This is a genomic window from Mariniflexile soesokkakense, assembly GCF_039650365.1.
Taxonomy (GTDB): domain Bacteria; phylum Bacteroidota; class Bacteroidia; order Flavobacteriales; family Flavobacteriaceae; genus Mariniflexile; species Mariniflexile soesokkakense.
Map to the genome: position 1 here is coordinate 634,385 of NZ_JAZHYP010000001.1, position 57,671 is coordinate 692,055.

The following is a 57,671-nucleotide window of genomic DNA, read 5'->3' on the forward strand; positions in this document are numbered from 1 at the left end:
AAGGTGATACGGCTTCGGGAGAATTTGCGGTGTTATTGGAATGGGATAACATTTATTACGAAAAGAAAACCAACAAGGCTATTACTAAGAAAAAAGTAATTCGTCTTGGCTTGATACAATGGCAAATGCGTTTGTATAAAGATATGGAAGAACTGATGCAACAAGCCGAATTTTTTATTGATTCGGTTTCTAATTATAGATCGGATTTCGCTCTGTTTCCAGAATTCTTCAACGCCCCCTTAATGGCAGATCATAATCACATGCCAGAAAGTCAAGCTATTAGGGAATTAGCGGCTTTTACACCTATAATTGTAAAAAAGTTTTCTGAACTCGCCATTTCTTATAACATAAATGTAATTACTGGAAGCATGCCCGAATTAAGAGACGATTTGCTATACAATGTAGGTTATTTATGCAGACGTGATGGCACTACAGAACGTTATGAAAAACTTCATATAACACCAGATGAAGCAAAAGTTTGGGGTATGCAAGGCGGAAATGTTTTAAAAACCTATGATACCGACTGTGGAAAAATTGGTATTCTTATTTGTTACGATTCTGAGTTTCCAGAGTTAAGTAGAATTTTGGCCGATGAAGGCATGGATATTTTGTTTATCCCTTTTTTAACCGATACACAAAATGGCTATTCTAGAGTACGCCACTGCGCCCAAGCCCGAGCTATTGAAAACGAATGTTACGTGGCCATAGCGGGTAGTGTTGGTAATTTACCAAAAGTACATAATATGGATATTCAATTTGCACAATCTATGGTGTTTACACCTTGCGATTTTGCTTTTCCTGCAAATGGTATCAAAGCCGAAGCAACAACAAATACAGAAATGATTTTAATTGCCGATGTGGATATTGATATGCTTCGCGAACTAAACCAATTTGGTAGTGTAAGAAACCTAAGAGACCGTAGAACAGATTTGTTTGAGTTACGGAAGAAATAGATTTTATTTTGAAGTGAATAATAAAAAAATCTTCTACTTGACTTTGTAAAAATTTCAACTAAATTCGTTTAACATTATATATCAAATAGTTGTACACAATATAAGCAAACTCAATGCATAGAAAAACAATTACACTTTTAGTTTTAATCTTATTAACTAGTATTGGATTCGCCCAATCTGAAAAAATTAATATAAAAACAGATAATTTAACAGAATCGAATTATCTGAAAATGGATGATTTCTACTTGACTCATCATCTGTATATCGATTTATTCTTGAGAGAAAATTTATTTCCAGAAGCAAGTCCAGTTGATGTTTCCTCTATTCTAAAAGCTTTGAAAAAATATGTCTCAATAGAAAATAAATTAGATATTGAAATTGAAAAACCTGGAAAAAGAAATTACTTAATCCGATTTGCAATTTTGAAGAAAGATGACGGCACTGAACTTTTGATTGCATTTACAAACTGGAGCACGAAAGAAAAAATATTTGAAAAAGAAATAAAAATGGAAAACGATTCCTATACGAGATGGTATTTTCTTAATGGAAATAAAATGACCTATAGAAAAGATCTTTCTAGTGAGAATGATTATTCAAATATGACTAAATCTGACGTAGTCAATGCTTATTTGTTCGATGAACTATCTGAGAACGATGCCAAAATAAAAAGTACAATAGACGAAATATTAAATGGAAGTGATTTGAATGTATCAGATAATATTATGGCTAATTTAATTCTCTTAAAATATCAAATTTTCCAAAGAGATAACGAAAATGTGATTAAGCAAACCGATTACCTGAATAAACTATTTGAAAACAATAAATCAGAATCTAGTATTAGAAGACTTAAAATGGCATTTGAAGCAACAAAATTTCAAATTGAACTAATGAACTAAAAACTTAATCAGTATATAAAAATTACTAGTTTTAGGTAAACCAAAGTTAATTGCTTGTTTTCAAGTTTCTGATTTTTATTCAGAAAAACTTTTACACTAACACTAATTTAAAACACACATAATCGTTAAACGAACCCACTTCTAACACAAATAATATTATAAGCACATTCAAAAAAAAAAAAAAAAAAAAAACATGAAACCAACTCCAGAACATAACGAGCGTATTGCAACCATGACATTTGCCTCCGTATATCCGCACTATGTAACAAAAGTTGAAAAGAAAGGGCGAACAGAAGACGAATTACAACAAGTTATAGAATGGTTAACGGGTTTTGATAAAAGCAAAGTAATAACCCTTATAAACGAAAAAGTCACATTTAAAACCTTCTTCCAAAATGCCCATTTAAACCCAAATGCCCATTTAATTAAAGGCGTAATTTGTGGCTACCGAATAGAGGACATTGAAAACACACTAACTAAACAGGTTCGATATTTAGATAAGTTAGTGGACGAATTAGCAAAAGGCAGGAAAATGGATAAAATTTTAAGACAATAAATTTATTTAAAAACTTCGCATAACAAAACCCTATTCCAACCAAGCCTTAAAATCTTTTACGCGCTCGCGAGCAACAATGACCCCTTCACCATTATAGGAGTTTAGCTTTATTTGAAGGCGTGAATTGGTATAACTTACCATATCTTTTATGGCATTGATGTTTACAAAGAATTTACGGCTAATACGGAAAAAGGTTTGTGGTTCCAGTTCGTTTTCTAAAAGCTCTAAAGTGGTATCTAGCAAATAGTTTCTCCCTTCGGTGGTGTGTAAATAAGTCCCTTTGTTTTCACTGTAAAAACATTCAATCTCATCAATATTAATTAGTTTTAAATGCTGGCCTACTTTTACCGAGAAGCGTTTTTTGTACTCGCGGTCTATGGGGTTGATGAGTAGTTTTTTAATATCATTAAAGTCTAAAGTAACAGCTTGTTTTTGCGGTAAACGTTCTTGGTACTTCTTTACAGCTATGGCTAACTCGTTATCATCAATTGGTTTTAGTAAATAATCGATGCTGTTTAGTTTGAAGGCCTGAAGTGCATACTCGTCATAAGCGGTGGTGAAAATAACTGCTGATTTTATTTCGATGGCTTCGAATATTTCGAACGAGAGTCCGTCGCTTAACTGAATATCCAGAAATATTAAATCGGGATGCTGATTATTTTGAAACCAATTTATAGATTCTTCAACGGAATGCAGCATGGTTTCAGCTTCCATATTTAATGTAGTTAGCATACGCTGTAGGCGGCGTGCTGATGGCTTTTCGTCTTCTATAATAATTACGTTCATAGTTTTTGGATTGGTTGTTTCACAGAGATTCGCTGAGTTTTTCTCGTTAGGGCGTTAAGCCGCAAAGGTTTTACTCAAAACTGCGACTGAAAACTAATTTCACTTCCAAGGTTTTTTATCTTTTTCCATTAATTCTTTTATTTTTCGTTCTTCCCAGTCTTTGCCTAATATAAAACTAGGGGTAAAAACGGAGAGTCCGTGCGCCAACAAACCGATGCCCCAAAAGACTAATGTGATGAAATTTTGCCATTGAAAATAGCTTTCGCCTTCGCCTAAATTTTGAATATTTATAATAACAATCATGATGTTGATTATTACATACACTAGGGTGTGTCTGTAAAATCCAGAAATTTGTTTTACACGTTTGGCTGCGCGTTGATAACGGTCTTTTTCTATGTAGTTCTTATCCATTATTTCCAGGTTTTATTGCTTGACGATTCTTCTTTCTCTAAAATTTCTTGAATTTTGCGTTCTTCCCACGATTTTCCGTATCCAAAAACCCCAAAGGCATGAAATGTTAAGCCCATGCCCCAACCCAACATAGGAAACCAGAACCATTGGAAACCCCAGTAGGTTTTGTAGTTTATAAATATTAAAAATGGGATAACTAAGCAATAGGATATTAAATTGGAGTAAAAGGCTTTAATAGCTTCCACCCGCTTCTTGGCTTTGTAATAGGCGTCTTGTTCGTTGTAATTATGGTTTGTTTCCATGTTATAAATTTGTTTTGTAAGCATGGGTATGGCTACTGTAAACCTACTTGCTTCTTTGCTAATGCTTATTTTTTTTATGGTTAGCAAATCGTAACGCTGCATGATGTTATTTAAACCTACGCCACTGCTCTTTTTCACGATTTGTTTGGGTTGCAGGTTATTTTCTACCACCAAACTATCGCCATCTTCATAAATTTTTATATGCAATGGCCTGTTGGTTGTTACAGTATTATGCTTTACGGCATTTTCCAACAGTAACTGTAATGATAGCGGTACTACTTTACTTTCTGGGTTGTTGGCTTTTTCGGGAATGTCGAAAATAATACTGTCTTCAAAACGCATTTTTAAAAGCGACATGTAAGTTTTGGCGAATTCCAATTCTTCATCTACCAATACTAATTCTTTATTTTTCTGTTCTAAAACATAGCGATATACTTTAGATAATGACGTGGTAAACCTTTGAGCATTTTCGGGGCTTTCTTCAATTAAACTACTTAATACGTTTAAACTGTTGAACAGAAAATGCGGATCTAATTGGTTCTTTAACGCATCAAACTTGGCGCTTGCTGTACCTGCAATAACCTTTTGTTCTTTTATTTTGTTTTGCTGGTACTTGTTATAAAAGTATACAAAGTGAAAAATAATAACGATGGTTAAGGTAATCCACAACCCAAACTGGTAGTAGGCAAATTTCTCATTAGCCATAAATTCTTGAAACGACGTGCCATTAAACACTATCGAAGTGAAAGCTCTTAGAAAAAACAACCCCATTAAAGTTAAAACCGTAGACCCTACTATACCAACCACAATACGCTTTACCCTATCGCTTTTTTTCCATTGGAGGCTTTCCATATAATCAAAAAAGTACATATTACTAAACCCCAAAACAAAACTATATAGCTGATACAGTAAAAAGTTTATTAGAAACTCGTTAACACTTTTAAAAACAAAACCACTAGACAGAGCGTTCCCTACCCCAAATACAGCACAACCAATTGCAAAACTTAAAACGATTGATTTTCTTAATTTTTTCATGTGGTTATATTATTTGTTTTTTTACAGGAAACATGTTGCTTCCATATAATCATTTCTTTGGGTCTAAAGAACTCGCAATGGAAGGTTCATGACGTTGTTTTAAACTACAGACTATTTGCTACTCTTTACAAGATTGCACTAACATTTCCGCACGGTCCTTTCCCCAATTTGGGCTAAAAGGTGTTTCTGGTTTAAAGTTAGCAAAAAGTTCTAAAGCGCGTTCCAAATCCTTACAGAATGGCTTGGCATCTTGTCCAAAATATTTGGCACCACCCATGTCCCATTCTGCTTTGCAGTAAACAACACGTGGGTTTTCTGGCGCTATCATTTCTGCTTTTGTGTACAACTCTACCACTTTACCAGATAAAGTCATGCCATACGTAGCACCATCAAAAGCTACCCAAGCGGTGTGCAATAATGCTTGAAGCACTAAAATTTCAGGATTATTTTTTGAAATGGACGTGGCATCGTTAATTAAATCCTGTGCTTTTTTTAGTTGGACCGATAACTTTCCTTCATTTCTTTCTTCAAAACTATTAACAATATTTATTTGAGCTGCATAGTATAGAGGCAACCAATTATCCGCTTCTACTTTTGCAATACGTTCAAATAAATTTGAAGCTTCGGTTGGATTGTTGTTTCCCCATAACTCAAAGGCTTTTTGCATCCCTTGTTCGTAATTCGTTTGAGCAGTTGTTACTAGTGAAACGAAGAATGTTGCGATGATAATTAGATGTTTCATTTGGTGTTTGTTTTAAATTATGAAACAAATATCTTTCACCTTAACCGCTTTAAAAAATGCGACTTACCCAACTGTAATTTTTTTAGGATGGATTGTAATTTAAAATAAATAAGGCCATTTAAAAGACAAAAAAAAATCAAGAGACTTAACACCTCTTGATTTTTCAACACGACCATTACTAACTAAACTCAAATATTATCGCTCTTGAAACTTAAAGTAAATGGGCACAGCGTAAGCTACTCTAACAGGTTTCCCTCGTTGCTTACCCGGTTGCATTTTGGGTAATAGCCCAATAATACGCTCTGCCTCTCTTTCTAAAATTTTATCCGGACCTCTAGAGCGTATTCCAGTAGCAATGCCTTTAGAATCAATAATAAATATAACCGAAACACGCCCTTGAATACCAAGTTGTAATGCCGTTTCTGGATAATTAAAATTCTTTACCACATGTTCTCTCACTTTCCGTTGAAAACAATCTTTGGCCTCACTTTTTGATAGACCTTCGCATCCAGGGTACACAGGCACATCTTCAATAACAGCAAACGCCACTTCCACCTCCTCTTCAATTACAGCTACTTTAACATCGCTTACACCTACACCTCCTACTTCTCCTTTATAGTTTGAAATAGCTTCACTTTGGTCTGTTTCACTGCTTAGCATTACAGTTTCTTCAACCTCTTTTATATCGTCAACTATTTGAATATTTTCATTTATAGCTACCGGAACAGCAGCTGGTGGTGGTGGTGGTGGACTGTAATTTACAATGGGTATTTCTTTCTCAGGTTGTGCCTCCATAGTTAAAATACCTATGTCAACGTCGCTTTTTTCATAAGTTTTATACTCTAAAGCCTGCCAAGAAAAAAACAACATTAAGTTTAGACCTATGGCAAAGTACAAACTACTGTTTCTGCCAATTTCTAGTTCTGGATTTTTTTTACTAGATAACATGACACATTGATTTCGTTACATTAAAGTTACTGAATATCAATGGCATTAACTATGATTTTTGTCATATAACTTTGTTAAATAAAATTGATTTTATAAGAAAAAAAACAACTACTTTAGTTTTGACTAATGATATAAAATACCGAAACAGTAGTTTGTCATTATAGTTGGCGGTAATTTGAATAAAGCGATGATAGGATTTTTAATTCGAAAAGTATTTTGTAAAAACCTGGCTTCGGAGTTAACGGAAATTAAACTGACCGAAAACGGGTTTTCCATAAGCGAACCTTTTGAAGCAAACACCAAATCATTCCATTGGAATGAAATAAAAGACGTTCGATTTTCAGAAAACAACAAAGAAGTAATAATTGAGAAATCGTACAAAAAAATCATTCTGAAAAAGAACAATATTGGTTGGTACGATTTTATTCAAAATGTGCCATCTAATTTCACGGATTTTGACTTTGATTATATTAAAGACCTTATGGATTCTCTGAAACCTTGTGAAGTGTGCGGAATTGTTGCTGTAAGAGAAAATGAGTGCATCGTTTGCGAAACTATCGCTTGGAATAACGAAATGACTGAAAGCAAAATAGAGTACCTAAAACTTAAACAATCAGAATTTTACTCTGACCAAATAAAAAACAGAAAAGAAATAAAAAAAGTTGCGGAACCTGAACATGGATTTAAAGCTGACAAAAATTGGAAATTACACATATAAAAACAGAATCCACATCATTTAGGGCTTCATCAAAATTACCCCCTTCTACAAATTATTCAATTGGTTACTCTTTTTATCCTCACTAATAGTCCAAAAGAAGCCTACAAAAAAGAATTGGTCTGCCGCTGGCTGTAACGCTCTACGATTGAAGTTTCCATTCACATCAGATGTATTAGTATATTGATAACCATTAATATTTTTAAAACCCAATGCGTTATTTACCGAAGCATATAGTATTTTTTGCGGACTAATTAAATATGCCCAATTCACACTTAAACTGTTGTATGCTTTTGTTTTTTGGTTTAAAAAACCGGCTTCGTTGGGATTTGTATAGGTTCTACCCGATGCCCAGGCATAACTAAAGCCTACCTGACTGCGCCAATTGTTAATCCAATATTTCCCAACTACCGATAGATTATGGGTATTTACAAAATTTGGCTGTGCTTTGTTGGGGTAGTTTTTATAATCGCGTTCGGTATCTAACAGCGAATAACTTACCCAATAATCCACATTTTTAACAGTTTTGCCATCACGATAAAAGAAGTCGACACCCCTTGCAAACCCACTACCATTGTTGTTATAGTTAGCGTTGAAATCGGCAAAGTCGGCATCATACTTTACCAAATCATCATAATTTTTATAATATGCTTCGGCTCTAAAAATCTTTCTATCACCGTTATATTGATAGTTAGCAATAAAATGCGACGTGCTTTGTGCTTTTAAATCTTGGTTGAATTTTAAAATATTGCTCGATGGGTTTTGATAAAAATTTCCATAAGCCAACGACACCTGGCTTTTACCAGATGTTTTATAAGCCAAAGACAGTCGGGGCGCGATGGTAAGGTCTTCAAACAACTGGCTATATTCGGCACGTAAACCTGTTTTAAAAGCCAGTTTTTTAGAAATAAAGATGTCGGCTTCCGCAAATACCGCCGCCATACTACTATCATACCCGTATCTAGCATCGTTTATAGAGGCATCGTTGTAGTTTTCTGTAAAATTGGTAGCGAAGTGCTCCGCTCCAAAATAGAGCTTAAAACGATTGCTTATTCGGTTTTTTAATTTCAGTTTAACATGCATAGCGTTTTCCACATCTTCAATAGCACTATCAACACTATTAAAATCGTTATTGCTATATGTAAAACTCAAACCTCCAAAATATGACCAAGCAGCGTTTAATTCCCCTTCATACGAACTATTCAAGTAAAAATTTTTGTTATTCAGTATAAAATGAACACCGTCTTCATCGTTAATATCTTCCTGCGTTAATTCAAAATGAGTTGTATCAAACGCACCGTATAATTTAAATAGCCCTGTATTTGTTTTTTTACGGAATACAGTTTCTCCCGAAACCGTTTCATAAGGTTTTATCCAATTATTTCTACTCGGAAAAATAGCGTTATAAGGCGCCAAATTGATATAGGACACATTAAAACTCAACGAACTTTTATTCCATTTTTGAGTGTTTCCTACACTACCACCCACACTCATAATACCAATATCCGTTTTTTCTTGGTCTGGCTCGTCAATGGTATTTAACAGCAACACACTGGAAAGCGCTTGACCAAATTCTGCCGAATACCCCCAGTTGAAAACGTAATACCATCAAACAAAAAAGGGGAATAGCGCCCACGGGTTGGTGAATTATTCGTGGTGGGTGTGTAAGGTGTAAACACCCGAATACCGTCAATAAAAATCTGGGTTTCATCGGCATCACCACCCCGTACAAACAATCTACCATCTTCGGCAACAGTAGTGGTTCCCGGTAAAGTTTGTAAAGCACCTAAAAATCGCCCAAAGCACTGGCGGTGGTAACCACATCCAAGGGCTTTAAAACATTCACTTTACTGTTATCGCCTGCTGAAAATGCTCCGGCAGATAGTACCACGGCATCCAAAGCACTCACGTCTTCCCGAAGTTCTACGTGCAAATTTTTCATAAAAGCCACATCACCTAGCATGGTAAATGTTTCAAAAGACAAGAAAGAAACAATCAAAGCTTGAGTTCCTGATTGTGTTGTTATAAATGAAAAGGTACCTTTTTCATCGGTCGTACTGCCATCATAAGTGCCTTCCAAATAAATATTCGCACCCGCTACAGGCATGCCTTTTACATCAGTCACTTTTCCGTTAACAGTTGTTTGCGGGCTTAAATCCAAACTCAATAAAATAACAATACTTGTAATTAGTTTTTGCATGATTTTGGTTGTTTCATTTCTACCATACAAATTTGAAACAAAAGAAATAGCATTAAAATTTTAGATAACCGAACTGTTAAATTTGAATGATGAACAGTTATTTTTCAAAAAAAACGCACCTAAAAAAAGCTTGTTTTACATGTTCTTCAACAGTATTTTGCCACTATTTTCAGTTAATAAATTTTTCATATATTAGCTTATAAAAAGAGGCTAATTCAAGTAAAAAAACAACTATAGATTTTATCTATATAGCACACTAAATGATTACAAACCAATTATTTGAAAATTTTAAATAAAGTTATAGTTTAACATATATCAAAAATCACAGAAACAACTTAAATTCTAAAAAAACAGTCCTTAAAAACACATAAAAAAAACTTTTAATTAGCCGCGTTTCAAAATTCTTTTTCCTCGATTGTAACATTCTAAAAATTTTGGCTACTTATATAACAACCAACCCACCGATTTGAATAAAGAACTAGAACATAGTTTTGTTGAATTACTTGAAACGCATCAAAACATCGTACACAAGGTATGCCGCTTGTACACCAATAATTACGATGCACATAACGATTTGTTTCAAGAAATAACCATCCAACTTTGGAAAGCCTATCCAAAGTTTCGTGGCGATGCTAAGTTTAGTACCTGGATGTATCGGGTGGGGTTAAACACCGCCATTACGCTTTACCGTAAATCAAAACGCACTATAGATACTCAGGATTTTCAAGGTGTAGCATTTAAAATAACAGCACAAGCTTATGACGACACAGAAGAACAACAACTTAAAATATTGTACAAGGCCATACATCAACTAAACGATATTGAAAAAGCCCTTGTATTCTTATACTTAGAAGACAAAGATTATAGTGAAATAAGCGAAACTATGGGTATTAGCGAAGTAAATGCCAGAGTGAAAATGAATAGAATTAAAAACAAACTTAGAACCATACTTAATCCGTAACCATATGGATGAATTAGATATACTCAAAAAAGACTGGAACAAAGAAAAGCCAGAACATAAAAAATTATCTACCAAAGATATATACCCCATGTTGCAAAAAAAATCGTCGTCTATCGTGAAGACACTTTTTTACATTAGCATTGCCGAACTTGTTTTTTGGATCTTAATAAGCATCACTCCCTATTTTACATCAAATAGCTACAAAGAGCGTTTAGATGCCATTTATACAAACGATTATGTGTTTGCAGCATTAACCACATTTAGTTATGGCATTATATTACTGTTTATTTATCTATTGTTTAAATCGCACCAAGCCATTTCGGTAACAGATAATGCAAAAAAACTAATGGAAAGCATTTTAAAAACCCGAAAAGTTATAAAATATTACGTTATCTATAATTTAGTGATGGCGTTTATTTCTATGGTTGTAGGCACCTATTTCGCTGTTATACACAACCCCGAATTGTCCGATACCATTGCTCATTTCAGCGACAAACAAAAGCTCATCGCCTTTGGTATTATAACAGGTTGCACCGCCATATTTGTATTTGTAATTTGGCTATTTTACAAACTTCTTTACGGTTTATTACTAAAACGTCTAAACCGAAATTATAAAGAATTAAAAAAACTGGAAGTTTAAATAGTATTTGGGCGTTACCCTCCCGAAGCGTCGGGAGGGTCGGGCTTTCGCAAGTCGCACTCTGCGAGGTGCTCCAACAATTGCTCAATCCCTAACGCAGATAAAGCTCAACTAACAAATGAACAAGACCGTCATGCTGAACTTGTTTCAGCATCTCATTATTCATTTAAAATCAATATAATGATGTGACCCTGAAACAAGCTCATGGTAACGAACCTGTCTCGCCATTGCGAACCCACTGAAGCAATGTTTTTCTACTAAACCGTATTAACAAGGAACAAAGCCATCTTATAATGCGCACTAAAAGTTAATTTTTAACACGCAGGAAACATATTAAATACTAAGAAATAAAATTCGCCTTAAAAAAACGTCTGCACTTCAACCACATCACCAACCTGCAAGTTATTCAAGTGCATGTCACCTACCCGCACACGTACCAATCGTAAAGTTGGAAACCCCACTGCCGAAGTCATTTTTCGTACTTGCCTAAACTTACCTTCATTTAAGATTATCGATATCCACGATGTAGGCCCATGTCTGGCATCACGTATTTTTTTGGAGCGCTCGGGTAAGTTCGGGTCTTTATCTAACTTAAAAACTTTACACGGTTTGGTTTGGTATTTTCTACCTTCAAAACCAATCTCCACTCCAGCTTTTAAGCACTCAATTTCAACTTCTGTAATCGCACCATTCACCAAGGCATAATATTCCTTTTCAACTTTTTGGCTGTTTACAAAATCGCTCATTTTCCCGTCGGTGGTTAGCAATAACAAACCTTCCGATTTTTCATCCAGCCTACCAATAGGCATAATCCCTTCAGGAAAATCATAGAGCATCCCTAAAAACCTTTTAGATTGTTGCTTGCTATCATTACTCCCAAACTGACTTAAAACGCCGTAGGGTTTGTAAATTATAAAGTGGCGGTGTGTTGTTTGCTCTGTCATTTAAATTATACTAAAAACATAGAGATTTGTCATTGCGAGGCACAAAGCAATCTGTTTATCGACGAACCTAAACATATTGAATTTAAAAAGCATGAGGTTACTTCGGTCATGCTTCCCTCGTAATGACGTTATACACTTCCTTTCAAAATACCAAACACCAATTCTTTGGTTGGTTTCTGCCCGTTTATTTTTTCTCTTACGGTTTCAAAAGTCACTTTAAAATCGCAACCCGATTTATAGTCACTACAACCATATGCTGTATTGCCTTTAATTACCGTGCCCTTTTTACATTTCGGACAGGTTAAAGGCTCATCAGGCCTCACAGGTTTTTGAAACCTGTGAGGCCTATTGTTTTTAGGCTCAAACTTAATCTTAAAATTCTCATCAAAGCGCAACAACCCTTCTACTTTACCCGTACTTATTTTAAAGTCCTTTAAATTCACCGTAGAGCCTTTTTGAAGCAACCTCATGTATTGTTTCTCCGATATTTTTTTATCTGCATAGGTAAATGGCAATACAAAATCGCAACCCGCTTTATAATTACCACAACCATACGCCAATTTTCCTTTTATAATGGTTGCCTTTTTACATTTCGGGCATACCTCAGCCAAAATACCCGCTGCTTTCTTTTTCTCAGCTTTGGCTTGTCGTTTTTGAACAGTAGCAGCATGTGAAATATTGGCTCTGGTGGTTTCACTGCGCACCTCGTAAACTAAAGCATCCACCATGCGTTTCATGTTGTTTATAAACGCACTGGCGGTAAACTCACCCTTTTCTATATCTTTTAATTGCTTTTCCCAAGACCCGGTTAGTTCTGCCGATTTCAACAAATCATTCTGAATGGTATCTATCAACTGAATACCCGTTTGGGTTGGCAACACTTGTTTTTTGTTTCTAACTATGTATTTACGCTTAAAAAGGGTTTCGATAATGTTCGCTCGTGTAGAGGGTCGTCCAATACCGTTTTCCTTCATCAAATCACGCAACTCTTCATCGTCCACCTCTTTTCCTGCGGTTTCCATGGCACGTAACAACGTAGCCTCTGTAAACTGATTGGGCGGTTTGGTTTCCTTTTCTAAAAACGAAGGTTCGTGTGGTCCTTTTTCACCTTTTACAAAGGTTGGCAATAAATCTGGCTCTTTTTCTTTAGCGTTTGGGTCTTCAAATACCACACGCCAGCCTTTTTTCAATATTTCCTTTCCCGTAGTTTTAAATGACACCTCAGCGGCTTTTCCAATAACGGTGGTATTGGATACATCGCAATCATCATAAAACACCGCAATAAAACGCTTTACAATAATATCGTACACCTGCTGTTGGTTATATGGCAAATTACTTTGCATACCCGTGGGGATAATGGCATGGTGATCGGTGACTTTTTTATCATTAAAAACCTTGGTCGATTTTTTTATCTTTTTTCCTAAAAGTGGTTGGGTTAAAGGAGCGTAATTCGTCAACTTTTGTAAAATACCCGTTACTTTTGGGTAAATATCGTTAGGTAAAAATGTGGTATCTACTCTGGGGTACGTAATTACTTTTTGCTCGTACAGGGTTTGTGCTATCTTCAAGGTATCGTCTGCCGAAAATCCAAACTTGGTATTGCAATACACCTGCAAGCCCGTTAAATCGAACAGTTTTGGCGCATATTCATTACCTTTCTTCTTTTCGATGGATACAATTTCAAAATCGCTTTCCTTTACCTTATTTGCCAACAGTTCGCCATCTTCCTTATTTAAAAAACGACCTTCTTCGTAGCTAAAAAGCGTTTCGCGGTACATGGTTTGTAATTCCCAATACGGCTGTGGTTTAAAGTTTTCTATTTCTTTAAATCGGTTTACTACCATGGCCAAAGTTGGGGTTTGTACACGCCCAATAGACAATACTTGTTTGTAACCACCATGTTTTACGGTGTACAAACGGGTAGCGTTCATACCCAACAGCCAGTCGCCAATGGCTCTGGAAAACCCTGCATAGTATAAATTATCGTAATTGGCTGATGGTTTTAAGTTTTCAAAACCTTCTTTAATGGCTTCGGTGGTTAATGAGGAAATCCATAAGCGCTTTACTTCGCCCTTGTATTTTGCCTCGTTCATTACCCAACGCTGAATGAGTTCTCCTTCTTGCCCCGCATCCCCACAGTTGATGACCACTTCGGCTTTATCAAATAAACTTTTTACTATTTTAAATTGCTTTTGGATGCCCGAGTTTGCAACCACTTTGGTTTCAAACTTTTCAGGCAGCATGGGCAGGTTGTTTAAATCCCAGCTTTTCCAATAGGGTTTATAATCGTTGGGTTCTTTTAAGGTGCATAAATGCCCAAAGGTATAGGTTACCGCATAGCCATTGCCTTCGTAATAACCATCACGTTTGGTATTTGCACCCAAAACGGATGCTATTTCGCGTGCTACACTTGGTTTTTCGGCAATACAAACCTTCACTTCTTTCTGAATTTTACATTGAGATCCCGTATTTACGGGAATAAATTTTGACGACGCAAAATAGGAATTTAGAAGTTGGTTTTAAAAAGGAATTGTTAGGAGTTATTAACGGAACTAATTATTTATTTTCAGAAATTAAAGTACTCACTTCTTTTTTAAGTTTTGGCAAGTGATTAATGAGAATTGACCAGATATTTTCATCAGATACGTTATCGTATGCATGAATAACTTGATTTCTTAAGCCTATAATAGATTTTGCATCTGATATTTAGATACGAAAGAAGCATCTCTATTTAAAATTCTATTTACAGCTTCTCCAATAATTTCCAAATCTCTTTCTATGGCTCTTTTAAGCATGGTGTTTTTGCTATAAGCAGAAAAATCCTTTTCAACACCTTCAAAATAAGAGTCTATTTCTTTAATTGCAAAATCAATATCGTAAAGCCATTTTAAAATTCGCTCATCCATAAATTAACTCTTTGCTTTTATTTATGGAATTAATTAAAATAGGGTTTTTTAAAGTTTGTTCCTCAACTAAATCGATATCTCGCTTAAATAATTTTTTAAGATTTTCTTTGAAAGTCATGTAATTTTCGAAGTAAAAATTCAAATCGAACTTTTTAAAACTTACAAGAAAATCGATGTCACTTGCATCATTAAAATTATTGTTTGTAGCAGACCCAAATATATACAGTTTTTCAACCTCATGTTGTTTACATAAAGTTTTAAGCCTTTGAATATTTTTTTCTACAAGTAACATTTTATCAAAGATAATAAAAATTTGAAGCAGTTATCAAGTAATACATTACAACTAAATCCTGTAAAAACATTTACTATTATTGGCTGTCTGAAAAGTGTCATTCTGTGTCATATTATGCCTATCGAAATGTTTTAAGTTATTGATAATTAATAGCGGTGTCGACAAGATCAACCTGACAAAGTAACCATACTACACTTTTCAGGCAGCCTCTTATTACTTTGTTTTCATAGGTGGTAAATCGAAGGCTTTGGCGTCGTGCTCAAAATGGTTACGGTGCGACCCATCGCAAAAAGGTTTGTTGGCAGATTGCCCACAACGGCAAATACCCAATACCTCTCTACCTTGTAAACCGTACACATTGCCTTGTGCATCTACTATTTCGAAATCGCCCTCTACTTTTACGGACCCGTTACTGTTAATGGTAAGTTTTGTTTTGCTCATAGTGTTGTTTTTATTTTGACTGTAAAGTTGAGGAAATATAATTTGGTTTTTGAGGGGTTGGGTGATTTATTTGTATCTATTTTTAATGTCTTGTCCTGAAATATGGCTACAGGTTAAAATTGAATTTACGCTGTTAAATTATATACCATATTAAGTGTTTTAAAATCTAAAGATACCTGTAATTTTATTTCCTTGAATATATTTACAGCATTTTTTGTAGCGCTTTTTATGAGGTATATTTTGTAAAGGTCAGGTCTAAATTAAACTCAAGTTTTAGTATGAGATGACCCCCTTTTTTAAATGGCGTTTTCATGGTTATGGCTTTCTTCTAGTATAAACGTCTGCTCACTTTTGTTTAAAAACTACTGGAACCAAAAAATATACGCCCTTAAAAGGGCGTATATTTAACTTGTTTTTTATAAATAAATATTGATTTTCAATTTGTAATAGGGGTATTTTTAAATTACGCACAACGATTACATATAAGATTGTAGCCAGTTATTTAATTCCAAATTTCATTAGATTCTGTTAAAATGACTGGATAGTTATCTGTTACAAGTATGGTGTGTTCGTGTTGAATTACATATCCACCTTTGTTTCCCACTAAAGTCCAACCATCATTCAATTGTACAGCAATAGTTGAGTTTGTTGAAATAAAGGTTTCTATTGCTACCGTTGTGTTTTTCTTAAATCGTTCTCTGTTACTTTTAACTCTGTAATTTAAAATATTCTCAGGCTCTTCGTGTAAACTTCTACCAACTTCGTGTCCAGCCAAGTTTTTAATGACTTTAAATCCTGACTTTTTAGCTTCAGTTTCTATTAAATAACCAATTTCAGAAATTTTTACTCCGCCTTTAATATTGCTGCATTGCGTAAAATGTTTTTTGAAGCATCTACAAGTGGTTGGTGATTGTGAATGTCTTTTCCAAGTATAAAAGAACCTCCATTATCAGACCAAAAACCATGCAATTCAGCCGAAACATCAATGTTTATTAGATCACCTTCCTTAAGTATTTTATTTTTAGATGGAACGCCGTTAGCCGCTTCTTTATTTACACTTATACAAGAGTAACCAGGAAATCCATAAGTTTCGTATGGTGCAGATTTAGCGCCAAAACTCTTTAAAATTTCTCCTCCATATTCATCAAGCTCTTTGGTTGACATGCCAACTTTTGCGTATTCTCTCATTAACTTTAGTGTAGTTCCAACAACTTCACTAATTTTTTGCATCCCTATTAATTCAGATTCTTTTGTTATTGACATGTCTTTTTTTTAATTGGCTACCCAGTCTTGTATATTAAAAGTATCCACCTTTTAAGACTAATTTTAGCTTTACATAAATTAACCTTAGTCTAAGCACTTAACAGCTATTTTTCATATATCTTGTTAGCAAACGTTTTTTACCTTATTCTTTTATGAATTTTAACGTGTTTTTATTTTCTAATTTTAAGTAATATAATCCATTATTCAAGTTTCTAATATCAATTCCCTCTTTATTAATAATATTTCCTTTCAAGACTTCTTGCCCTAATGCATTTATAATACTATAGTTCTCTTTTTCTTGTAAATTGGAAATCGTAATATAGTCATTAGATGGGTTAGGAAATAAACTTACTTTTCTCCTTTCGTTATGGTTGTCAGCTATACTTAAAGTAGTGTCTGAAATAGAGACATTAAAAATAAAATCTGCTTGTGCTTCTTCAAAACCAGATTGAAATGCGCTTCCGCTTGGGTAACCATTTCCAAAATCTGCAAAAGGATTAACATTGTCAAGCGTAAATTCAAAGGTATATTGACTGTTTTTTGTTAAAGCTAGAGTTCCTGTAATATCAATTCTAATCGGGTCATTTATGTTGTTTATTGTTATTGAAGGGTGTGATTGGGTATATAATGGTGTACCATTAACCGTATTTCCAGTATAAATATTTAAAGTACCGGCAGATACTGTTCCCGTTGAACTTGCTATAAGTTGAACGTATTCTAAATTCCCATCACATTCAGCACTAAATCCCTGCCCCCAAAGGAAGCCACTACTGCCAACATCTGTAGCGTTTTGGGAATGAGTAATAGTACACTGGGCAGATAAATATGGAGATAAAGAAAATACAACTAATGTCAAGATCATTTTAATTGATGAGTAAATTTGTTTCATTTTTTAATAATTTGAAGTATTAAGATTAGGGTTTAATGTCTTGTCCTGAAAATATGGCTCAGGCTAAAATTGATTTTTAAGCTGTTAATTTATATACCATATGAGGTATTTTAAAGGGCAAATATAAGAGTAAACTTATTCTGTTATATGGATAAATAACATTTTTTGTAGTTCTTTTTTTCGGGTTTCATTTGTTAACGTTTGGAAGTGAAAATTTCATCTTTTAAGAATTCTGTTAATCTGCTCAGCTATAGTATTTTCAAAACGATAATTTAATTCTGGTATATTTATATCTATCATTTTTCTTTTTTGATAATTTGTGCACACGTCCGAGTTGCTTAGGCTAGCAGGGGCATCAAGTCCCTCTTGTTAATATTTAAACTAATGTAGCCAATAAATAAACGCCCTTTTAAGGGCGTGTGTTTATCTTGTTTATATAAAAATTATGGACTCGTGCAGCGGCTACTAGCGCTAGCAACTGTATTTTTAATTTTTCATATCCAATACATCTGGCCAAATGTTAGGCAATTCTCCGCTAAATCCCATTTCAGGAAGTTCATTTATTTGATTCATTTCTTCCTTTTACAATTTAAAGTCAAAAATGCTGATATTTTCTTGAATTCTATGAAATGTGCTAGATTTTGGGATTGCGATGGTTTCATGTTGGGTTATCCAACGCAAACAGATTTGAGAGATTGATTTATGGTGTTCTTTGGCGATTGCTTGCAATACTTTATTTCCAAAAACTTTTCCTCTTGCTAAGGGTGACCAAGACTCAATTGTAATGCTATTCTTTTTGCAAAACGCAGTTAAATCTGCTTGCCAATATCCTGGGTGAAATTCGATTTGATTGACAGCAGGGATTATGTTTGCGGTTTGAAAAAGTGCCTCCAAATGCTCTTGCCAAAAATTGCTTACGCCAATAGATTTTATTTTTCCATTTGCTTGTAATTCTTCCAAAGCACGCCAACTATCGGCATTTGCTTTTTGCCAATTTGTATAATTTTTGGAGTTGGCTGGCCAGTGTATTAAATATAAATCAATATAATCTAAACCAAGTGTTTTGAGTGATTTGTCAAATGCTTTTTTTGTTTCTTCATATCCTAAATTTTCACGCCATAATTTTGTGGTTACGATAATATCTTTTCTTTCAATTCCACTTTCATTTATGGCTTTTCCAACTTCTTTTTCATTGTCGTATTTGGCAGCGGTGTCAATCAGTCTGTAACCCATTTCCAAAGCATTTTTTATAGATTGAATACCTTCTTGTTCTGTAGTTTTGTAGGTTCCAAAACCTATGATTGGTATTTTATTTCCGTCATTTAAGACTATTTCTTTCATTACGTTTCTTTTTAGATGTCTCGTCCTTAAATATATATACAGTTAAAAACTGATTTTTGTCCCATTAATTTATTTTCCATATTAGTTGTTTTAAAATCTAAAGATAAATGTATTCTCATTCGGTTGGATATAATAATGGTGTTTCTTGAAGCTGTTTTTCTATGGTTATATTTGTCAAGGTCTGGTTCAAATAGAACTCAGCTTTAAGTATGCCATGAACCATTTTTTTTTCATGGTGTTTTGGTGGGCATGGTTTTCTTCTAGCATACAGGCCTGCTCACTTTTGTTTAAAGCTACAGGAGCCATAAAACATACGCCCTTAAAAGGGCGTATGTTTAGCTTGTTTTTATAAAATTGTTACTTGTGCAATGGTTAGCATTGTTATGGGCAGTTATTATTATTAATTTAATTTTAATACAAACTATATAAATAAGGTATCATAGGTGAGGTCACTTTTAAATTACTCCACAAGGATAAAAACTCATTTAGTTCATTTTTGAGGTGCTCACTGTTTTTTACTTCGGTTTCAAAGTAAGTTTTTAATGGACTTGGCTTTGTATATAAATTAGTTTGCTTATCTACAAGTTTTTTATTCAGTTCATTTTGTTTTTGTGGCCACATTAGCTTCAAAAGGTTGCGTTCTAATATTAAGCCATGGTTTGGATAATCCTGATCAAGTTGTGAAATCACTAGTACAGCTTCATGAAACTCACCTAAGGCTAAGGCAAAATGCATGTAAACCTCAAGAAAAAACTTTGACTCTTCATGATGCACTAATTTTCCAGTCATTTGAATTTCACGAAGGTTATTTAAAATAGCCGTCATTTTTTCCTTAGAACCATTATGTGCATATATTGACTTTTTAATCGATTCCCATTGCACCATAGCAGATACATCAACTGAATTCGTATTCAAGTATTTTGGAATATCCATGGTCAATTTGGTTAAATACCTCCTTGGTGATTCATTTTGTGATTCTAAATTTATTTTAAAGAGATTTGTATTTCCTAAACGGAATTGCATTTTATTCTCTTTCCCTGGAAATAAGACACTGACCGTTTCTTTGAAAACATCGATATCAAGTTGACTTCCATAAAATATGTGAGGATAGTTTTTATCATTTTTAGTATAGTATTTAACCATGTCTTCCAACACGGCTTTTGCTAATGTTGAATGCCCTAATTTTAATAAGGCACTTGCCTGTAGATGAGGGTCCAAATATTCAAGATATTGTCTTTCTGAATCGTTAAGAATAATTGGCATTCTTGCATTATAATTTTGGTTTCCCGCTTTTGCTCTATCGCCCAGGCCAGATGTTCTTCTAGGCGTGAACTTAAAAATACTTTCTGCTCTGGTTTTTAAATTTTTTAATTCTGCTTCATCTTTCTGAAGTAACATTTTATCATAATTACCCATTTGGTAATGTATCCTATTGCTTATTTTATATGCAGCTGAAATTAGCGGACTATAGTTGTACTCTTTATCGGCTCTTCTACTACTGTTTTGATACCTGGTTCGGTTGGTTTCTTTAATCATATCGGTGAGCTCCAAGGCATTTTCAAATTCCTTGTTCTCCATCAATAAAAATGCTGTAGCAATAGCTATGTTATGACTTTGATCGACATCTTTTATAATCGTTCCATCATTTGTTTTGAGATCCTCTAAGAGTTCCTGAAAACCGTCATATTCTAAAAACAAAAAGCGTTGCAGATGGTTATAGGCTTCTTGAAGATTTCCCATATGATAATTAAAGTACATTTGCTTTGCTTCTTCTTCCTGATTATTTAAAGCATAGGCACGTTTAATATTATAAAGCGACATATACTTTTCAATTTCTGCTTTTCTTGAAATTGCATCATACGTCAGTATTTTGCTTGTATATCTAATTCCATCAGCATATTTCAGATTAGCTTCTCTAAAATTTCCTCTGGACCAATCATATGGTTTGTTATGAAATTCTTTCCATAAGCTCTCATTTTCATATACAAAATTATTAATGATATGAGTTGGCATGGTGAGCCCTATTTTTCTAATGTCATTTTTAAATATATCAATACTATTCCTGCTGCCCACCGGAATTGTATAATTCCCTTTGGACAATATATTGTCACTATATGTATTATTAATCACTTTCTCTTCATTAGAGCCGAATACATCACCATTTGTTCCATTATCTGGGTTATGAATATCTGTCCTTAAACTGAAGGCTATATCGTCAAGATAATTTCCACATGGCATATCATTAACATCCCAGTACAGATCGTCCCATTGCAATTTCCAATCTAAATCGATGTATGCATTTTCTACATAAAATTTATAATATTCAAAACGTATGTTGAGCAAATTATGAATCAGTATGTACTTATAACTGACTGGCATAACGCTGTGTTGGATACTTTCAATGGCTTGTACATAGTCGCAATTTTTTTGAGGTACAAGCACTTTCAACCCCATATTTTCACCAAAAGAAATAGGACTCGCTTTATAAGCGGATAGATATTGATTAATTTGTTCCATTCCAAGGAGCGCATATTTTCGCCATGATAATAATTCGCGATTATAATTGGCGGTTCCGCCTTTGGCATTATAGGCATCCAATCGTTCCTGGCGTGACTGTGCTTTACTTGCCAGTCTTTGTTTTCGCCATTCTTCAGCTTCCCGTTGCTCTCTTAGTTGTTTTTCACGTTGGCGTCGTTGGTGGTCTGCCCATTCTTCTTCGTCTTGTCTGTTTTTTATTTCCTGTTCGTGATTTATCCTATTTATATTACCTTGAAATATGCTGTTTACTTCATTCACGGCATTATCAATCACTTGTTCGGTACGTTTAGATTGCTGGTTGATAGCATAGCCTTGTGCCACCAAGGCATTGTTGTTTTGATTTGTGTGATGATAGGAATGGTTTGCACCAGAATTTTGTCTTACCTCATTTCTTGCCGAACGATCTATGTAGGTGTCATCATTCTCCTTTGAACCAGTAGTTTGCTCTTCTTCTTTTTCTTCCTTGTTGCCTGTTTCCTTTGCTACAGTGCTGGTTGGTTTTGAAGTTGTATGTTTGGCACTTGATGATGCACCAGGTGTCGATGGAGCACTATTGGCAGCTGCTTTCTCTTTGGCGTTTTTCTCACCGATCAACCTATTCATTTCGTTGATACGGTTTTGAGTTTCTGGGTTGTATATTAATCGGTTCGCATCTTGGTAATAACCTCTTGCCCTTTCATAGTTTCCTAAAGAGCTTTCAACATCTGCTGCTTTAAAAAGTCTTAAAACTTCTGCGTCGGTGTCTTTTGTTTTTAGCGTTTCAATAATCTTGTATTTGCGGTTATCACCTATGGCATCTGCTCTTATAATGGTAATATTACGCAAGGTCAATTCATTTATTTGGTCTTTATACTGTTTAGCTTTAGGGTCTTGGCCTACTTGTGCGAGCACATCAAAAGTTTCTCCAAAACAACCTGAAAAATTGCCAACAATGTAGTTTAAATGGATCTTGCCTAAATTCTGATTTCCAAAATACAAATTGCCCTTTACCTCTTGTAGCTCTATCTCATTTGGTTTTGGCCACAGGGCGCTCCCAACTTCTGAAGCGCCTACATTTTTTTCATTATAACTAAAGGTTGTAAAATTCACGTTTTTGCTATAATTAATACCTAATTGCACATCGCCACCACAGTTTACAAATTGGTAGCCAAAGCCCATACCTGTAAAATTAAAGCCTGTTTTTTCACCATTAAATGCATAATGATTTCGGTCTAAAGACAAGGTTTGTTGTTTTTCTTCACCTCTTTGAGCGTTCATTATAAAAGACATTAGGACTAATGGGAGTATAACATATCTTTTCATAAAGTTAACATTTTGGGTTTAGGCCATTAATAATTAAACACAACGGTTACGTATATCTTGGAAAGTAGCGGGTTTACGTGCGAGGATTTTCCGAAGGAAAATCAGAAGCTAGCAAAAGCGCAACGACCAAACGATTAAACTAAAATAAGCAATGTTTTTTACACGGCTGTTGTAAGCCGTTTTTTATTCATTCTCAATTTGTTGTATCAATTTAATGTTTTCCTTTTCTAACTCAGTCAGAAAATCATTTATATTATCATTTTGTCCCGAATACCAATCTTGATTTTTAAAATAATTGTCCATTTCTCCGCCTGATTTAAATTTATATCCATATCGGGCGAAAATCTCATTTCGCATAATATTTAAATCACGCTTTGTCATTTTAAGCAATTCATCGATACTTAAAATTCTTTTCGAAGCTTGAGGAAATTTGCCATTATAATAATCATCTATCGGATAAGATTTTGTGCCAATCTCATATTCTTCATTTTCAGTCAATCCGCTCCATGAATTATAAATTTTTAGTCCTTTTATTTTTTCTTGTCCATTGTCATAAATTACAAACTCTCCATTTGTCTGGTCTGAATAGAATTTATTTTTATCAATCCTAATATTGGATAAGTTTTCATAAGTCCAAATCCATGATTTTCCGTCTTCGCTCCAAGTCCCTGATTTTATCTGTCCGTAGTATTTATCAAGACCGAAAATCAATATGAAATTCGATTCCATTTCTGAGTCTCCGAAATGATAAACGCATTGGTACTCAAGTGTGAATTTAGGATTCCATGAGGTTACATTTTTGCTGTCAATTTTTTCAAATCCGATTATTTGCCCAGTTACCAAAAAAGGTATTAGGATAAAAGTTGATCCGATTAATATTTCTTTAATTTTCATGTTTGAAGTGTCTCCTGAAATGGCTTACAACGTGTTTGGCTATGGTTTCGTTGCGTGTTTGTGAGCGAGGATTTTCCGAAGGAAAATCAGAAGCTAGCAAACGAGGAACTAACATTGGTTAAGCTAAAACTAGCAGTTTTTTTTATACGTTGTGGGCAGTTTTTTTTCTTAAAAGTCGGCAATGACAATTTTTTTCATACCCATCATTTTTTTGAAGGCACCTGGTTTTTTGTTCAGCTCTTCCCAGTTTTCAGGGCAAACTTGCCAACTTAAGCCGTATTTGTCCTTAAGCCAACCGCAAACACTTTCTTCACCACCGTTAGCTGTGAGTGTATTCCAGTAATAGTCTATTTCTGCTTGGTCCTTGCACGTTATCATAAAGGAAACAGATTCATTGAACTTGAATTGCGGTCCAGCATTAATGCCTATAAATTGCATTCCCAAAATTTCAAATTCAACTGTGAGGACTTTACCCGCAAAGTCTTTTTGAAATTCGGCTAAACCTTCAGCTTCAGATTTGGGGTAATAAGTGGTGTTTAAAATCTTTCCATCAGGAAAATTGGAAGCATAATATTCAGCAGCTTCTTTTGCGTTTCCGTCAAACCATAGGTTTGGAATTATTTTGTTTGTTTTCATGGTAATGTGTGTTTTAATTTAATTCTTCTGCTAATCCAACAAGAATGCCTTCTGCTCCACGAACATAACATAGGCGATAGATATTTTCGTAATTCACCATTTCGCCAACAAGTTCAGCACCTTGTTTTGTGAGTCGGTTTACCAATTCATCTATGTTGTCAACTTTAAACATTACTCGTAAATAACCTAACGCGTTAACTGGTGCCGTTCTATGGTCTGAAATGGTTCTTGGTTTTATAAACCGTGAAAGTTCCAATCGACTGTGTCCGTCTGGCGTGACCATCATTGCAACTTCTACAGATTGATTTCCAAGTCCAGTTACTTGTCCTGCCCATTCACCTTCAATCATTCCCCTTCCTTCAAGCGTAAGGCCTATTTCTTCAAAAAAGGAAATGGCATCGTCAAGAGATTCAACAACGATGCCGACATTGTTCATTTCAAGCAATTTACTTTTTGTCATAAGCTCATCAATTTAAAGAGTTTGAAAATGTTCCTGTCAATTTATGATTCCAATAACGCTTTAAGTGAAACGTTAATAGCTTGCTTCCATCCTTTTTCAAAATTGTGAATGGCCAATTCTGGAATATCGGCAGGAAATGTATCGATACCTGTATGTGTCAATTTTAGTTTTGTGCCGTTTTCCGCTTCAAAGAGTTCAAATGTGACATAGGACATTCCGCTATAGCCTTCGTATTTCCACGAGTAGGTCAATTTTTTCTCTGGAATAACTTCTGTTATCACGCACAGATGTTTCCATTGTTTGGCTCCTTTCTCGCCACCCCAAAACTCGAACTTAAAACCAATAACGGTCTTGAACTCTTCCACACCAAAATACCATTGTTTCATCAGCTCTTTTTCCTTAAGGGTTTTCCATACCATCGCTTTATCAGCGTCAAATACACGTTCAACTATTACACTTTTACTGCTCATTTTTTATCTTGAAGTTTAGTTAATGGTTTGCTTTGTGATTAAAAAACTTATTTCTTTAATGTAGCCAATAGTTCATCAAGTTTTTCAAGTGTTGCAATCATTCCTTCCTCCATTCCCATATTGATAATTGTTTCGAGGTCATTTAATGAATCATAAGTTACAACAGTTGTAACGGTTGAATTTTCGCCTTTATCGTTAAAAGTTACATGCCATTTTGCTCTTGGTAGGTTTTGGTTGATTGTGCCTTCACTATCACAAAATGCATCTATAGTGCGATAAAAGTCAATAGGATTAACATCATAATATTCTGTGTAGCCCCAATATTCTTTGCCTTCTGGGTCAACCATTGCGTAGTGCCAATGTCCACCATTGCTAAAATCCATTGACTTTGTTTTAGTGGTGAACGGCTTTGGTGCAAACCATTGGTCCAACAATTCTTGTTTGGTGTAACAGTCCCAAACCAATTGTCTTTCTGCGCTGAACTCACGTACAATAGTGAGCGTGTTATTTCCTTTGTCAACAAGGAAATCGAATTGCAAATTACTTTTCATTTTTCTTGTTATTAATTGTTGATAATAAATTGTCGAGTTGGTCAAAACGGTTTTCCCAAATCTTTCTGAATTGCTCTAGCCATTTATCGATTTCTTTCATTTTTTCGATTTTCAGCTCGTAGTATATTTCTCGACCTTGCTGATTTGCTTCGACAAGGTCGCATTCGTTCAAAATCTGAATGTGTTTTGAAATGGTAGGTCTTGCTGCATCAAAGTTTTCTGCAATTGCTCCTGCGGTCATAGTTTGAGAAGTAAGCAACACTAATATCGCTCGTCTTGTCGGATCGGAAATTGCTTGAAATATGTCTCTTCTTAATTTCATTATGAAGTTATTTGACTACTAATTTACATGAAGTTATTTAGCTACGCAAATTTTTTTCCGATTTTTTTTTATTCGGAAGTAGGAAATTTAGTTTGATTGTTGATGTTGGTAGGGTAGCTCTTAAATTGCCCACGTTTACAGCCAACGGTCTCGGCTATGGGTAGTTGCGTGATTTAGCACTTAACTTTGCAAGTACTCACCAACCTGAAAAAATCCGCGAGGATTTTCGTAAGTAGGCTAGAACTAGCAATAAATTATATACGGCATTTCGTTATTTTTCATCCAATGTTTTTATCAGCCCGAAACATAATTGGTCAATATTCCTCTTTTTTTTGTTAAATGCCGAAACATTGGATAATATTATTATTCCATTTTTATTTTCTAAATTTAAAGCCATTGAAGAAGTATAACCTCCAGTTCCTCCATTATGCCAAATCAATTCACCACCATTTTTTCTTTTTAAAATATGCCATCCAAGACCTATGCTCATATTGTCATTTACTTTAAATGTTGGCTTTTGGGTTAGAGTTAATTCATTATTCTTATTATCAAATTGAGAAATGGCAAAATGCGATAGGTCTTCTACTGTTGAAAATATTCCACCTGCACCTGCTAAAACTGAAAGCTCCCAATTCGGAACTTCTTTTCCTTCGTTATTTAACCCTTTTACTAAATTTCCTTTTATTTTAGTAATGTCTGCTGTTGAATTTTGCATATCATATTTGGAAAATATTTTATTCTGTAGAAGGCTTTCATAGGTATCATTATCAATTTTGCATAATGTATAACCGAGTAATCCTGCTCCTAAATTGGAATATTGATTTTTACCTTTATTTGATAATTCGAGATATTTTGATAAATATTCTTTCAATTCTTTTTCCTTGAATTCTTTGTATGGGTTTTCAAGGTCAACTTTTGTCAAGTCAAGATTTATGGGTAATCGAGGAAGTCCAGATGAATGATTAGCCAAATCAACAAATGATATTTCTGTACTATTCTTTATAGGTGTTGTTAAATAATCATTTATATTTTCATTTAGCTTAACTTTTCCTTCAATAACAAAATCTGCAAGTAGGGTAGATGTAAAAACTTTAGATATAGAACCTATTTCAAAAACACTTTTTTGGTTCTCAATCGTTGAAATAGTATCACTTTCCTTATTTATACCATAAAAATTAATCTTTCCATTTTTAATTATTGCAATCGCAATTTGTGTATTATTTGGAAATATTTTTACGTTTTCAAATATAATTTCGGACTGACTAGGTGATATTACATCACTTTTAATAGTCAAATCATTGATTATGTTTTCCGTTTGTCCGAACGAAAAATTAACTATTAAAGTTAGAAATATTAGTATTATTTTTTTCATTATATTTTTGTCAGATTTTCGATTTTTCTAATGAATGCCAACGTTTATGTGTAAGGAACGTTGCGTGTTTGTAAGCGAGGATTTTCCGAAGGAAAATCAGAAGCTAGCAAACAAAGCAACTCACATTGGTAAAGCACAAAACAGCAATTTTTTATATACTTTGTTAGCAAACGTTTTTTATTATTTTTTCTACTCTTTTAATGTCTTCTAAATTTACAAGTTTTGTGGTTTTTATAAATAGATTTTCATTATTAATTTCTATTTCTAATTTTTTTTCGTTTTTAAAATTTTTTAGAATATTATTTATTAAAATAATATTATGACTTTTCTTAAAAGCAAAGCATTCATAATCAGAAAATTTTATTTCATCATCATTTCTTAACAGGTCTAGAAATTTCTCTGAAGAAGACTTTTCTCTAAAAAAATAATGTCCATTAATATTATTTATTTTAACCCAAAACATTAGATGTGATTCTTCGTAATTGATTGTTCCGTTTAACTGAACTGATGGAGACAGAACAATACCTTTGTCAAACTTAAAAGAATTAGAATAAGACCAATCATCATAACTATTAAGGGTTTTAGTTTTTTCTAAACTCTCGAGTTGTGATTCTGATAGTTTGGTTTTAATATATTCTCTGCTTTCACGAAGATAATTTAATGCTATTTCTGCTTGTCTAATTCTTTCAGATGGGAGATTTTTTAATTCAGATTCTGATAAAATCCGAAATTCATTTTCATGACTAATCCAATGTCCAGATTCTCCTTGTTCCAAAGTCAGTTTAGCACCAGTTTCTGGGTCATAAATATATTCGTCCTTTAGACTTTCATTTAGTTTCTGATTATACTCTTTTTGTTCGTCAGTTTCATAAAATACAAATTTATTAATCTGATAAAGTACAATTAGAGATATACAAATGTAAAATACTATTTCTCCTAACTCCATTATGATGCTCTAAATGTTGGCAACAATTGGACATAGACAATTGTCCATATCATTCCAAAATACACAATTGTTTATATCCACATTATATACTGACGAATATAATAAAAATCCACTTACAAAAAGTAAGAAGTGTTTTAAAAATAAAGTTATTAAAGCGGTTTGGTTTCACACTTATTCGGGCATTGTTCGTACAAACCCCCATCTAAACTAAATACACCCAAACCGTAGACGAACAAGACCCGAACAAAACCCGAACAAAACCCCTACTTTTTTGGGGTGCTGTCTCAATCTGTGTCAAATCGTCCCAAATCGTCCCAAATTGTCTCAAATGGTGTCAATGTGTGTTACGGGTTTGGTAGTTAGGTATTTGATTTTGATTTCTACATCAAGAGATTGCTTCGTACCTCGCAATGACGATTCGAAGCTACAAAGTTCGCGTTAGGGATTACTCATCCATTCTATTTTAAATTAATGAAATCGTGAATGCTTCACATTTGCAGCGGCATCCTTTTTAAAACGTTTTTAATAGGCAGATTGCTTCGTTGATGCCTCCTCGCAATGACGATAAATTTCATAGTTTTTTCCTCGCAATGACGTTTTAAAAAGATATAGCTAAAAGCCCGAACCTTGTGGTAACTCCCAAATACTAACTATTAAGTAAAGCTTTTTACAGGTTAACGCGTTTACCTTGTTCGGCAGATAGGTATGCAGAATAAATAACGTTCACACAATCTACCGCCAAATCAATACCTGCAAGGGGCTCTCGGTTGTTTTGTATGGCGTCTACAAAGTCGGTAATTTCTTGTATAAAGCCACGAAACCAGTCTTCATCGCAACTTGGGCGGTTCCACCCTGCTTTGGTTTCTAGTTTTTCGGTAAAATATTCGTTGCTAAATGTTTCGGGGTCTACGGCATAGGTTTCGATGGCGTTATTTGCGGTCATGTTTGCTTTTATAACACCATCGGTCATAAAGGTGGTGATGCGGGTGTTTAATCCGCCAAGACCAACATCGCTTACTAATACGGTTGCCCGAGAGCCATCATCGAATGTTATGGTTACATTTGCCCAATCTTCCACATCCACTGGGTTTGAGCTTATCCAATTATGGGCATTTGCTTTTTTGGCACGATTGGAGGCTTCGGTGTGTATAAGGTCGGCAGTATCTGCCATAACCGAAATGGGGCGAATGCTTTTACCAAGGCGTTGCATACCTTCCCAATGTTTTAGGTGCAAACAGGCGCCTACTGAGTGTGACCCCATACGCAAGAGTGCGCCACCGCCCGTGTGTTTCCACTCGCGTGAAAATACCGAGTTGGAACCCGAGTGGTTTTCTTCGGCACGTACTTCAAGTATTGCGCCTTTGGAGGCTGCTATAAGGTTACGCATTTTTACTACGGGTGGTGCGTATACCCAATTTTCGGCATAACAAAAAATAACACCGTTGCTGCGTACCGCTTCTCGAATGGCTTCGGCATTTTTTAAGGCACCGGCAAGCATGCGTGCTCTTGGTACATGAAAACCAATGGGTTCTTTATCTCCGGGTTCGCCAAAGTAACCGGTGAGCGGTTTTTCCATAATGATATGTTTTCCGGCTTGTGCTGCTTTTATGGCTATTTCGTGGTGAGTGGCTGGTGGGGTACAGATATCTATAATATCGATATCTTCTCGTGCCAGTAGCTCGTCTATATTATTGGTTACAAAGGCTATCCCTGTTTTAGCTGCAAAGGCCTCGGCGCTTTCTAGTGTTCTAGAACATACACCTCTAAGTTCAATGAGACCGGGTGGGAGTTTTTTAAAGTTTTCGTAGTGCATGTGCGCACCATATCGAGCTCCTACAATTCCAATACCTAGTGTTTTCATAATACAAGTTTAGAATTAACTAAGTTATTGATTTTTATGGAATGGTTGATAGTTGGTTAGAAAAATGCCATTCAAAATGGATTTAACACCATAAGGTTTAACTCTCTAAAAAAGCTTTGTACCATGCGCCTGATGCTTTTTTAATACGCTTCTGTGTTGAAAAATTGGTGTACACTAAACCAAACCTGGGGTGATAGCCTTCTGCCCATTCAAAATTATCGGTAAATGTCCACACAAAATAGCCTGCTACGTTCAATCCGTCTTTTTTGGCTTTGTGCACTTGCTCTAGATACGCTTGTAAATAATGCAGGCGCTCTTTATCGTGTACTTTACCATCAACAAGCATATCGGGAAAGGCAGCACCATTTTCGGTAATGATGATTTTTTTTATGCCTTTGTATTGGTTGAACCGCTCTATCATGTTGTAAATACTGGGTGGGTATACTTCCCAGTCCATAAGCGTGGTTTTTACGTTGCGCTTGGAGGCTTTTACAATTTTGGCACGCAAATAAGGTACCAAATAGTGATGCCTTACCATTTCGCGGGTGTAATTTTGCACACCTATAAAGTCGAAATCGAACACAGCGTTTTTTAAATCTTGTGGTTTTATATAGCTTTCGATGCGTTTTAGCACTGCCACATGTTCGGCTGGGTAGCCCATCCCTAACAAGGGTTCAATGAAAAGGCGGTTTAAAAGTGCATCGGCTTTTTTGGCTGCCAATATATCTTTAGCTGTGTTTCTGAAAGGGGTAATTTGCGAACATGAAAACGTTGTGCCTATATGTGCATTTGGCACCAAAGCACGCAACACACTGCCACCTATGGCTTGACACAACATGGCGTGGTGTACCGCAGGTAAAAAGTTTTTCAACCCTTTAGTACCCGGGGCATGCACACCTAAAAAGTAACCAGCACCCGTAAAAACCATGGGTTCGTTTAACACCATCCAGTTTTTTACACGGTCGCCAAAATGCGTAGCGCAAACTTGCGCGTAATTTTCGAACCATGAGAGTACGTCTCTATTTACCCAACCGCCTTGGTTTTGTAGGTTTTGGGGTAAATCCCAATGGTAGAGTGTTACCCAAGGCGTGATGCCACATTTTAGACAGAAATTTATAACCCGATTGTAAAAATCAACACCCTCGATACTTACCATTCCCGTACCATTTGGAATGATTCGCGACCATGCCAACGAAAACCTGAAGTGTTTGATGTTCATGGATTGCATGAGCAAAATATCTTCTTCAAACCTATTGTAAAAATCGCAGGCTATTTGTCCGTGTTGGTTGTTAAAGATGTTTCCTTTTTTTGAGGTGAAATGGTCCCAAATGGAAATGCCTTTATCGTGTTGAGTATGCGCGCCTTCAATTTGATAAGCTGCCGTAGAGACGCCAAACACAAAGTCTTTTCCGAAATCTTGAGGTTTTAAGTTGAAAGGTTTTTGGGGATTGTTAAAATCCATAACATGGTTTTGTATTATAGATTTTCTTGTAATAACTTATCTATAATTTGTTCGGTAATATCGGGGTAGTTTACATCAATAATGGTGTTGGTTTCCGTCCAATACACAATATCTTTTATATACTTCTTTTTTAAGGCTTTTATTACGGGTACACCCATATCTTTTAAAGCGGCGGCATTGCATTGTTGCTCGTATTGCCCTTTCATAGGGATTACCAACAGTTTTTTACGCATAAAAAGCGCTTCGGCAGGGGTTTCAAATCCGCCGCCACAAAGAATACCTTTACTGGATGCCATACTTTTTACAAAAGCTTCGTTTGTTATGGGTTGCAACGTAATGTTTTTATGAGTGACTTCTTTTTTGTTGTGTTTTGAAAATACTTGCCATGATACTTCTTTAATTTTTGATAGGATGTTTAGTATTTTTTCATCATCATACGATGGTAAATACACGGTGTAATGGTTGCCAGTTTCTATAACCGCCTTTCTAATATCTTGCCTGATAACGGGTGTAAATACACCTTCTTGATAGGCTTTAAAATGAAAACCATATTGTTTGGTAGTGGGTGCGTATTTTTTAAGAATCAACTTTCCTAAAGCATCTTTCTTTTTAGGTTTTGGTGCACCAGAAGCCATAACCGCAGCTTGATGACTTAAACTGATGCAGGGTTTCTTTTTTAGTTTGCATGCCCATGCCGAAACAGGTTCGAAGTCGTTTATTATTAAATCGTAGTTTTCAACAGGTAAACTGTTTATTTCCTTATGAAGGCGCATGCTTTTTGCCTTAAAGTAGGTTTTCCAAAAATCGACACCGCCTTTTTTTCCAAACACAAAGCTCAAGCCTTTTAGTCGGTAGTTTATGGGATACGGAATATTGATATCGGCTTCGGTACCGCTTACCAAAATATCCAACTCTATATCTTTTTTTTGAAGTATGGGAATAATATCGCGCGCCCTACTTAAATGCCCGTTGCCCGTGCCTTGAATAGCGTAAAGTACTTTCTTCATACTACTTAACTTGATTTACTTTGGGTTGCTTCATTACCGGTTGAAACTCTTTCATCATGTTTTGAAAAAGCTCTTTGGTTTCTAATATTTCATCCTCTTCGGTGTCTGCATCGGTATCATCTTTCACTAAAAAATTATCTTTAAAACTGAATAAATGCCACGTGCCATCAAAATATTCTAAAGCGGTTAAATTTTCTACCCAATCTCCCGAATTCATATACACAACTTCACCTTTTTCGGTTTCAATACGTTTTATTTCTGGTTGATGGATGTGTCCGCAAATCACATAATCATATTCGTTTTCAATGGCAATATCCGAAGCTATTTTTTCAAAGTTATTGATGAACTTAACGGCAGATTTGACGCTGTTCTTTATTTTTTTAGACATTGAAATTGGTCCTTTACCAAACTTTGAGGCAAAGAAATTGATGAGACTGTTGAGCAGTATTAAAGAGTCATAGCCCACCGCACCCAATTTTGCTATGGATTTGGAATGTTGCATGGTTACATCAAACACATCGCCATGAAATATCCATGTTTTTTTGCCATCAATGTTCAATAATTCTTTATTGGAAATACTGAAACTTCCCATTTGGAAACCTACAAACTTACGCAGCATTTCATCGTGGTTGCCTGTTATGTAATGCACCTCCACACCGTTGGAAATCCATGAGGTAATGAGTTTTATTATTTTCATGTGCGATTTTGGCCAGTAACGTTTACTAAATTGCCAAACATCTATAATATCGCCATTTAAAATAACCTTTTCGGGTTTTATGGATTTTAGGTATTTATGGAGTTCTTTGGCACGACAGCCATAAGTTCCTAAATGCACATCTGAAATCACAACAATGTCTACAGGTCTTTTTTTCATGTGCTTGCTATTACAATTTGCTTTTTAATTTTAAGGGAGGAAGAGAAACTACTTAAACAACAAGTAGCTGTAGTTTTTACTGCTAGAGTAGATAAATCGTTTAAGATTATCATCATAGGCATTGTATGTTGAAATAGTGTATCGTATTTCAAATGCAAAATTGCGCCATTTACATTGAAAGGAAGTTAATATATTATTAATAGGTTGTTAAGATTATGGTACGCTGAAGAGTTGTGCTACCGTACTAAAAGCAATAACAGATTACTAATTAATTCCTAATTATAAATAAAAAAGTCTTCAACAGACTCAGACTGACGTTACGGTACTAAATTGTGTAACATCATTCTGAATTCAAAATACTAAATTCTGAATTTGTTATTACCCGTCCATTTCCATAATTAAATTGGCAATTAAAGCAGTCCAACCTGTTTGATGCGATGCCCCTAAACCTTTTCCGTTGTCGCCATCAAAAAACTCGTAAAACAGATGCAGGTTTTTGAAGTGTTCATCATTGGAGAAATGCTTGTCTTTGCTGTCAGCATGGTATTGGAACTTGCCTTCTCCATTGGCTTCAAACAGTTTCACCAAACGTTTTGTAAGGGCGTTTGCTATTTGTTTTAGATTGAGTTTGTTACCGGAACCCGTAGGAAATTCATATTGGTAGCTATCGCCATAAAATGTGTAATATTTACGTAACGACTGTATAATCATATAATTTAAAGGCATCCAAATGGGTCCGCGCCAGTTGGAATTGCCTCCAAACATATTGGAACGACTTTCGCCAGATTCGTACTGAATTTGATGATGCCCATGATGCTCGAATACAAATGGATGCTTTTCGTGGTACTTGGACAGTGAACGTATACCGTAATCGGACAGGAACTCGTTTTCATCCAATAAGCGTTTAAGCAAATGTTCTAACCTGAAACCGCGCATAATGGCGAATAAATAATTACCATCTTCATTGGCAACATCTAAATTTGTAATTAAAGATGCTAGGTCGGGTCGGGTTCTCATAATTTCGTTTGCCCTATATCTAAAATCTTTTAATTCTTCAAACAGGTCTTTATGCATAATCTCGACCGCAAACATGGGGATAACACCTACTAAAGAGCGCACCCTTAAAATATCGGTGGCACCACTTGACATTTCTACTACATCGTAGTAAAAATTATCCTTATCATCCCAAAGCGAAATATCCTTTTTGCCAATGTGGTGCATCGCCCAAGCAATATTTAAGAAATGCCTGAAAAACTTGGCGGCCGATTCTTCGTATATTTTATTGGTTTTTGCCAGTTCAAGCGACATGCGCAACATATTGATTGAAAACATGGCCATCCAACTGGTGGCATCGGCTTGTTGCATTCTTTTAATACCCGGTGGCATGTGGTTGCGATCGAACACCCCAATATTATCTAACCCTAAAAATCCACCCTCAAAAAGGTCGGTACCACTTTTATCTTTTTGGTTTACCCACCATGTAAAATTCATAAGGAGTTTTTGGAAAGCTTTTTCTAAAAATGCGGTATCTCCTTTTCCTGTATAGCTTTTGTCCTTTTCGTAAACACTCCAAACAGCATACGAATGTACTGGTGGATTTACATCGCTAAAATTCCACTCGTAAGCCGGAATTTGTCCGTTAGGATGCATGTAATTTTCTTTAAGCACCAACAACAACTGTTCTTTTGCGAAAAAAGGGTCTATTTCCACAAAAGACGCCATATGAAAAGCTAAATCCCAAGCGGCATACCATGGGTATTCCCATTTATCGGGCATGGAAATAATATCTCTGTTGGTAAGGTGTTGCCAACTGTAATTCCTCATGTTTGCTCTTTCGGGTTTTCCTTCTCCAGGGCCACCAAACAACCATTTAAAAACATCGTTGTAATAGAATTGCTTGGTCCATAACAAGCCCGAAAAGGCACTTTTAGCTATAGCTTGATGTGTTTCTGGAATATCGGATTTTATGGTTTCATTATAAAACGCTTCACATTCGGTAATTCTTTGATGAAATATGGTATCAAAATCTACAAAAGGATTTTGCAATTCACTGTTGCTAAGGCGCACTTTTACACTCTTTTCTTCGTCTGCTTTTAAACTTAATTTGTGCCAAATGGCTAATTTTGAACCTTGCTTTTTTGGGTTTACCGTTGGTTTACCGTTTACTACATGGTCATTAATACCATCTTTTACATAATCGACTTCGTTTGGATAATTGTAAATGCGCTTATTGTTTGTCTCGTTATCACAGAATAACTGTTCACCATCTTCATGATAAAAATAATACTGACCGTTTCTGGCACTTTTAGACTGTACTGTGGAATTTGATACCGACTTTATATTGGGGCGTGAATGCCGCTTGTTGTGTTTCCAAAAATTACGAAACCAAAGATGTGGAAGTACATGAATATCTGCTGCTTTATCACCTCTGTTAATAACCGTAACCTTCATCAGGACATCATCTACACCAGCTTTGGCGTATTCAATGTAACAATCAAAATAAGCGTTGTTTTTAAAGGTCCCTGTGTCTAATAATTCGTATTCATATTCTTCACGGCTTTTTCGATTGCTGTTTACCAAATCGCCATACGGAAATTCATTTTGCGGATATTTATATAGATATTTACAATAGGAATGTGTTGGTGAAGATACTTGATGGAAATAGAGTTCTTTAACATCTTCACCATGGTTACCTTGGTTGTTGGTAAGCCCAAACAGGCGTTCTTTTAAAATAGGATCATTACCATTCCAAAATGCAGGTGCTAAACACAATATTTCTCTAGAGTCGGTAAAACCCCCAATGCCCTCTTCTCCCCAACGATAAGCATTGCTACGTGCTTTTTCGTGGTCTATAAATTCCCATGACTCTCCATGCTCGCTATAATCTTCTCTTACTGTACCCCATTGCCTTTCTGCTAAATACGGCCCCCATTTTTTCCAGTTTTTATAGTTATCTGATACAGCTAATCGTTCTGCTTCTATGCCTTTTTGAATCATATATTTAAGGTATAAGTTTTGTATAAAATAAGAATGTAACGCCAAAAATCTGTTCCAAAATCCAATACGATATGAGCCTTGAAACTACTGATCCTTAATAGGCTTTCGAATAAAAATAAGGCTTTTTATTTGAAGTTGAAACCACTGTTAAAAGTATTGCCTAATTGCTGTTTTTGTTAGGGTTCTTTTAAAATATCGTAAAAAAATAGCAGATAAATTAGCGAACCCACACTCTTAGAAAGTGTATTAACCTACTTTATAAAAAATCATAAAGGATTCTGCTTTACCACTCGCGAAGTCTATCCAGTTCTTCTTGAGCCTTTAGTTCTTTTTGAGAAATGACTTTTAAAAACGATGGATGTTGTTCAATAGCAAACTCTATTTTTGTAACTATATCATCAGTTGTGTCGTTTTCGTAATCAATTACAAGTGGCTCTTTAATTTCAAACGATTGTAGAATATTTTTCTTTTTAATTCGAAGGCCCTTTTTATCGAACGAACGTCTAAATCCATCAATAACAATAGGAACTACAACTGGCTTATAGCGCTTTATTACATGCGCCGTTCCTTTTCTGATAGGTTTAAAAGGTGTAGTAGTACCTTGCGGAAAGGTAATAACCCAACCATCGTCTAAGGCTTTGCCTATATTAGAAATATCGCTCATTTTTACTTGGCGGTTTACATCCTGTCCTTCAGCACGCCAGGTGCGTTCTATACTAATGGACCCCATATATGCCAAAATTTTAGGCAACAAACCCGCCTTCATGGTTTCTTTGGCAGCTACATAGTAGATATTTAGTTTCGGATTCCACAAATACCCCACATTTTTTATAGAATCTGTGCGTCCGCTTAAGCTCGCATTAAACACATGAAACATGGACACCACATCGGCAAAATAAGTTTGATGGTTGGAAATAAACAGAACGTTTTTGTCTGGTAAGTTTTTTATAATTTCAGAGCCTTCTATTTGCAGCTCATTAAACCCTCGGAAACGTCTGTGGGTTAAAGCTCCAAAAATTCTGATAAGCCACTTTTTTACAAAAAGTATATGCCCAAACGGGTTTCGTTTAAATAATCCCATAAATCACACGTCAAATTGGTTAGATAGTACAAATGTAATAAATCTATAAACTACATGAGTTGTTTTAACACGTCTTTAATCTCACTTAACATCATTGCGGTAGCTCCCCAAACCACATAATTATTAAGTTTAAACGCAGGAACCTCAACTTCAACACTATACGATGTTTTTACTTTTTCTGTAATAATGTTGGCATCATCTAAAAATTGACTTAATGCTACCTCAATAATGGCTTCAACCTCATCGTCCTGCTTCATAAATTGTGGGGTTTCCTTTGAAATACCTATAAACGGGTGCACATAAAAGTTACTTGGTGGAATATAAACTTCTGACAAAGCCCTTAAAACTTCCATCTGTTTTATAGGCACACCTACCTCTTCAAAAGTTTCTCTTATAGCAGCTGCTTCTAATGAAACATCGTGTGCTTCTAATTTTCCGCCAGGAAACCCAACTTGTGCCGAGTGTACGCCTTTATATGTTTTCCTAAGAATTAAAACCAAATATGCTTCTTGGTTAACATCTGGATAAAATAAAGCCAAAACCCCTGCTCTTTTTGCTTTTTTTATAGCATGCTCCTGCTGTTTTAACAGTTCTTGCCTAAATGGAGGCACCATTTTAAACTGAGATGCTTGGGCTGGTAACGGTATATTTTTTATTTTTGAGATTGCTATTAAAAAATCATCAAAATTCATTCTATGAGACTTGTATTGCTGTTATCTTTTTTCGTTTTATTTCTAAATTGTGAAGATAAGAAAAGTAAAAAGAAAATAAATCCTGAAAAAGAAATAACAACCGTTACAAAAGAGGAAGGTCTTACTGGAGATGAAGACACAACGGATGTTGTAAATAGGCAATTTCCAAAACTAAACTCTAAAAATGCTATGGAGTTTTTTTTGCAGTACGACAAAGTACATAAAGAAAACAAAGTGCGTTTAACAACCGATTTTGGAACTATTGATATTTTATTGTTTAATGAAACCAAGTTTCATCGTTCCAACTTCATCTTTTTAACAAAACAGAAGTATTTTAACGGCACCCAGTTTTATAGAGTGATTGATAATTTTATGGTACAAGCTGGAAATAGCGATGACAAAAAAACAGCCAATAAACGAAATTATATTGGCAAGTACTTATTGCCACCTGATACCAAACGAGGATTTAAACACGACCGTGGCGTGGTATCGATGCCCAGTAGCGACATTGACAACCCGCATAAATTAGCATCTCCTTATGAGTTTTTTATTGTACAGCAACAGGGTGGTGCTCACTTTTTAGATGGCGATTACACCATTTTTGGAAAAGTAACCCGTGGTATGGATGTGGTTGACAAAATTGCAGCTGTTGAAAACGATGAAGCAGATTGGCCTCTACACAATATTTACATTAGAAAGGTGGAGATTATTGATTAATTGGTTTTTAGGTTTTAGGAAAAAACAACTTTTCACTTTCCTGCCTTCTAGCTTTCAAACTACATTCTTGTACAAACTAGGTAAGCTAATTTTAAACTTAACTGCTATTAAGCGCACAATAATAACTACCAATCCCGAAATTATAAATACAATATTATTATCTATTGGTAATTTACGAAGTAGAAAATAGGTAAACCCTCCCAAAATACAAGCGGTAGCATACACCTCTTTCCTAAAAATAACGGGGATTTCATTACAAAGAATATCTCTGATAACGCCTCCAAAACAGGCCGTTATAGTCCCTAAAGCAATACAAATGATAGGATGCAACCCCATAAACAATCCTTTTTCAATACCAACAACGGTATATAAACCAATACCAATAGTATCAAATAAAAACAAGGATGTCCTTAAATAATTAAGGCGTTTTCTAAATATTATAGAAAAAATGGTGGCTACTATAATGACATAAACATAAATCATATTTTCCATCCACGTTACTGGTGTTTGCCCTATAAGAACATCTCTTAGCGTTCCACCTCCAACCGATGTTACAAAAGCAATGATAAGTACACCAAATGCGTCCATCCTTTTTTCCAGTGCAACCAGCACACCTGAAATTGAAAAAGCAAAAGTTCCGAGTATTTCTATAATTTGAAAAAACATTTTTAGGTGTTAGGCGTTAGGTGTTAGGTGTTAGGTAAAATACTTTCTGTTTTCAGCTTTAACCTACATGTTTTGGGTATAGTAGTTATAATCTTTTAAAATAGTGTTTAGAAAATCGATATCGTATAAACTAGATTCTATATTCAGTACACTGGCTACTTTGTTCCTTAACAATGTAAGTGTTTTAAAATCGTTATTTTTTTTAGAAATGATAAAGGCCTCCTTAATAATACGAACATCTTTATCGGTTAATTGGGTTACGTTATTAAAAACAGGTTGATAATCTACTTCAATATCTTCTAAAATGGTACTAGTTATTTTATGTTTTTTCTTCACACTAATAACGACTGTTCCTGCCGCTGCATCACCAACACGCTGTTTTTTGTCTGAAAGCAACATACTTAAAACACCTATAGAGGCAAAAAACATCCAAATATCTACAATACGCAACATCCATCTAACAAGCAAATTATACCACTGGGTTGGCGCACCATCTAAACGAACCACTTTTATTTTTAATATCATTTTCCCTACGGTTTGTCCGTTAAAAATAATATGGCACAACAACGAATAAAAAAGAGCGGGCAATGTAATTAAGCCTAAAATGCCACGTTTGGTCCAATCGTCGGTATCGAATATATCCGAAAGCGCTACCAAGTTCTCCATGATGGTTATGTAGGTTAACAAAATAAGACCATCAATTAAAAATGCTACCAAACGCTCGCCCAAACCAATTAGTTTGTAGTCTAAATTAACATTTTGTGCTGTGTTAATTGCTAAATTGCTCATTGAAATGTATATTCGTTCCTAATTAAAATAGTTTTATGCGCGAAGCATCTTTCGTAAAGCAAAATAAGGAAAAATGGATGGTTTTTGAAAGTGCGTTACACAATAATGCAAAAATAAATCCAGACGACTTAGCTTCATACTACATTCATCTTACTAACGACCTTGCTTATGCGCAAACGTATTACCCAGAAAGTAAGACTTTGCTATACTTAAACTCGTTGGCATCAGAAGCGCATCAAAAAATTTACATTACCAAAAGAGAATCAAAAAACAAACTCATATCCTTTTGGAAATATGAATTTCCTTTATTTTTCAAAAGCTATCAAAAAACGTTGCTCTACACGTTTTTAATTTTTATGGTTGCGGTATCTATTGGTGCTATTTCTACTTTAAACGACGACTCATTTGTGCGTTTAATTTTAGGAGACGGCTATGTAAACATGACCATTGAAAACATTGAAAAAGGCGAACCCATGGCAGTTTATAAAAGCGGAAGCAGCATTGGATCCTTTTTGGGCATTACCATAAATAATATTCGGGTCGGCATTATTGCGTTTGCGTTTGGTGTGCTTTTTAGCGTGGGCACTATTTACATTCTTTTTAGCAATGGCATTATGCTAGGTGCTTTTATCTCCTTCTTTTACAACTATGGCATTTTAGAAAAAACATCTACTATTTGGTTGCACGGCACTATTGAAATTTCAGTGATTGTTATTGCTGGTTGCGCAGGTTTAGTGATGGGAAATAGTTTTTTATTCCCTAAAACCTACTCCAGACGTGTGGCATTTACTAAAGGTGCCAAAGACGGATTGAAAATTGTGGTAAGCACTATTCCATTTTTCATCATAGCAGGCTTTATTGAAGGTTTCATTACGAGATATGGCGAACAAATGCCTTGGATACTATCTTATGGCATTATAGGTTGCTCGTTGTATTTAATTATATTTTATTACGTTATTTACCCCATAAAGTTGAACAACACTCATCAATCCGAATTAAAAAAATGAACAAACCCTATATAGAATTACGCAACAGGAACGACTTTGGCGATACCATCAATACCTACTTTCTGTTTCTTAAATACAACTATAAAAAATACACAAGTTTATACTTACGCTACAATGCTATAAGCATCATTCTTTTAATTGTAGCATCTTATTTATTAGTAACTGGTTTTATGGGTTTAGCCAGCAGAGATTTTAGATTTGGAATGAACAACGATGGCAACCAAACCATTTATTTGATTGTTGGAGCCATAATATTGTTTCTTATTTTATTTATTACAGCACTTATAAACTATAGTTTTTCCAGTTCGTATATGGCTGAATATGTTAACACCACAGGTGAAGTGGAGTCGAATAATGTATGGCAAAATATTAAAAGAAATCTAGGTTCTATCATATTATTTATCTTCATTGGCATTGGTCTTTATATTGGCTATGCCATAGTATCCATCATTTTCGCATTCATTCCTTTAATAGGCATGCTAATTCAATATGGCCTCAGTTTTCTATTAGCTGCTTTTTTTGGATTATCTTTTATGGCCATATTTTCAGAAAACAAAGGATTAAGCAATGCCTTGTCTGAAGGTTGGTCGTTTACTTTTTCGAGTTTTGGAAAAGTGATTCTTTATGGTTTGGTAATTGGCATTTTAAATTTGATGATTACGTTTCTAATCATCTCTATTCCTGGTTTTATTATTGGAATTTATGTGTATTTTTCGTTAGAAAGCAACGTCGATTTAGCCACTAACGTATTTGCAAGTGTTGTGTTTACATTAGGGTTTGCCATGTTATTATTATCGTTTATTTATTCGCAAGCCTTATCGCAAATAGCGTATAGCGTGTTGTATTATAATATATTTGAAGAAAAAAACAATGTGTTTTTAATAAAAAAAATTGAGCAAATTGGTATTAATGAATAACCTGAAATACCATAATGCACTAGTTTCATTGGGGTGCTTTCTTAGCTATGGCTACTGCTTTTCGCAAGATGGTATTCAAAAAGACTCTTCAAATATTAAGGTGACTTATTTTAAGGAAGCTATAAAAGAACGTTATAAAGGTGATGATTTTAACTATTCCATAAACGACACAGGTGGTATTAATTTGCTACAACGTGTTCTACAGAAATTCTTTGGATGGTTAAGTGATGTTTTTGGTTTTGATATCGATTATATTAATTACAAGACCCTAGAATACATTGTGTATGGCTTTTTAGGAGTTGCAGCACTTTATTTAGTCATCAAATTCTTAATGCAATCTCCTATAAATTCGGTTTTTAAAACGGACACAAAAGATATTAACGATTTTCAATACGTAGAAGAAAATATTAAAGATGTTAATTTCGACCAGTTAATTGAAGCTGCTTTAAAAGATAACAACTACCGTTTGGCAACCCGTTATTTATATCTAAAATCTTTAAAATTGCTTACCAATAAAGCTATTATTGAATGGCATTATGATAAAACAAATAGTGATTACATAAACGAAATTAAAGACGAACAAACCAAGTTGGTTTTTAAACGTATTTCTTATTTATACGATTATGTATGGTATGGCGAATTCCCTATAGATGAAGCTATTTACACCAAAAACCAATTGGATTTCGACAAATTAAACAGTCTTCGAAATGGATAAACGATCTAAAATAGCATTGTATGCCATTGGAGCGGTGATTGTTTTGATGATGATTGCAGAAATAACCAAACCCAAAGCTTTGAACTGGCGTGATTCTTATGCTGCTGCAGATAAAATTCCATTGGGTTGTTATGTACTTTTTAATGAGTTAAAAGACATTTCAAACAATCCCCTAAAAATTTCAACTAAAACAGCTTTTGAAGCTTTAAAAGATTTAGAAAACACTAAAAAAACCGTTAGTATTTTTATAAATAACGGAATAGGCTTTGATAAACAGGACTCCGAATCACTCCTTAAGTATGTTGAAAATGGCAATTCGGTATTTATAAGTGCAAACTACCTATATGGCGATTTAAGCGACACTTTAAATATTAGAATTGGAACAGATTATAATAATTTTTTCAAAAAACCATCTTTAAACAGTTTTATTAGTCCTAATTTAAAACCCAACGAACGCCACTTTAAAGACGTTATTGAAAATAGTTTTTTCACTAGCATAGACAGTTTAAATGCGGTGGCTTTAGGTACCACCAAAGTTGAAAAAACTGGGGAAATTATTAACGACACCATTCCAGATACCAATATCAATTTTATAAAAATCCCTTTTGGAAAGCATAGCGGAGCGTTTTTTATTCATACCAACCCGTTTGCATTTACAAATTACCATATGCTGAACGATAATGATGCTTATGCAGCAACCGTATTATCGTATTTACCAAAAGATCAAATAATTTGGGATAATTATTATAAAAGCGGTCGCAAGGTTATTACCAGTCCCTTGCGTTTTGTACTTCAAAATCAAGCATTAAAATGGGCTTTTTACATTGCTTTATTGTCATTAATATTATTTGTTATTTTTAGAGGAAAACGTACCCAACGCATCATTCCTGTTGTAGAGCCTTTAAAAAATACCACATTGGATTTTACCAGAACCATTGGCGATTTGTATTACCAACATGGTGACTTCACCAACATCATCACCAATAAAGTTCAGTATTTTTTAGAGCAAATACGGTCTAAATATTACTTAGACACTAATGAATTAAATGAAAATTTCATTTCGAAATTAGCTGTAAAATCATCTAATAAAAAAGAAGACACCAAAGCCTTAATAGACTATATAATGTATTTAAAATCGAAATTGAACCACACCGAAGCCGATTTAATTCAACTTAACAAATTCATAGAATCATTCACAAAAAGCAATATATAATGGAAGAACAAACTACTGAAAATCAAGATGTAAATTTTGAAAGCAGACTCGATTTAAAGCCACTACAAGAACACGTAGAGGCCATAAAAAAAGAAATCGGTAAAATAATAGTTGGGCAAAACGAAATGATTGAATTGCTTATTATTTCCATACTTTCAAACGGACACACCCTTATTGAAGGTGTTCCTGGAGTTGCCAAAACCATTACCGCCAAACTATTGGCAAAAACATTGGCTGTAGATTTTAGCCGAATACAATTCACACCCGATTTAATGCCTAGTGATATTTTAGGAACTTCCATTTTTAATATAAAAACCAATGAGTTTGAATATAAAAAAGGCCCGATTTTCTCGAACGTTATTTTAATTGATGAAATAAATCGTGCACCTGCAAAAACACAAGCTGCTCTTTTTGAAGTGATGGCAGAACGCCAGATTACAATGGATGGCACCAAATATATTATGGGTGCGCCTTTTTTAGTATTTGCTACCCAAAACCCGATTGAACAAGAAGGCACTTACCGATTACCCGAAGCACAATTAGACCGCTTTCTGTTTAAAATAGATGTAGACTACCCCACGCTTGAAAATGAAATTCAAATTTTAATGGAAAACCATCAAAGACAAGATATATTGGATTTTGATGCGGTAGTTCCTGTTTTAAACGCTCAACAAATTGCACATTATCAAAATTTAATAAAGCAAATAGTGGTTGAAAATCATCTTATTACCTATATCGCTTCCATAGTAAACAACACGCGTACCAATGCTAATTTGTATTTAGGCGCTTCACCACGTGCATCTATTTCTATATTAAACGCTGCAAAATCGAATGCCGCTATTTATGGAAGGGATTTTGTGACACCCGACGATATTAAACGCTGTACCAAAGCAGTTTTAAAACACCGTTTAGTATTAACTCCTGAACGTGAAATGGAAGGTTTTACGGTTGAAAAAGTGATAGACCAAATTTTAGAAACTATTGAAATTCCAAGATAGTTGAAGCAGTTTTTTAAAAACATCTACTTGAATACACACTTTTTTGTAAGTGTGAGTGTTCTTGTTTTCTTATTTATTCTGGCATATATTTTTCCAGGGTTATTGGTTATTGCTCAAATGCTGTTTTTTGTTTTTATAGGTTTATTCATTATTGACTTCATCTTATTGTTTAAGCAAAAAGGCTTTTCAGCATCTCGGATTTTACCCGAAAAACTGAGCAATGGTGATGATAATCCTATTGAAATTACACTACAAAACAATTATAATTTCACAAGTAGCATAAAACTTATTGATGAGTTACCATTTCAATACCAAAAACGCGACTTTGAAATTAACACCACATTAGAAAAACAAGAAAACAAAAAAATAACATACACACTTCGCCCTTTAGAACGCGGCGAATACTATTTTGGAAATTTAAATTTGTATGCCACCAGTCCAATTAACTTTATTTCCAGACGTTTTCAATTTGGAAAAGATGCGATGGTGCCAAATTATCCATCGTTTTTACAATTGAAAAAGTACATGCTTTTGGCGTTTTCAAACAAGATTTTTGAATATGGTTTGAAAAAAATTCGTCGTATTGGGCATACTATGGAATTTGAGCAAATAAAACATTATGTTCAAGGTGACGATTTACGAAATATCAACTGGAAAGCCACGGCAAAAAGCAACCAATTAATGGTAAATCAATACCAAGACGAACGCTCGCAACCTGTTTATAGCGTTATTGATAAAGGCCGAGTGATGAAAATGCCATTTGAAGACTTGAGTTTGTTGGATTACGCCATTAATGCATCGTTAGTAATTAGTAATGTGGCTTTAAAAAAGCAAGATAAAGCGGGATTATTTTCATTTTCAAGAAAGGTTGAAAACAGGGTGGTTGCAGAGCGAAGACCCTCGCAAATGAATACCATTCTTGAAACACTTTACAATTTGAATACTGATTTTGTAGAATCAGATTTTTCAAGATTGTATATTGATATCAAACGAAATCTAAATCAGCGTAGTTTATTGTTACTATACACCAATTTTGAAACGTTAGATGCTTTGTACAGGCAATTACCCTATTTAAAAGCCATTGCTAAAAATCATTTGTTAGTAATTATATTTTTTGAAAATACCGAATTGCAAAAGCTTACCCAAAAAAGTGCTGAAACCACCTTTGAAATATTTGAAAAAACCATAGCTGAAAAGTTTATTTATGAGAAAAAATTAATTGTGAACGAACTTCAAAAACATGGCATTCAAAGTATTTTAACGGCCCCAGAGCATTTAACCATCAACACTATTAATAAATACTTAGAAATTAAGGCTAGAGGGCTTCTTTAAAAAAAGTTATGAATTATAAGTTTAGAGTTATGAAATTAAAGAAGAAATTATTTAACTCTGAACCCATAACTCCAAAATCATATTTAATCTATAATTAACACCTGTTTCTATAAATTTTATTGATAGTTTTAATATTTTTGTAGCATAAAATACATCTATGACTATTACACAATTATACTACGTTTTGGCAGTAGCTGAAAACCAAAATTTTACAAAAGCGGCCGAAAAATGTTTTGTGACCCAACCTACTCTAAGTATGCAAATACAAAAGTTGGAAGAAGAACTTGATATTCTAATTTTTGACCGGAGCAAGAAGCCTATTGAATTAACCGAAGTTGGCAGAAAAATAGTAAACCAAGCTAAAAATATTGTAAACGAATCGTATAGAATACAAGATATTGTAGACCAACAAAAAGGTTTTATTGGTGGCGAATTTAAACTAGGAATCATACCAACAGTAATGCCAACACTGTTACCTATGTTTTTAAAAAATTTCATAAAAAAGTATCCAAAAATTAAACTTAAAATAGAAGAATTAACTACTGAAGAAATTATTGACCGCCTTAAAGATGGCCATTTAGATGCCGCTATTGCTGCAACACCTTTAGTAGACGAACATATAAAAGAACGTGTACTTTATTTTGAGCCTTTCGTTAGTTATATTCCTAAAGGCCATAGGCTTCATACTAATAAAAAGATTGATGTTGCAGATTTAGATATAAACGATATGCTATTACTTGAAGATGGGCATTGTTTTAGAGACGGTGTACTTAACTTATGTAAAGCATTCAAAAACAACTCAAATGAAGTGTTTCAATTAGAAAGTGGCAGTATCGAAACCTTAATAAAATTATCGAACGAAGGTTTGGGTATGACGCTACTGCCCTATTTACACACTTTGGATATTAATGTGAATGAGAAGGAAAACCTTCATTATTTTAACGAACCTTCTCCAGCCAGAGAGGTAAGCCTTATTTATCACAAAAGCGAATTAAAAATGCAAATTATTGAAGCGCTACAAGATGTAATATCGGGTGTAGTTCGCGGTGCCATTGCTTTTCAAAATGTGAAAATTATAAGTCCATTACCTTCAAAAAGGTAGTTAATTAAAAAAATGTCTGGTCGAGGGCAGTCGAGACCTAGTTTGCAATCAAATTTAAAAGTTCTCGACTGCGCTCGAACGGACATAAAAGAACATTTTTTTACAGATTAAATTACAACACATAATTCAAATAAATAGTAAATCTGTTATTAGAAGTTACATTACCCCCAAAAAGATGCTGACTTATAGGAAATGTATAATTAGCTCCAATAATAAATTCATCAATCATAAACTCAGAACCAAAAGTGCCATTTACTATGTTACCATTGGTATCTTTTAAGGTTTCGTCAAACTGTTTTATAGAATTGTAAACATCACCCGAAACACCTAAAAACGGGCTTAAAGCCGATTTTTCAAAAGGTACATTATAATATACATTGGAGGCATAACTAAATTGATTTCCAAAACGGTATTCGTTTTTGTTTTTTGTTTTTAAATAATATGTTGCGGTTGTATTAATACCTATTTGATTGTTAGAATAGGTATGCATCACCGAAAAAACAGCATCAAAACTTCCTGTGCCTACTTGAAAACCTGGATTTATTCTATCGGCTAAACTTTCTTCAAAAGAACCTGTTGGTAATTTTGCACCCAAACCAATATTCAATCGGTGTGCCGATAATTCTTTTTCTTCATCTGAACCAACTTCATTTTCAGTTTTCTTTTTATAAAATTTTATTTGATACCAACCGATGATTGACATATCGCCCAAACCATTTCTATGCTCACTTCTATCATTAAACTCTCGGTTTAAACCTTGATAAGGTACAATGGCATTTAGTGAAAAATTTTCACTTATTGGTACGCGACCCCAAAGTTGATAGGTATTGAAACGCTCTGTACTTGTGGGTGAATTGTTAAAAATACCATCTTTCGATTTAAAATCTTGATAAATGTATCTTAAACCCAAAAAACTGACATTGCCTAAAGTTCCAAAACTAGAGCTTCCGCTGCTGGTAGAACACCCACATAAATCGCAAAAATATTCAAACGGATCATGATTATGCGCTGGTGTAGTTTTTGCTTCATTTTGCAAAGGAATACATAAAAATATAATTCCTATGAAAACAGTTTTTGTATTAATATTCTGAAAATCTTGTATCATTTAAAAATTCGTTATCTGTAAGTGTTTTTAAAAAGGCAATGATGCTCTCTTTTTCGTAAGTATTTAGTGTGATACCATATGTATTATCAGCTCTTAAAAGAGATGGATCTACATTTCCATTATCAACAGCACCTGAATTATAAAACTCTAAAACGGCTTCCAGCGTTGTAAATCTTCCATCATGCATATAAGGGAACGTGTTTTCGACATTTCTTAAACTAGGTACTTTAAATTTGTACAAATCGTCAGGGTTTTCAAAAACCACAAAACGCCCTTTATCGTTTAGTTTAGGGCTTATAGACAACCCATTGTTTCTGTACGATTGATCGGTAAACAAATCGGTAGCATGACAGGATGCACATTTATTTTGAAACGTATTCATACCATCTAATTCTGTTTTTGACAAAGTAACATTACCTTCTTTTCTAACGTATTTATCATATTTAGAATTTGAAGACACCATCATAATCATAAACTGCGATAAAGCTTTTAGCATGTTGGACGAATTAATTTCGCCATCATCAAAAGCTTTAGTAAATTGTTTTTTGTAATAAGCATCTTTTTTTAGCTTTTCAACAACATTTGATAAAGTTTCGCCCATTTCCAATTCGCTAGTAAGTGGAATGATGGGTTGGAAATCTAAATGCGTAGCAGATCCATCCCACATAAACTCTTTTTGAAATGCCATGTTTTGGATAGGTGTTGCATTTCTAAACCCAATACCACCATTTACACCATGGCTTAAAGTATGGCCATGATGTGTAAATGCAAAGGCCTGTTCGTGACAAAAGGCACAAGGAATGGCATTATTCGCAGATAGTTTCCCGTCGTAAAACAAGCTTTTACCTAATTCAAAACCTTCTTCGGTCAATGGATTATTTTCCAAATTATAAACGATATCTGGAAAGTTTGATGGCAAATCTAATGTTAAAGGTCTTGGTATATAATCACCCTCATCATTTGAGCACGACACTAAAAAAAGCTGAACAAAAATAATTGTGACAAATATTTTTTTCATCTGTTAAATTTTATTGTTTTTGAAGTCAGATGCAATATCCAAATAATCATTTTTGTTTGATTTAAAGCGCAATTAATGGATATTTCATTGTTTTAAATATTGCACCATATGTAGATATGTCTAAAAAGTAGTTTTAAAACTACTTTTTAGACATATCTATTTATAACTTAATTATTGTGTACATGGTGTGCTTCGAAAATGCCCTTTAAATTATTGGCAATTACCGGTGTAGTTGTCGCATTTGTATGTACTTGATTGTAACCATCGGCAAAATTTACAGATGTTTCACCATCAAAAACTTTTGAAATATCAGCTACAATATGAACTTCAGGATATGCTATTTCACGCACTCTTACTGTATTTGGGAAAGTTAAAGTAACTTCTTTGTAATTATCTAAAGAGGTGCCAACACTACCCATATGTAAAGCTAGAGCGCCATTGGTAACAGTTGCATCCGTATATGTACCGTCAAAGCGCATAAATCTGTATCCTGTTGCCCACGACCACATCATGCCGGCAGCTTGTGCTTCAGCAAGAAAATTTCCTTGACCATTGGCTCCAAGTGCGTAACGATTTTGGTCTATACCTACACCAAAAGTAACTTCAGTATAATCGGCTGAAGCTACATCATCCAATGTAATTAATATTTCACCTGCAGTATTTCCATTGGCTTCATCTACAATAAACACATTTTTTTCAGCTGGGTACGTAAACACATTTCCTTTAGAATCTTTAATCCTTACATTACTTATAATGTATTTTAAAGTTGTAAGTTTATACGATTCGCTGTTGGATTTATTGTAAGATGTTCCAAAAATAAAATCTTGATTTCCTACACTGTTATCAAATTTTAAAGTTAAAGTTCCTGTTTGTCCTTCTAGGTTTTCATCATCAGACGAACATGATATGATTGATACGCATAGCAATAATGCAAATGCAATTTTAGTAATTTTCATTTGTAAATTTTTATTGTTTTTTTAATTGTCAAATGTAACATCCACAGAGTCCTTCATCAATGAAAACAAGGTGTAATCATAGATGTTTCATTTGTTATAAATTTAATATTGTCGTGCTATTATTGGCAAGCACTTTAAAGCCTTGTAAAAAAACTGAAATATTAAATTTTAAGAAATTGGAGGTTTGTATGCTTTAGATTCATGCAAAAAGAAATAGGTGTTGCCATAGCAAAAACTATCTTTTTTAGAAGCATCAATAACTGGGTTGTTAAACTTGATATCTTGAGAAATAGATATAAACACGGGTATAAATGATTCGAAAACAGCTCTTAGAGACTTGTTGCTGTCATCATTTTTATTTGAAGTTTCACTTAGCTGGGTTGCTAAATGACATTTACCATTACATTGAAACTCTGGCTTATCTTTATTTACACAGTATTTTTGAATAATGGCGTCTATATTCAATTCAAAATAAACCAATTGCCCAATATAGTATGCCGGACGAATGGAAAAGCAAAATAAAAGAAATATAGTAATAAACTTTTTCAGCTGATTTTTTTTTTTGCAAATATACAATTCAACTGAATACTTTAGCTGATTTTTGCCATAAAAAAAACGACCAAATGGTCGCTTTTTTTATGGTTTTAAATAAATTAAACATTGATTTAATTCTGGGTTCTGCTGTACAAGAGAAAGAATAAATGATTTAAGCTCTTCTAACTCGTGAGGCAATAAACGTTGTACTGCCTTTTGTACTTCTTTGCAAAACAATGATGCGTCAAAACTAACTTTTTTAAGCACAGTTTTTGTATAATCAAGCATTGCTCTTGCCATAATTTTGTAAGGTTTTGGTTAGATAAAGGTAGATTTATTAATAAGCTGTGTTATTTTAAATAAGTGTTTAAATTTAATAAAAAATATTAAGTTTTTGTAAGTTTTAATTAAAATTAACGTTTTGTTATCTTTAAAAGTAACTGTTTATATTCAACTAATATATTTGATGCTCCTTGTTTTAAAAGCTCATAATAAAACACCTTTGAAACCTTTAAAATCATAAAAGAAAAGTATTAAGCCAAATTATTGTATGAATTAATTTCTTTTCAGATCACTTCTTTAGCGATTTGAAAATCTCTTTTATTTTCATACTTTGCACTAACTAAACCAAGGTAATATAATGGCTGAGATAACTAAACTTTTTGACTTTCCTTATCATCAATTAAAAACGCATAAATTAGAAAAGGCGTTCAACACAAAATATAATGGCATTTGGAAATCAACATCTACTCAAGAATTTATCAATCAAGCCAATGCCATAAGTAGAGGTTTGTTACGCTTAGGTATAAAACCAAACGATAAAATTGCTGTTATCTCTTCAACAAATAGAACCGAATGGAATGTTTTAGATATTGGTGTATTACAAACTGGTGCTCAAAATGTACCTATATATCCAACAATTTCTTCAGATGATTATAAATACATTTTAAATCATTCCGAAGCTGTTTATTGTTTTGTTTCTGATGCTGAAGTTCTTGAAAAATTAAACACTATAAAAAACAAAACCAACCTTAAAAACGTATATACTTTTGATATCATTAAAGGTGAAAACAATTGGACCGATATATTAGAACTAGGCAAAGACACAAGTAATCAAACAGAAGTTGAAGCTAGAAAAGAAGCCGTAGACCCTTCTGATTTGGCTACACTAATTTACACCTCCGGAACAACAGGGAAACCAAAAGGGGTTATGCTTTCCCACCGAAACATAGTTTCCAATGTACTTTCGGCACAACTTAATTTTCCATTGAAATATGGTGATAATGCTTTAAGTTTCTTACCCATCTGCCATATTTTTGAACGGGTTTTTTTGTATCTATATCAATATACCTGTATTGAAATTTATTTTGCTGAAGCCATGGATAAAATAGGTGATAATGCTAAGGAAGTAAAACCTGCTACTATGACCGTTGTCCCAAGATTAATAGAAAAGGTATATGATAAAATCATGGCTAAAGGTACTGAGTTAAACGGCATTAAAAAGATGTTATTTTTTTGGGCAGTAGGTGTTGGAGTTAAGTTTGAGCCTTATAAACAGAATGGTTGGTGGTACGAACTAAAATTGGCAATAGCACGCAAACTTATTTTTAAAAAATGGCAACTAGCCCTAGGAGGCAATATAGTTTTTATGGCATCTGGAAGCGCTGCACTACAATCTCGATTAGGACGTGTATTTGCTGCTGCTAACATGCCCATCATGGAATGCTATGGGCTAACAGAAACATCTCCTGGCGTTTCAGCAAGCGACAAAAGAAACCATGGTTGGAAAATTGGATACGTTGGTAAAATAATTAAAGGTGTTGAAGTTAAAATTGCAGAAGATGGCGAAATTTTAGTTAAAGGCCCCAACGTTATGATGGGTTATTATAAAGAAGAAGATAAAACTGCTGAAGTAATGACCGGCGATTATTTCCACACTGGTGATATTGGTGAAATTGATTCAGATGGGTTTTTAAAAATCACAGACAGAAAAAAGGAAATGTTTAAAACCTCTGGCGGAAAATACGTAGCTCCTGCACTTATAGAAAATCAACTTAAACAATCACACTTTATAGACCAAATCATGGTAATAGGTGAAGGCGAAAAAATGCCAGCAGCCTTAATTCAAATTAATTTTGACTTTGTCAATGAGTGGGCTAAAAAACACAATATTGCTTTCAACAATAGCAGTGAGCTTGTAGCAAACCCAAAACTGCTTGAACGCATACAAAACGAAATAGACAAAGCCAATACCAACTTTGGCAATTGGGAGCAAATAAAAAAGTTTGAGATAACACCAGATGTATGGTCTATAGATGCGGGACACCTAACCCCTACCATGAAATTAAAGCGTAAAATTATTAAAGAAAAATACGCTAAGCTTATAGAAAAAATTTACAGACCTTAGCTTTAAACTTATAAAATCCAAAAAAACGACATAATTTTTCTTAACATATTATGCATGCATAATATATTTTCATATATTTGGTATAACCAACCAAAAAAAATGAAAGAAAGAACAATTGATTACATATTACGAACTACATGGCTTGCTGTTCAAAAAATGTATAATGAAGAAGCAGCTAAATTTGGAAGTACTATGGCAACGGGGTTTACACTATTGAGTATAGACCCAGAAAAAGGCACTCCATCAACTGCATTAGGCCCTAAAATGGGAATGGAAGCTACCAGTATATCTAGATTACTAAAAACCATGGAAACTAAAGGATTAATTGAACGCCATCCCAATCCAGAAGACGGAAGAGGTGTAATCATTAAACTTTCCGAGTTTGGACGCCAAAAGCGAGTCCTTACAAAAGATAAGGTTCTAAACTTTAATGAAACCATCAAAGAAAATATATCAGAAGAAAAATTAAATACGTTCTATGAAGTAGCCGATTTAATCAATGATATGGTTTCAAATAAAAAAATATTCGATCAAAACGACAAGTAATTTAAAATGAGCAAACGAAGAATTAAAAAAGTAGCCATTATTGGCTCTGGAATTATGGGAAGTGGTATTGCATGTCATTTCGCAAATATTGGTGTAGACGTATTATTGCTTGATATTGTTCCTAGAGAATTAAATGATGCCGAAAAAGCAAAAGGATTAACGCTTAAAGATAAAGTAGTAAGAAACCGACTGGTAAACGAGGCATTGACTACTTCATTAAAATCGAAACCGGCTCCTATTTATCATCCAAACTTTGCCAATAGAATTACTACAGGCAATTTAGAGGATGATATTGCTAAAGTTTCTCAAGTAGATTGGATTATGGAGGTCGTTGTTGAACGTTTAGATATTAAAAAAAGTGTCTTCGAAAAACTTGAAAAACACAGAACACCTGGTACTTTAATTACCTCGAACACTTCAGGTATCCCTATTCATTTCATGAGTGAAGGACGTTCAGAAGATTTTCAAAAGCATTTCTGTGGTACGCATTTTTTTAACCCTGCACGCTATTTAAGGTTATTCGAAATTATTCCTGGACCAAAAACAGATACTTCAGTTATTGAATTTTTAAATGGATATGGTGAACAATTTTTAGGAAAAACTTCGGTAATTGCTAAAGATACGCCCGCTTTTATTGGAAACCGTATTGGAATTTTTGGTATTCAAAGTTTATTTCATCAAGTAAAAACATTAGGATTATCCGTTGAAGAAATTGATAAACTAACAGGACCAGTAATAGGACGTCCAAAATCGGCAACCTTTAGAACCGTTGATGTAGTTGGGTTAGATACCTTAGTACATGTATCCAACGGTATTTATGAGAATTGCCCTAACGACGAAGCTCATGAACTCTTCAAACTACCAGATTTCATCAATAAAATGATGGAAAACAAATGGCTGGGAAGTAAAACAGGACAAGGTTTCTACAAGAAAGAAGGTAGAGATATTTTAGCTTTAGATCTTAACACTTTAGAATATAAACCATCTAAAAAAGCCAGTTTTGCCACATTAGAATTAACAAAATCTGTAGATAAAGTTATCGACCGATTTAAAATTTTAGTTTCTGGAAAAGATAAAGCTGGTGATTTTTATAGAAAAAATTTCGCTTCTATATTTGCCTATGTTTCAAACAGAATTCCTGAAATTACCGAAGAACTCTATAAAATAGATGATGCTATGAAAGCAGGGTTTGGTTGGGAGCATGGTCCTTTCCAAATTTGGGATGCTATAGGTGTTGAAAAGGGCATTGAAATAATGAGAGGCGAAGGACTAGAACCTGCTGCCTGGGTAAATCATATGCTTGCATCTGGTAGCAAATCATTTTATTCTGTAAAAGAAGGTGCCACCTATTTTTATGACATCCCTACTAAAAATCAAGAAAAAATACCAGGGCAAGATGCTTTTATTATTTTAGATAATATTCGAAAATCTAAAGAAGTATTTAAAAACACAGGTGTTGTAATTGAAGATTTGGGCGATGGTATTTTAAATTGCGAATTTCAGTCTAAAATGAATACCATAGGCGGCGATGTTTTAGCTGGTTTAAATAAAGCTATTGATATTGCCGAAAAAGATTTTGCTGGTTTAGTTATAGGAAATCAAGGAGCAAATTTCTCAGTTGGTGCAAACATAGGTATGATTTTTATGATGGCCGTTGAGCAGGAATATGATGAATTAAATGCCGCTATAAAATATTTTCAAGATACTATGATGCGTATGCGTTATTCGTCTATACCAACTGTATCAGCACCTCATGGAATGACACTTGGTGGTGGCTGTGAGTTATCCATGCATGTTGACAAAGTAGTTGCTGCTGCTGAAACTTATATTGGATTAGTGGAATTTGGTGTTGGTGTTATCCCTGGTGGTGGTGGTTCTAAAGAAATGGCTTTAAGGGCATCAGATTCTTTCAAAAAAGGTGATGTAGAATTGAACACGCTACAAGAATATTTTTTAACTATCGGTATGGCAAAAGTAGCAACATCAGCTTATGAAGCATTCGATATGGGTGTGCTTCAAAAAGGAAAAGATGTAGTTATTATAAACAAAGACCGTCAATTAGCTACCGCAAAAGCCTATGCTAAAATAATGGCAGAAACTGGTTATACTCAACCTGTAAAACGTACCGATGTTAAAGTTTTAGGAAAACAAGCATTAGGCATGTTTTTAGTGGGAACAGGTTCTATGGAAGCGGCTAACTTTATTAGTGAACACGACCATAAAATAGCCAACAAATTAGCTTATGTTATGGCTGGAGGCGACTTATCTGAACCTACTTTTGTAAGCGAACAATATTTATTAGACCTAGAACGTGAAGCCTTTTTAAGTTTATGCACTGAACGTAAAACCTTAGAGCGTATTCAACACATGTTAAAAACAGGGAAACCGCTTCGCAACTAGTTGTGACGCTATAAGCCTTATGCCTTAATAAGCAATGGGCTAAAATTATTTATAAATACATAAGCTTAAAGCATACTGCTTAAAGCCTAAAGCATAGAAAAATGAAACAAGCATATATAGTAAAAGCATATAGAACTGCTGTTGGTAAGGCCCCTAAAGGTGTTTTTCGATTTAAACGTGCAGATGAATTGGGTGCAGAAACCATCCAATACATGATGAAAGAATTACCAAATTTGGATGTAAAACGTATTGACGACGTTATTGTTGGTAATGCGATGCCTGAAGGTGCACAAGGTCTAAACATGGCACGTTTTATCTCGTTAATAGGATTAAACAGTGTGGACGTACCCGGAGTAACCGTAAATCGTTTTTGTTCTTCTGGAATTGAAACGATTGCTATTGCAGCAGCAAAAATTCAAGCAGGAATGGCCGATTGCATTATAGCTGGAGGTTCAGAAAGTATGAGTTCGGTGCCTATGACGGGTTTTAAACCCGAATTAAATTACGATACCGTAAAAGCTGGACATGAAGATTACTATTGGGGTATGGGAAACACCGCCGAA

General features: G+C 34.4%; 55 protein-coding genes and 2 pseudogenes (2 of these 57 running past the window's edge). 19 read left to right on the forward strand and 38 right to left on the reverse strand.

Translation table 11 applies throughout. The features are described 5' to 3' along the window. The 3 genes from VP395_RS02940 to VP395_RS02950 all read left to right on the forward strand — a co-directional run. Positions 1–953, forward strand: partial view of a carbon-nitrogen hydrolase family protein gene (locus tag VP395_RS02940; RefSeq protein ID WP_346240210.1) — the 3' portion only. Its footprint begins 571 nt before the window's first position; 953 of the gene's 1,524 nt are visible here — the last part of the coding sequence; its start codon lies off the left edge, out of view; it ends in the stop codon at positions 951–953. Positions 954–1,066: 113 nt separating this feature from the next. Beyond that, the gene (locus VP395_RS02945; protein WP_346240211.1) at positions 1,067–1,849 is read left to right on the forward strand and encodes a hypothetical protein; all 783 of its coding nucleotides are present in this window, start codon (positions 1,067–1,069) and stop codon (positions 1,847–1,849) included. A 193-nt stretch (positions 1,850–2,042) separates the two neighbouring features. Beyond that, positions 2,043–2,405, forward strand: coding sequence for a DUF2200 domain-containing protein (locus tag VP395_RS02950; RefSeq protein WP_346240212.1), 363 nt, complete (start codon positions 2,043–2,045; stop codon positions 2,403–2,405). Between the two features lie 30 nt (positions 2,406–2,435). Here VP395_RS02950 and VP395_RS02955 read toward each other — a convergent pair whose 3' ends face one another. The 5 genes from VP395_RS02955 to VP395_RS02975 form a co-directional block, all read right to left on the reverse strand. Continuing rightward, complete coding sequence (locus tag VP395_RS02955; RefSeq protein ID WP_346240213.1) at positions 2,436–3,191, reverse strand: LytR/AlgR family response regulator transcription factor; 756 nt, start codon at positions 3,189–3,191, stop codon at positions 2,436–2,438. A 99-nt stretch (positions 3,192–3,290) separates the two neighbouring features. Further along, positions 3,291–3,602: a 2TM domain-containing protein gene (locus VP395_RS02960; RefSeq protein WP_346240214.1), complete on the reverse strand. Its 312-nt coding sequence runs from the start codon at positions 3,600–3,602 to the stop codon at positions 3,291–3,293. Continuing rightward, the gene (locus tag VP395_RS02965; RefSeq protein WP_346240215.1) at positions 3,602–4,939 is read right to left on the reverse strand and encodes a 2TM domain-containing protein; all 1,338 of its coding nucleotides are present in this window, start codon (positions 4,937–4,939) and stop codon (positions 3,602–3,604) included. Before VP395_RS02965 ends, VP395_RS02960 begins: the two co-directional genes overlap by 1 nt. A 118-nt stretch (positions 4,940–5,057) precedes the next feature. Next, on the reverse strand, positions 5,058–5,681 hold the full coding sequence (locus VP395_RS02970) for a hypothetical protein (RefSeq protein ID WP_346240216.1): 624 nt from the start codon (positions 5,679–5,681) through the stop codon (positions 5,058–5,060). 195 nt (positions 5,682–5,876) lie between these two features. After that, positions 5,877–6,629 (reverse strand): energy transducer TonB, encoded by a 753-nt coding sequence (locus VP395_RS02975; RefSeq protein ID WP_346240217.1) that lies wholly within the window; start codon positions 6,627–6,629, stop codon positions 5,877–5,879. A 187-nt stretch (positions 6,630–6,816) separates the two neighbouring features. Here VP395_RS02975 and VP395_RS02980 point away from each other — a divergent pair, with 187 nt between their 5' ends. Continuing rightward, complete coding sequence (locus VP395_RS02980) at positions 6,817–7,347, forward strand: hypothetical protein (protein ID WP_346240218.1); 531 nt, start codon at positions 6,817–6,819, stop codon at positions 7,345–7,347. Between the two features lie 45 nt (positions 7,348–7,392). Here VP395_RS02980 and VP395_RS02985 read toward each other — a convergent pair. After that, positions 7,393–9,544 (reverse strand): annotated as a pseudogene (locus tag VP395_RS02985) (TonB-dependent receptor). A 466-nt stretch (positions 9,545–10,010) separates the two neighbouring features. Between VP395_RS02985 and VP395_RS02990 the strand changes: the two are divergent. Both VP395_RS02990 and VP395_RS02995 read left to right on the forward strand, forming a co-directional pair. Next, positions 10,011–10,505: an RNA polymerase sigma factor gene (locus tag VP395_RS02990; protein WP_346240219.1), complete on the forward strand. Its 495-nt coding sequence runs from the start codon at positions 10,011–10,013 to the stop codon at positions 10,503–10,505. Positions 10,506–10,509: 4 nt separating this feature from the next. Further along, entirely contained in the window at positions 10,510–11,145 is a 636-nt protein-coding gene (locus tag VP395_RS02995; protein WP_346240220.1) for a hypothetical protein, read from the forward strand. Between the two features lie 359 nt (positions 11,146–11,504). Here VP395_RS02995 and VP395_RS03000 read toward each other — a convergent pair whose 3' ends face one another. The 9 genes and pseudogenes from VP395_RS03000 to VP395_RS03035 all read right to left on the reverse strand — a co-directional run bounded on the left by VP395_RS03000 (position 11,505) and on the right by VP395_RS03035 (position 19,221). After that, entirely contained in the window at positions 11,505–12,089 is a 585-nt protein-coding gene (locus tag VP395_RS03000) for a pseudouridine synthase (protein ID WP_346240221.1), read from the reverse strand. A 128-nt stretch (positions 12,090–12,217) separates the two neighbouring features. Continuing rightward, complete coding sequence (locus VP395_RS03005; RefSeq protein ID WP_346240222.1) at positions 12,218–14,527, reverse strand: type IA DNA topoisomerase; 2,310 nt, start codon at positions 14,525–14,527, stop codon at positions 12,218–12,220. A 118-nt stretch (positions 14,528–14,645) separates the two neighbouring features. Further along, positions 14,646–14,795 carry a HepT-like ribonuclease domain-containing protein gene (locus VP395_RS15805; protein ID WP_379884149.1) on the reverse strand — a complete coding sequence of 50 codons (150 nt, stop codon included), beginning with the start codon at positions 14,793–14,795 and terminating at the stop codon, positions 14,646–14,648. Further along, complete coding sequence (locus VP395_RS03010; RefSeq protein ID WP_346240223.1) at positions 14,771–14,995, reverse strand: HepT-like ribonuclease domain-containing protein; 225 nt, start codon at positions 14,993–14,995, stop codon at positions 14,771–14,773. Before VP395_RS03010 ends, VP395_RS15805 begins: the two co-directional genes overlap by 25 nt. Then, positions 14,988–15,287 (reverse strand): nucleotidyltransferase family protein, encoded by a 300-nt coding sequence (locus tag VP395_RS03015; protein WP_346240224.1) that lies wholly within the window; start codon positions 15,285–15,287, stop codon positions 14,988–14,990. Before VP395_RS03015 ends, VP395_RS03010 begins: the two co-directional genes overlap by 8 nt. Before the next feature lie 213 nt (positions 15,288–15,500). Continuing rightward, the gene (locus VP395_RS03020; RefSeq protein WP_346240225.1) at positions 15,501–15,728 is read right to left on the reverse strand and encodes a CDGSH iron-sulfur domain-containing protein; all 228 of its coding nucleotides are present in this window, start codon (positions 15,726–15,728) and stop codon (positions 15,501–15,503) included. A gap of 502 nt (positions 15,729–16,230) precedes the next feature. Continuing rightward, positions 16,231–16,991: pseudogene (map, locus tag VP395_RS03025) on the reverse strand (type I methionyl aminopeptidase). A gap of 142 nt (positions 16,992–17,133) precedes the next feature. Then, complete coding sequence (locus VP395_RS03030) at positions 17,134–17,880, reverse strand: T9SS type A sorting domain-containing protein (RefSeq protein ID WP_346240226.1); 747 nt, start codon at positions 17,878–17,880, stop codon at positions 17,134–17,136. 582 nt (positions 17,881–18,462) lie between these two features. After that, entirely contained in the window at positions 18,463–19,221 is a 759-nt protein-coding gene (locus VP395_RS03035) for an aldo/keto reductase (protein WP_346240227.1), read from the reverse strand. 214 nt (positions 19,222–19,435) lie between these two features. On the opposite strand from VP395_RS03035, the gene VP395_RS03040 reads away from it, so the two are divergent. Further along, entirely contained in the window at positions 19,436–19,573 is a 138-nt protein-coding gene (locus VP395_RS03040; RefSeq protein ID WP_346240229.1) for a hypothetical protein, read from the forward strand. 59 nt (positions 19,574–19,632) lie between these two features. On the opposite strand, the gene VP395_RS03045 is transcribed toward VP395_RS03040, so the two are convergent. From VP395_RS03045 to VP395_RS03120, 16 genes are all read right to left on the reverse strand, one after another. Then, on the reverse strand, positions 19,633–23,061 hold the full coding sequence (locus VP395_RS03045; RefSeq protein ID WP_346240230.1) for a hypothetical protein: 3,429 nt from the start codon (positions 23,059–23,061) through the stop codon (positions 19,633–19,635). A 183-nt stretch (positions 23,062–23,244) separates the two neighbouring features. Next, positions 23,245–23,955 carry a YARHG domain-containing protein gene (locus VP395_RS03050; protein WP_346240231.1) on the reverse strand — a complete coding sequence of 237 codons (711 nt, stop codon included), beginning with the start codon at positions 23,953–23,955 and terminating at the stop codon, positions 23,245–23,247. Positions 23,956–24,123: 168 nt separating this feature from the next. After that, positions 24,124–24,591, reverse strand: a complete 468-nt coding sequence (locus VP395_RS03055) for a VOC family protein (RefSeq protein WP_346240233.1) — start codon at positions 24,589–24,591, stop codon at positions 24,124–24,126. Positions 24,592–24,604: 13 nt separating this feature from the next. Then, positions 24,605–25,051: a VOC family protein gene (locus tag VP395_RS03060; RefSeq protein WP_346240234.1), complete on the reverse strand. Its 447-nt coding sequence runs from the start codon at positions 25,049–25,051 to the stop codon at positions 24,605–24,607. 41 nt (positions 25,052–25,092) lie between these two features. Next, the gene (locus VP395_RS03065; RefSeq protein WP_346240235.1) at positions 25,093–25,521 is read right to left on the reverse strand and encodes an SRPBCC family protein; all 429 of its coding nucleotides are present in this window, start codon (positions 25,519–25,521) and stop codon (positions 25,093–25,095) included. Between the two features lie 47 nt (positions 25,522–25,568). Further along, on the reverse strand, positions 25,569–26,072 hold the full coding sequence (locus VP395_RS03070; RefSeq protein ID WP_346240236.1) for an SRPBCC domain-containing protein: 504 nt from the start codon (positions 26,070–26,072) through the stop codon (positions 25,569–25,571). Beyond that, the gene (locus tag VP395_RS03075; RefSeq protein ID WP_346240237.1) at positions 26,062–26,394 is read right to left on the reverse strand and encodes a metalloregulator ArsR/SmtB family transcription factor; all 333 of its coding nucleotides are present in this window, start codon (positions 26,392–26,394) and stop codon (positions 26,062–26,064) included. Before VP395_RS03075 ends, VP395_RS03070 begins: the two co-directional genes overlap by 11 nt. A 271-nt stretch (positions 26,395–26,665) precedes the next feature. Beyond that, on the reverse strand, positions 26,666–27,766 hold the full coding sequence (locus VP395_RS03080; RefSeq protein WP_346240238.1) for a serine hydrolase domain-containing protein: 1,101 nt from the start codon (positions 27,764–27,766) through the stop codon (positions 26,666–26,668). 163 nt (positions 27,767–27,929) lie between these two features. Then, positions 27,930–28,712, reverse strand: a complete 783-nt coding sequence (locus tag VP395_RS03085) for a hypothetical protein (RefSeq protein ID WP_346240239.1) — start codon at positions 28,710–28,712, stop codon at positions 27,930–27,932. A gap of 667 nt (positions 28,713–29,379) precedes the next feature. Further along, positions 29,380–30,573: a Gfo/Idh/MocA family protein gene (locus VP395_RS03090; RefSeq protein ID WP_346240240.1), complete on the reverse strand. Its 1,194-nt coding sequence runs from the start codon at positions 30,571–30,573 to the stop codon at positions 29,380–29,382. Between the two features lie 97 nt (positions 30,574–30,670). Beyond that, positions 30,671–32,035, reverse strand: a complete 1,365-nt coding sequence (locus VP395_RS03095; protein ID WP_346240241.1) for a GH1 family beta-glucosidase — start codon at positions 32,033–32,035, stop codon at positions 30,671–30,673. Between the two features lie 14 nt (positions 32,036–32,049). Further along, a complete protein-coding gene (locus VP395_RS03100; RefSeq protein WP_346240242.1) occupies positions 32,050–33,042 on the reverse strand; it encodes a glycosyltransferase family protein in 993 nt (330 codons plus the stop codon). Between the two features lies 1 nt (position 33,043). Next, positions 33,044–33,916, reverse strand: coding sequence for a UDP-2,3-diacylglucosamine diphosphatase (locus tag VP395_RS03105; RefSeq protein WP_346240243.1), 873 nt, complete (start codon positions 33,914–33,916; stop codon positions 33,044–33,046). A gap of 378 nt (positions 33,917–34,294) precedes the next feature. Beyond that, complete coding sequence (locus tag VP395_RS03110) at positions 34,295–36,913, reverse strand: MGH1-like glycoside hydrolase domain-containing protein (RefSeq protein WP_346240244.1); 2,619 nt, start codon at positions 36,911–36,913, stop codon at positions 34,295–34,297. Positions 36,914–37,196: 283 nt separating this feature from the next. Further along, a complete protein-coding gene (locus VP395_RS03115) occupies positions 37,197–37,994 on the reverse strand; it encodes a lysophospholipid acyltransferase family protein (protein ID WP_346240245.1) in 798 nt (265 codons plus the stop codon). Positions 37,995–38,044: 50 nt separating this feature from the next. Next, a complete protein-coding gene (locus VP395_RS03120) occupies positions 38,045–38,686 on the reverse strand; it encodes an NUDIX hydrolase (protein ID WP_346240246.1) in 642 nt (213 codons plus the stop codon). Between the two features lie 3 nt (positions 38,687–38,689). Between VP395_RS03120 and VP395_RS03125 the strand changes: the two genes are divergently transcribed. After that, positions 38,690–39,403: a peptidylprolyl isomerase gene (locus VP395_RS03125; RefSeq protein WP_346240248.1), complete on the forward strand. Its 714-nt coding sequence runs from the start codon at positions 38,690–38,692 to the stop codon at positions 39,401–39,403. Between the two features lie 54 nt (positions 39,404–39,457). On the opposite strand, the gene VP395_RS03130 is transcribed toward VP395_RS03125, so the two are convergent. Further along, complete coding sequence (locus VP395_RS03130) at positions 39,458–40,069, reverse strand: trimeric intracellular cation channel family protein (RefSeq protein ID WP_346240249.1); 612 nt, start codon at positions 40,067–40,069, stop codon at positions 39,458–39,460. A gap of 63 nt (positions 40,070–40,132) precedes the next feature. Continuing rightward, positions 40,133–40,858 (reverse strand): RDD family protein, encoded by a 726-nt coding sequence (locus VP395_RS03135; protein ID WP_346240250.1) that lies wholly within the window; start codon positions 40,856–40,858, stop codon positions 40,133–40,135. A 35-nt stretch (positions 40,859–40,893) separates the two neighbouring features. Between VP395_RS03135 and VP395_RS03140 the strand changes: the two genes are divergently transcribed. The 7 genes from VP395_RS03140 (at position 40,894) to VP395_RS03170 (ending at position 48,142) form a co-directional block, all read left to right on the forward strand. Beyond that, entirely contained in the window at positions 40,894–41,865 is a 972-nt protein-coding gene (locus tag VP395_RS03140; protein WP_346240251.1) for a stage II sporulation protein M, read from the forward strand. Next, on the forward strand, positions 41,862–42,782 hold the full coding sequence (locus tag VP395_RS03145; RefSeq protein ID WP_346240252.1) for a hypothetical protein: 921 nt from the start codon (positions 41,862–41,864) through the stop codon (positions 42,780–42,782). Before VP395_RS03140 ends, VP395_RS03145 begins: the two co-directional genes overlap by 4 nt. Further along, positions 42,775–43,497: a hypothetical protein gene (locus VP395_RS03150; protein WP_346240253.1), complete on the forward strand. Its 723-nt coding sequence runs from the start codon at positions 42,775–42,777 to the stop codon at positions 43,495–43,497. The genes VP395_RS03145 and VP395_RS03150 overlap by 8 nt, the downstream gene beginning before the upstream one ends. After that, positions 43,490–44,710, forward strand: a complete 1,221-nt coding sequence (locus VP395_RS03155) for a DUF4350 domain-containing protein (protein WP_346240254.1) — start codon at positions 43,490–43,492, stop codon at positions 44,708–44,710. Before VP395_RS03150 ends, VP395_RS03155 begins: the two co-directional genes overlap by 8 nt. Beyond that, positions 44,710–45,708 (forward strand): AAA family ATPase, encoded by a 999-nt coding sequence (locus VP395_RS03160; RefSeq protein WP_346240255.1) that lies wholly within the window; start codon positions 44,710–44,712, stop codon positions 45,706–45,708. The genes VP395_RS03155 and VP395_RS03160 overlap by 1 nt, the downstream gene beginning before the upstream one ends. A gap of 27 nt (positions 45,709–45,735) precedes the next feature. Then, positions 45,736–47,040, forward strand: coding sequence for a DUF58 domain-containing protein (locus VP395_RS03165; RefSeq protein WP_346240256.1), 1,305 nt, complete (start codon positions 45,736–45,738; stop codon positions 47,038–47,040). A 157-nt stretch (positions 47,041–47,197) separates the two neighbouring features. Next, positions 47,198–48,142: a hydrogen peroxide-inducible genes activator gene (locus VP395_RS03170; protein WP_346240257.1), complete on the forward strand. Its 945-nt coding sequence runs from the start codon at positions 47,198–47,200 to the stop codon at positions 48,140–48,142. Between the two features lie 112 nt (positions 48,143–48,254). Here the strand turns inward: VP395_RS03170 and VP395_RS03175 are convergent, their stop codons facing one another. The 5 genes from VP395_RS03175 to VP395_RS03195 form a co-directional block, all read right to left on the reverse strand. Further along, positions 48,255–49,247 (reverse strand): transporter family protein, encoded by a 993-nt coding sequence (locus VP395_RS03175; RefSeq protein ID WP_346240258.1) that lies wholly within the window; start codon positions 49,245–49,247, stop codon positions 48,255–48,257. Then, positions 49,222–50,265: a cytochrome-c peroxidase gene (locus VP395_RS03180; protein WP_346240259.1), complete on the reverse strand. Its 1,044-nt coding sequence runs from the start codon at positions 50,263–50,265 to the stop codon at positions 49,222–49,224. Before VP395_RS03180 ends, VP395_RS03175 begins: the two co-directional genes overlap by 26 nt. Positions 50,266–50,432: 167 nt before the next feature. Continuing rightward, positions 50,433–51,221 carry an MbnP family protein gene (locus VP395_RS03185; RefSeq protein WP_346240260.1) on the reverse strand — a complete coding sequence of 263 codons (789 nt, stop codon included), beginning with the start codon at positions 51,219–51,221 and terminating at the stop codon, positions 50,433–50,435. A 168-nt stretch (positions 51,222–51,389) separates the two neighbouring features. Continuing rightward, positions 51,390–51,701 carry a hypothetical protein gene (locus VP395_RS03190; protein WP_346240261.1) on the reverse strand — a complete coding sequence of 104 codons (312 nt, stop codon included), beginning with the start codon at positions 51,699–51,701 and terminating at the stop codon, positions 51,390–51,392. 156 nt (positions 51,702–51,857) lie between these two features. Further along, positions 51,858–52,055 (reverse strand): hypothetical protein, encoded by a 198-nt coding sequence (locus tag VP395_RS03195; protein WP_346240262.1) that lies wholly within the window; start codon positions 52,053–52,055, stop codon positions 51,858–51,860. A 340-nt stretch (positions 52,056–52,395) separates the two neighbouring features. Here VP395_RS03195 and VP395_RS03200 point away from each other — a divergent pair, with 340 nt between their 5' ends. The 4 genes from VP395_RS03200 to VP395_RS03215 form a co-directional block, all read left to right on the forward strand. After that, on the forward strand, positions 52,396–54,162 hold the full coding sequence (locus tag VP395_RS03200; protein ID WP_346240263.1) for an AMP-dependent synthetase/ligase: 1,767 nt from the start codon (positions 52,396–52,398) through the stop codon (positions 54,160–54,162). A 99-nt stretch (positions 54,163–54,261) separates the two neighbouring features. Beyond that, the gene (locus VP395_RS03205) at positions 54,262–54,708 is read left to right on the forward strand and encodes a MarR family winged helix-turn-helix transcriptional regulator (protein ID WP_346240264.1); all 447 of its coding nucleotides are present in this window, start codon (positions 54,262–54,264) and stop codon (positions 54,706–54,708) included. Between the two features lie 6 nt (positions 54,709–54,714). Further along, on the forward strand, positions 54,715–57,108 hold the full coding sequence (locus VP395_RS03210; protein WP_346240265.1) for a 3-hydroxyacyl-CoA dehydrogenase/enoyl-CoA hydratase family protein: 2,394 nt from the start codon (positions 54,715–54,717) through the stop codon (positions 57,106–57,108). Positions 57,109–57,209: 101 nt separating this feature from the next. Beyond that, positions 57,210–57,671, forward strand: the beginning of a protein-coding gene (locus VP395_RS03215) for an acetyl-CoA C-acyltransferase (protein WP_346240266.1). 729 nt of this gene lie beyond the right edge of the window; 462 of the gene's 1,191 nt are visible here — the first part of the coding sequence; it begins with the start codon at positions 57,210–57,212; the stop codon falls past the right edge of the window.

Excerpts from the sequence above, each read along its gene's own strand:
- VP395_RS02945 (WP_346240211.1), top strand. The coding sequence starts at position 1,067 with ATGCATAGAAAAACAATTACACTTTTAGTTTTAATCTTATTAACTAGT.
- VP395_RS02950 (WP_346240212.1), top strand. The coding sequence starts at position 2,043 with ATGAAACCAACTCCAGAACATAACGAGCGTATTGCAACCATGACATTT.
- VP395_RS02955 (WP_346240213.1), bottom strand. The coding sequence starts at position 3,191 with ATGAACGTAATTATTATAGAAGACGAAAAGCCATCAGCACGCCGCCTA.
- VP395_RS02960 (WP_346240214.1), bottom strand. The coding sequence starts at position 3,602 with ATGGATAAGAACTACATAGAAAAAGACCGTTATCAACGCGCAGCCAAA.
- VP395_RS02965 (WP_346240215.1), bottom strand. The coding sequence starts at position 4,939 with ATGAAAAAATTAAGAAAATCAATCGTTTTAAGTTTTGCAATTGGTTGT.
- VP395_RS02970 (WP_346240216.1), bottom strand. The coding sequence starts at position 5,681 with ATGAAACATCTAATTATCATCGCAACATTCTTCGTTTCACTAGTAACA.
- VP395_RS02975 (WP_346240217.1), bottom strand. The coding sequence starts at position 6,629 with ATGTTATCTAGTAAAAAAAATCCAGAACTAGAAATTGGCAGAAACAGT.
- VP395_RS02980 (WP_346240218.1), top strand. The coding sequence starts at position 6,817 with ATGATAGGATTTTTAATTCGAAAAGTATTTTGTAAAAACCTGGCTTCG.
- VP395_RS02995 (WP_346240220.1), top strand. The coding sequence starts at position 10,510 with ATGGATGAATTAGATATACTCAAAAAAGACTGGAACAAAGAAAAGCCA.
- VP395_RS03000 (WP_346240221.1), bottom strand. The coding sequence starts at position 12,089 with ATGACAGAGCAAACAACACACCGCCACTTTATAATTTACAAACCCTAC.
- VP395_RS03010 (WP_346240223.1), bottom strand. The coding sequence starts at position 14,995 with ATGGATGAGCGAATTTTAAAATGGCTTTACGATATTGATTTTGCAATT.
- VP395_RS03015 (WP_346240224.1), bottom strand. The coding sequence starts at position 15,287 with ATGTTACTTGTAGAAAAAAATATTCAAAGGCTTAAAACTTTATGTAAA.
- VP395_RS03020 (WP_346240225.1), bottom strand. The coding sequence starts at position 15,728 with ATGAGCAAAACAAAACTTACCATTAACAGTAACGGGTCCGTAAAAGTA.
- VP395_RS03030 (WP_346240226.1), bottom strand. The coding sequence starts at position 17,880 with ATGAAACAAATTTACTCATCAATTAAAATGATCTTGACATTAGTTGTA.
- VP395_RS03035 (WP_346240227.1), bottom strand. The coding sequence starts at position 19,221 with ATGAAAGAAATAGTCTTAAATGACGGAAATAAAATACCAATCATAGGT.
- VP395_RS03040 (WP_346240229.1), top strand. The coding sequence starts at position 19,436 with ATGAACCATTTTTTTTTCATGGTGTTTTGGTGGGCATGGTTTTCTTCT.
- VP395_RS03045 (WP_346240230.1), bottom strand. The coding sequence starts at position 23,061 with ATGAAAAGATATGTTATACTCCCATTAGTCCTAATGTCTTTTATAATG.
- VP395_RS03050 (WP_346240231.1), bottom strand. The coding sequence starts at position 23,955 with ATGAAAATTAAAGAAATATTAATCGGATCAACTTTTATCCTAATACCT.
- VP395_RS03055 (WP_346240233.1), bottom strand. The coding sequence starts at position 24,591 with ATGAAAACAAACAAAATAATTCCAAACCTATGGTTTGACGGAAACGCA.
- VP395_RS03060 (WP_346240234.1), bottom strand. The coding sequence starts at position 25,051 with ATGACAAAAAGTAAATTGCTTGAAATGAACAATGTCGGCATCGTTGTT.
- VP395_RS03065 (WP_346240235.1), bottom strand. The coding sequence starts at position 25,521 with ATGAGCAGTAAAAGTGTAATAGTTGAACGTGTATTTGACGCTGATAAA.
- VP395_RS03070 (WP_346240236.1), bottom strand. The coding sequence starts at position 26,072 with ATGAAAAGTAATTTGCAATTCGATTTCCTTGTTGACAAAGGAAATAAC.
- VP395_RS03075 (WP_346240237.1), bottom strand. The coding sequence starts at position 26,394 with ATGAAATTAAGAAGAGACATATTTCAAGCAATTTCCGATCCGACAAGA.
- VP395_RS03080 (WP_346240238.1), bottom strand. The coding sequence starts at position 27,766 with ATGAAAAAAATAATACTAATATTTCTAACTTTAATAGTTAATTTTTCG.
- VP395_RS03085 (WP_346240239.1), bottom strand. The coding sequence starts at position 28,712 with ATGGAGTTAGGAGAAATAGTATTTTACATTTGTATATCTCTAATTGTA.
- VP395_RS03090 (WP_346240240.1), bottom strand. The coding sequence starts at position 30,573 with ATGAAAACACTAGGTATTGGAATTGTAGGAGCTCGATATGGTGCGCAC.
- VP395_RS03095 (WP_346240241.1), bottom strand. The coding sequence starts at position 32,035 with ATGGATTTTAACAATCCCCAAAAACCTTTCAACTTAAAACCTCAAGAT.
- VP395_RS03100 (WP_346240242.1), bottom strand. The coding sequence starts at position 33,042 with ATGAAGAAAGTACTTTACGCTATTCAAGGCACGGGCAACGGGCATTTA.
- VP395_RS03105 (WP_346240243.1), bottom strand. The coding sequence starts at position 33,916 with ATGAAAAAAAGACCTGTAGACATTGTTGTGATTTCAGATGTGCATTTA.
- VP395_RS03110 (WP_346240244.1), bottom strand. The coding sequence starts at position 36,913 with ATGATTCAAAAAGGCATAGAAGCAGAACGATTAGCTGTATCAGATAAC.
- VP395_RS03115 (WP_346240245.1), bottom strand. The coding sequence starts at position 37,994 with ATGGGATTATTTAAACGAAACCCGTTTGGGCATATACTTTTTGTAAAA.
- VP395_RS03120 (WP_346240246.1), bottom strand. The coding sequence starts at position 38,686 with ATGAATTTTGATGATTTTTTAATAGCAATCTCAAAAATAAAAAATATA.
- VP395_RS03125 (WP_346240248.1), top strand. The coding sequence starts at position 38,690 with ATGAGACTTGTATTGCTGTTATCTTTTTTCGTTTTATTTCTAAATTGT.
- VP395_RS03130 (WP_346240249.1), bottom strand. The coding sequence starts at position 40,069 with ATGTTTTTTCAAATTATAGAAATACTCGGAACTTTTGCTTTTTCAATT.
- VP395_RS03135 (WP_346240250.1), bottom strand. The coding sequence starts at position 40,858 with ATGAGCAATTTAGCAATTAACACAGCACAAAATGTTAATTTAGACTAC.
- VP395_RS03140 (WP_346240251.1), top strand. The coding sequence starts at position 40,894 with ATGCGCGAAGCATCTTTCGTAAAGCAAAATAAGGAAAAATGGATGGTT.
- VP395_RS03145 (WP_346240252.1), top strand. The coding sequence starts at position 41,862 with ATGAACAAACCCTATATAGAATTACGCAACAGGAACGACTTTGGCGAT.
- VP395_RS03150 (WP_346240253.1), top strand. The coding sequence starts at position 42,775 with ATGAATAACCTGAAATACCATAATGCACTAGTTTCATTGGGGTGCTTT.
- VP395_RS03155 (WP_346240254.1), top strand. The coding sequence starts at position 43,490 with ATGGATAAACGATCTAAAATAGCATTGTATGCCATTGGAGCGGTGATT.
- VP395_RS03160 (WP_346240255.1), top strand. The coding sequence starts at position 44,710 with ATGGAAGAACAAACTACTGAAAATCAAGATGTAAATTTTGAAAGCAGA.
- VP395_RS03170 (WP_346240257.1), top strand. The coding sequence starts at position 47,198 with ATGACTATTACACAATTATACTACGTTTTGGCAGTAGCTGAAAACCAA.
- VP395_RS03175 (WP_346240258.1), bottom strand. The coding sequence starts at position 49,247 with ATGATACAAGATTTTCAGAATATTAATACAAAAACTGTTTTCATAGGA.
- VP395_RS03180 (WP_346240259.1), bottom strand. The coding sequence starts at position 50,265 with ATGAAAAAAATATTTGTCACAATTATTTTTGTTCAGCTTTTTTTAGTG.
- VP395_RS03185 (WP_346240260.1), bottom strand. The coding sequence starts at position 51,221 with ATGAAAATTACTAAAATTGCATTTGCATTATTGCTATGCGTATCAATC.
- VP395_RS03195 (WP_346240262.1), bottom strand. The coding sequence starts at position 52,055 with ATGGCAAGAGCAATGCTTGATTATACAAAAACTGTGCTTAAAAAAGTT.
- VP395_RS03200 (WP_346240263.1), top strand. The coding sequence starts at position 52,396 with ATGGCTGAGATAACTAAACTTTTTGACTTTCCTTATCATCAATTAAAA.
- VP395_RS03205 (WP_346240264.1), top strand. The coding sequence starts at position 54,262 with ATGAAAGAAAGAACAATTGATTACATATTACGAACTACATGGCTTGCT.
- VP395_RS03210 (WP_346240265.1), top strand. The coding sequence starts at position 54,715 with ATGAGCAAACGAAGAATTAAAAAAGTAGCCATTATTGGCTCTGGAATT.